Source organism: Cupriavidus sp. D39 (assembly GCF_026627925.1).
GTDB lineage: Bacteria > Pseudomonadota > Gammaproteobacteria > Burkholderiales > Burkholderiaceae > Cupriavidus > Cupriavidus ulmosensis.
Map to the genome: position 1 here is coordinate 3,656,684 of NZ_JAPNLE010000009.1, position 56,430 is coordinate 3,713,113.

Sequence of the window (56,430 nt, forward strand, 5' to 3'; positions counted from 1 at the left end):
CCTGGCCGGCAAATTCCCCGACATCCTCAATGACGAGATCGTCGGGGAATCCGCCCGCCGCGTGTTTTCCGACGGCAAGGCCATGCTGTCGCGCCTGATCCAGGGCCGCTGGCTGACGGCCAACGGCGTGCTGGCCCTGCTGCCGGCCAACGCCGTCAACGACGACGATATCGAGATCTACACCGACGAGACCCGCAGCCAGGTCGCGCTGACCTGGCACAACCTGCGCCAGCAAAGCGAGCGCCCGGTGATCGATGGCGTGATGCGCCCCAACCGCTGCCTCGCGGACTTCGTCGCGCCCAAGGACAGCGGCATCGCCGACTACATCGGCGTGTTCGCCGTCACCGCCGGCATCGGCGTGGACAAGAAGGAGGCCCAGTTCGAGGCCGACCACGACGACTACAGCGCCATCATGCTGAAGTCGCTGGCCGACCGCCTGGCCGAAGCCTTTGCCGAATGCCTGCACGAGCGCGTGCGCAAGGACCTGTGGGGCTACGACGCCGGCGAGGTGCTGACCAACGAGCAACTGATCGCCGAGACCTATCGCGGCATCCGTCCGGCGCCGGGCTATCCGGCCTGCCCGGAGCATACGGTCAAGGCGCCGATGTTCGAGTACCTCAATGCCGCCGAGATCGGCATGGGCATCACCGACTCGCTGGCGATGACGCCGGCCGCATCGGTGAGCGGCTTCTACCTGGCGCATCCGGAGTCCACCTATTTCTCGGTGGGCAAGATCGGGCAGGACCAGCTCGACGACATGGTGGCGCGCCGCGGCGAAGAGCGCAGCGTGCTGGAGCGGGCGCTCGCGCCTAACCTGTAACCGCGTGCGTCGGCGGCAGTGGCGGTTTTCGCCGCTGCACCGCCGCAAGCCATTGGGTAAGCAGGGAAAAGCTCCTCCGGGCGCGTCCATGTGGCGTCGGGCGTTCTTCACCACTCCTTACAAGGCATTACATCTCCTAACAGACCGCGCGGGTCCGCATCCATAGACTGAAGGCTCACTTCAAGTGAACACCGCAGCGAATGCTTCGCCGCGGCGCAAACTGCAAGGAGCCTCTCCATGAACAAACTGCTGATCTCCCTTTCCGCTCTCTCGATCGCTGCCGCTTCCTCGCTGGCCATGGCGCAAGGCACCGGCGTTGATGCGAAGGCTGGCGCCACCGGCGCCATCGCGGCGCCCGCGGTCAGCGCGCCCGCAGACAAGGGTGCAGCGGCCGGCGCAGGTGCCAACGTTGGCCTGGGCGTCTCGGCCAGCGCCGACAAGGGCGTGGACGCCAAGGTGGGCGCCGATGCCGACGCTGCTACGCCAGCCAAGTCGACCGCCAAGACCAAGAAGCACAGCAGCCACGCCAAGAGCAAGAAGGGCGAGGCTTCGACCGACACCAGTGCAGAAGCCGGTGCCGGCACGTCGACCAAGCTCCAGTAAGCCGAAGCGCTGACAATCCTGAGGCATTTGCCGAAGCCGCCGAACAGGCCAAAACCGCGTGCTACGTCGACGGCTGTCTCACCCTCTCCCCTCAGGGGGAGAGGGCCGGGGGTAGGGGTGGCTTAGCCGGGAGCCACCTGAAGCGAAGCCCATGGTTTTTTCAGCAGGGACGGGTTCACCCCCGTCCCTTTTTCATGTGCGCCCAGCATGGGCGCACTCCTGTGGGTGCAAGTCCCACCGTAAGTTGATCACAGCGATCGAAGCGAAGCGCAACTGCGAAAGGGCGACCGATCGTGGGGAGGAAGCGTGGAGCGAAGCTGCGAGCCGAGGAACACGAACCGGATAGAAGGCGGTGCCGACCAGGACGAGCGGGCATGAAACCGCGAAGTTCTCGTGATCAAGGGGAGGCGGCGTAAATCCGGCGGTTGTGCAGCGAAGGAGTGCGTTCTTACCTGGGGAGATCTCGCCTCATGCCTGAAAGGGCGACGGCGTCGAGCCGGAGCGAGAAGTCAGCAGAGGTCGAAGTAGTTGGGGGTAGCGCCGGCAAGGCTCGAATCCGCCGACGAAGGACCGAACGAGAGGGAGTGTTCGAAGCCATGTCGATACCGAAGGCATTGCGTCAGAAGCCCGCGCGAGCGGGGCGGGAGGAGTAGCGGGCGGTGAAGCCGGCCGTGAACCCGCCTGCGACGAAGCCGGCGGTCCGCGGCGGGGACCGGAGGACACGGGGTCGGCGCTGCTGGCAGCGGCGCTGACGCGAGAGAACCTGAAGCAGGCGTTCAGGCGGGTCCGCCGCAACAAAGGCGCCGCTGGCGTGGATGGTCTGGATATTGATCAGACCGCCCGCTATCTGGTGTCGGCGTGGCCGGAGATCCGCCAGCAACTGCTCAAGGGGACGTACCGGCCCAGTCCGGTACGGCGGGTAACGATTCCGAAGCCGGACGGAGGAGGCGAGCGCGAGCTCGGTATTCCGACGGTGACGGACCGGCTGATCCAGCAGGCGCTGTTGCAGGTGCTGCAGCCGATGCTGGACCCCACCTTCAGCGAGCACAGCTACGGCTTCCGGCCTGGGCGGCGTGCGCACGATGCGGTGTTAGCCGCGCAGTCGTACGTGCAGTCGGGGCGGCGAGTGGTGGTGGACGTGGATCTGGAGAAGTTCTTTGACCGGGTCAACCACGACATCCTGATTGACCGTCTACAGAAGCGCATCGGGGACGCCGGGGTCATCCGGCTGATCCGGGCGTATCTGAACAGCGGGCTGATGGATGGCGGGGTAGTGCTGCAGCGGTACGAGGGCACGCCGCAAGGCGGGCCGCTTACGCCGCTTACAACGTTGCATACTTTTCACTCCGTCGTCTGAATCATTCGAGTTTTCGCTGTCAAAAGCCCCAGGCTGTGGGTCAACCCTGAACACAACGACGATTTCATCCTTGTGGATTTCGACGCGCTTGACCAGACCCAATACGATCCTGCGCTTTGTCTCAAGATCAATCGTGTCCAGTTTTTCGGTGACGGCGCCTGCAAATTCCTCGATCCGATTGATGACCAGAAACAGCTCGCTTTGCACCGCGCCTTGCTGCCTGGATTCAAGGATCTGCTGGTCAATCTGCTCAAGCCGATTCCTCAACTGCTGCATCTTCGGTTCGAAGTCGGACTTATCGAGGATGCCGTCCGCATAGCTATCGATCAGCCGGGACTTTCCCTTCTCCAGCTGCAGCCGCTGCTTTTCAAGGTTGCTTGTGTCGAAGGCACTCTTCTCGTTGCGCTCCATCATATCCAGTCGACGCTCATATTCGCTCTTCAAGCGTTCTGGATGACTGAGCAATTCCACAACCTGCTGCCATACCAGCTCATCGAGCCTGTCTGTTCGTACCTGCAGATTGTCACAGATGCGGTGGCCACCGAAACGGTAGGCATCAGTCCCAACACAGCGGTAATAGGCGTAGTCCCGCTGATGCCCCTTAGCTGCAACCTTGCTCACCTTCTTGGCGTAATAGGCGTAATGGCACTCGCCGCATACCGTCAACCCTTGCAGCAGGCGTAGCGGTGCACTCTCGCGCCTCTGGCGCGCCAGCTTGCGGTTCTCGGCAAGCTGTTCCTGAGCCGCCTGGAACAGCCCCTCGCTCACGATGGCCGGCACCGGAATCTCGATCCAGTCCTGCGGTTCGGTTCGTGTTGTCGAGTACGGCTTTCTGGGCACGTCAGCACTGTGGCGCTGGGCGCGCACGCGTACCTGCAGGTGATCGCGCGACTGCGTCTTGCCGAACGCAGCTCGCCCCATGTACGCAGGATTGCGCAATATGCCCCACACCACACTACGGTCCCAGTATGGCTTGCCCGACGCTGTCACGGTACCCGACTCGGCAAGGCGGCGTACCACATCCCCTATGCTCAGGCGGTCCATCCCCACCCACTGGAAGATCGCCCGGACCGTTGCAGCCTGGGGCAGTTCGATAACGTACCGGGCCGGCGTTCCGTCGAGTTGCCGGCGAATGTAGCGGTAGCCGTAGGGCGCCCCGGACAGGACATTGACACTGCCGCGTTTTGCGCCGTGAAGCTTGCCACGACGGTGACGCTCGGCGATCTTCGCCCGTTCGTATTCTGCGATCATGCCCTGCATCTGCAATAGCAGCGACTCTTCCGGCGTCGTACCGATCGCGTGATTGAGGAAGACCACCTGGACACCGCAGGCGGAGAACTCTTCCATCAGCAGCGCCTGGTGCGCATATTTGCGCGCCAGCCGGTCCGGTGACAGGATGTACAGCTGATCGATCGTACCGAGCGCGGCACAGTCCCTGAGGCGCTCCAATTGAGGCCTGATCAGCGTCGCACCGCTCACGCCAGCGTCAACGAAACACATGTCGTCGACGATCTGCGCGCCGTCAGCTGAAATACGCTCCTTCAGTGCAGCGATCTGGCTTTCAATGGTGCCGCGTTTGTTTTGCTGTTCGGAGGATACCCGCGCGTAGAGTGCAACCATCGCAGCTTTGCTCATCGTCTACCTCGCTTGATGGTCGCTTGCTTGGACTCTGCAGACCACGTAGCGGACGGCTGTGCCGTCGCGCGTGCTTCGATCGGACTAATCTGCTCGTAAGCCTTTTGCAACTGCTCTTGGGCATAGCGGTTCGGCTCGAAAGCCAGACGCACGCTCCACTTTTTACGTCTTCGGGTCATCGCTGCACCTGCCTGTCAGCGGGAGCGACCGTCTCAAGGACAAGATCCACATTGACGTCAGCACAGCTTCTGGACCAGGGCGCCAGACACTCCCTCGAAATGCGCAGGCCCAATTTTATCCGGCAGTTTGCTCTATTGTTGGTGGCGTTATGTCACCGCTGCTGGCTAACGTACTGCTCGATGAGGTGGACAAGGCGTTGGAGCGTCGAGGTCATTGCTTCGTGCGCTATGCCGATGATGCGAACGTGTACGTGCGCAGTCGGCGGGCGGGCGAGCGGGTGATGGCGCTATTGCGGCGCTTGTACGGCAGCCTGCGCCTGAAGGTCAACGAGGCAAAGAGCGCGGTGGCGAGCGCGTTTGGCCGCAAGTTCCTCGGCTACAGCTTCTGGGTGGCCGCAGGGGGAGTGGTCAAGCGCAAAGTGGCAGTTAAGCCGCTGCTGACGTTCAAGCAACGCATCCGCGAACTGACTCGCCGCTCAGGCGGGCGGAGTCTGCAGGCAGTCGTGGATCGGGTGAGGCCATATGTTCTGGGATGGAAGGCCTACTTCCGGCTGGCGCAAACGCCCCAGGTCTGGCGCGAGCTGGACAAGTGGATGCGCCACCGGCTGAGGGCCATCCAGCTCAAGCACTGGCGCCGTGGTCGGGTCATTTACCGAGAGTTGCGTGCGCTGGGTGCTACAGCGGATGCCGCCAGGCAAGCAGCGGCGAGTAGCCGGTGCTGGTGGCGCAACAGCGGCGACACGCTGAACCGGGTCCTGACCATCGCCTACTTCGATCAGTTGGGCATGCCCCGTCTCACTTAACCTCAACCTCTCGAACCGCCCGGTGCGGACCCGCATGCCGGGTGGTGTGGCAGGGGCGCAGCCAGTGGGCTGCCCCTATGCCGATTGGCGCCGCCATCCGGGAGCGTGTCAGTCTTACACCGACATTCGCGCCGCATTGTAAGCACTACAATGCATTAGCCCGGCCGCTCCTGAGAGCTGGGGCATCCATGCCCAGGGAGAATTCCATGATTCGCGTTTTGATCGCCGACGATCACCAGATCGTGCGCGCCGGTCTGCGCCAGTTCATTGCCGACGAGCCGGATATCCGGGTGGAAGGGGAAGCTGCCAGCGGCGACGAAGTCATGACGCGGCTGCGCGAGCTCGAGTTCGATGTGGTGGTGCTCGATATCTCGATGCCTGACCGCAACGGCATCGACGTGCTCAAGCTGCTGCGCCAGCGCCATCCCGACCTGCCGGTGCTGATCCTCTCCACCTACCCGGAAGAGCAGTACGCCATCAACCTGATCCGCGCGGGCGCTTCCGGCTACCTGACCAAGGAAAGCGCACCGGACGATCTCGTCAAGGCCATCCGCACCGTGGCCCAGGGCCGACGCTATGTCAGCGCAACCGTGGCGGACCTGCTCATCGGCGGGCTGGACAAGCCCACCAACCAGCCGCTGCACCAGACCTTGTCCAAGCGCGAGTTCCAGATATTCTGCAAGCTCTCGCGCGGGCAGTCGGTCTCGGTAATTGCCGAGGAGTTGTTCCTGAGCGTCAAGACGGTCAGCACCTATCGCTCGCGCATCCTGGAAAAGATGGGCATGAAGACCAATGCCGACCTGACCTACTACGCGATCAAGAACGGCCTGGTGGAGTAGGCGCAGCCAAGGCAAAGCGCATTACCAGGCATTCTGCCGCGTTTGCCTGACGCTGCTGTAGGACGGACGCCGATAGTCCGTCCCTATACTCTGTTGCTAGCATGGAATCATGTTGGATCAAGCTGCGGCCCCTTCGTATCGCGCGCTGCGGGTCCTGCTAATCGAGGACTCAGCGGTACTGCGGGGTATGTTGCTTGAATACCTGAACGCTTTTCCGTTTATCGAAGTCGTGGATTGGGCGGATACCGAAAGCTCGGCGCTGCGCCTCTACGAGGCGGGCAAGTACGAGGTCGTCATCGTCGACCTGCAGTTGCGGCAAGGCAACGGAATCAATGTACTGCGCGCCTTGCAGAAGACCAGGGTGTCGGGCATCCGCATCGTGTACACCAATCATGCCCAGGTGCCTACATACCGGCGGCAGTGTGCCGAGGCCGGCGCGGACTATTTCTTTGACAAGTCGCTCGAGCTCGAGCAGGTGTTCCGGGTGATCGAGGAGTACGCGCAGGCAGGGGCTGAATCCGTATTGAGTGCGTATCGAGTACGTATCGAGTACGTCAAATACTTCGAATACTTCGAATACGTATAGACCCGTATCAGTAGTACCAGCCGTTCCAATCGCGGCCATGCCGCGTCAACCTAGAGCAAGGAGAGAGTCATGAGAAAGCTGATGGCGCTGTGTGCCCTGGCAGGTGTGGTCCTGGTGACCGGTTGCAACACGATGGCCGGTGCCGGCAAGGACATCGAGAAGGGCGGCGAGAAGGTGCAAGGCGCCGCCGAGAGCACCAAGCAGAAGATGTAAGGTACCAACCGGCGTGCCGTGTGCATGGCAGCCGGACAAGAGGAATGGAAAAGGGGCTCCGCGGAGCCCTTTTCCATTTTCATGTGCGCCCAGCATGGGCGCACTCCTGTGGGTGCAAGTCCCACCGTAAGTTGATCACAGCGATCGAAGCGAAGCGCAACTGCGAAAGGGCGACCGATCGTGGGGAGGAAGCGTGGAGCGAAGCTGCGAGCCGAGGAACACGAACCGGATAGAAGGCGGTGCCGACCAGGACGAGCGGGCATGAAACCGCGAAGTTCTCGTGATCAAGGGGAGGCGGCGTAAATCCGGCGGTTGTGCAGCGAAGGAGTGCGTTCTTACCTGGGGAGATCTCGCCTCATGCCTGAAAGGGCGACGGCGTCGAGCCGGAGCGAGAAGTCAGCAGAGGTCGAAGTAGTTGGGGGTAGCGCCGGCAAGGCTCGAATCCGCCGACGAAGGACCGAACGAGAGGGAGTGTTCGAAGCCATGTCGATACCGAAGGCATTGCGTCAGAAGCCCGCGCGAGCGGGGCGGGAGGGAGTAGCGGGCGGTGAAGCCGGCCGTGAACCCGCCTGCGACGAAGCCGGCGGTCCGCGGCGGGGACCGGAGGACACGGGGTCGGCGCTGCTGGCAGCGGCGCTGACGCGAGAGAACCTGAAGCAGGCGTTCAGGCGGGTCCGCCGCAACAAAGGCGCCGCTGGCGTGGATGGTCTGGATATTGATCAGACCGCCCGCTATCTGGTGTCGGCGTGGCCGGAGATCCGCCAGCAACTGCTCAAGGGGACGTACCGGCCCAGTCCGGTACGGCGGGTAACGATTCCGAAGCCGGACGGAGGAGGCGAGCGCGAGCTCGGTATTCCGACGGTGACGGACCGGCTGATCCAGCAGGCGCTGTTGCAGGTGCTGCAGCCGATGCTGGACCCCACCTTCAGCGAGCACAGCTACGGCTTCCGGCCTGGGCGGCGTGCGCACGATGCGGTGTTAGCCGCGCAGTCGTACGTGCAGTCGGGGCGGCGAGTGGTGGTGGACGTGGATCTGGAGAAGTTCTTTGACCGGGTCAACCACGACATCCTGATTGACCGTCTACAGAAGCGCATCGGGGACGCCGGGGTCATCCGGCTGATCCGGGCGTATCTGAACAGCGGGCTGATGGATGGCGGGGTAGTGCTGCAGCGGTACGAGGGCACGCCGCAAGGCGGGCCGATAACGCCACCAACAATAGAGCAAACTGCCGGATAAAATTGGGCCTGCGCATTTCGAGGGAGTGTCTGGCGCCCTGGTCCAGAAGCTGTGCTGACGTCAATGTGGATCTTGTCCTTGAGACGGTCGCTCCCGCTGACAGGCAGGTGCAGCGATGACCCGAAGACGTAAAAAGTGGAGCGTGCGTCTGGCTTTCGAGCCGAACCGCTATGCCCAAGAGCAGTTGCAAAAGGCTTACGAGCAGATTAGTCCGATCGAAGCACGCGCGACGGCACAGCCGTCCGCTACGTGGTCTGCAGAGTCCAAGCAAGCGACCATCAAGCGAGGTAGACGATGAGCAAAGCTGCGATGGTTGCACTCTACGCGCGGGTATCCTCCGAACAGCAAAACAAACGCGGCACCATTGAAAGCCAGATCGCTGCACTGAAGGAGCGTATTTCAGCTGACGGCGCGCAGATCGTCGACGACATGTGTTTCGTTGACGCTGGCGTGAGCGGTGCGACGCTGATCAGGCCTCAATTGGAGCGCCTCAGGGACTGTGCCGCGCTCGGTACGATCGATCAGCTGTACATCCTGTCACCGGACCGGCTGGCGCGCAAATATGCGCACCAGGCGCTGCTGATGGAAGAGTTCTCCGCCTGCGGTGTCCAGGTGGTCTTCCTCAATCACGCGATCGGTACGACGCCGGAAGAGTCGCTGCTATTGCAGATGCAGGGCATGATCGCAGAATACGAACGGGCGAAGATCGCCGAGCGTCACCGTCGTGGCAAGCTTCACGGCGCAAAACGCGGCAGTGTCAATGTCCTGTCCGGGGCGCCCTACGGCTACCGCTACATTCGCCGGCAACTCGACGGAACGCCGGCCCGGTACGTTATCGAACTGCCCCAGGCTGCAACGGTCCGGGCGATCTTCCAGTGGGTGGGGATGGACCGCCTGAGCATAGGGGATGTGGTACGCCGCCTTGCCGAGTCGGGTACCGTGACAGCGTCGGGCAAGCCATACTGGGACCGTAGTGTGGTGTGGGGCATATTGCGCAATCCTGCGTACATGGGGCGAGCTGCGTTCGGCAAGACGCAGTCGCGCGATCACCTGCAGGTACGCGTGCGCGCCCAGCGCCACAGTGCTGACGTGCCCAGAAAGCCGTACTCGACAACACGAACCGAACCGCAGGACTGGATCGAGATTCCGGTGCCGGCCATCGTGAGCGAGGGGCTGTTCCAGGCGGCTCAGGAACAGCTTGCCGAGAACCGCAAGCTGGCGCGCCAGAGGCGCGAGAGTGCACCGCTACGCCTGCTGCAAGGGTTGACGGTATGCGGCGAGTGCCATTACGCCTATTACGCCAAGAAGGTGAGCAAGGTTGCAGCTAAGGGGCATCAGCGGGACTACGCCTATTACCGCTGTGTTGGGACTGATGCCTACCGTTTCGGTGGCCACCGCATCTGTGACAATCTGCAGGTACGAACAGACAGGCTCGATGAGCTGGTATGGCAGCAGGTTGTGGAATTGCTCAGTCATCCAGAACGCTTGAAGAGCGAATATGAGCGTCGACTGGATATGATGGAGCGCAACGAGAAGAGTGCCTTCGACACAAGCAACCTTGAAAAGCAGCGGCTGCAGCTGGAGAAGGGAAAGTCCCGGCTGATCGATAGCTATGCGGACGGCATCCTCGATAAGTCCGACTTCGAACCGAAGATGCAGCAGTTGAGGAATCGGCTTGAGCAGATTGACCAGCAGATCCTTGAATCCAGGCAGCAAGGCGCGGTGCAAAGCGAGCTGTTTCTGGTCATCAATCGGATCGAGGAATTTGCAGGCGCCGTCACCGAAAAACTGGACACGATTGATCTTGAGACAAAGCGCAGGATCGTATTGGGTCTGGTCAAGCGCGTCGAAATCCACAAGGATGAAATCGTCGTTGTGTTCAGGGTTGACCCACAGCCTGGGGCTTTTGACAGCGAAAACTCGAATGATTCAGACGACGGAGTGAAAAGTATGCAACGTTGTAAGCGGCGTACTGTCACCGCTGCTGGCTAACGTACTGCTCGATGAGGTGGACAAGGCGTTGGAGCGTCGAGGTCATTGCTTCGTGCGCTATGCCGATGATGCGAACGTGTACGTGCGCAGTCGGCGGGCGGGCGAGCGAGTGATGGCGCTATTGCGGCGCTTGTACGGCAGCCTGCGCCTGAAGGTCAACGAGGCAAAGAGCGCGGTGGCGAGCGCGTTTGGCCGCAAGTTCCTCGGCTACAGCTTCTGGGTGGCCGCAGGGGGAGTGGTCAAGCGCAAAGTGGCAGTTAAGCCGCTGCTGACGTTCAAGCAACGCATCCGCGAACTGACTCGCCGCTCAGGCGGGCGGAGTCTGCAGGCAGTCGTGGATCGGGTGAGGCCATATGTTCTGGGATGGAAGGCCTACTTCCGGCTGGCGCAAACGCCCCAGGTCTGGCGCGAGCTGGACAAGTGGATGCGCCACCGGCTGAGGGCCATCCAGCTCAAGCACTGGCGCCGTGGTCGGGTCATTTACCGAGAGTTGCGTGCGCTGGGTGCTACAGCGGATGCCGCCAGGCAAGCAGCGGCGAGTAGCCGGTGCTGGTGGCGCAACAGCGGCGACACGCTGAACCGGGTCCTGACCATCGCCTACTTCGATCAGTTGGGCATGCCCCGTCTCACTTAACCTCAACCTCTCGAACCGCCCGGTGCGGACCCGCATGCCGGGTGGTGTGGCAGGGGCGCAGCCAGTGGGCTGCCCCCTATGCCGATTTTTGGGGCCGAACAAGACAGCTGCGATTCAAGGCCAATTCCCTCGTGGACCGGTGCTGCCTGGTGGCCCCAGTCGAAGCATATTCGGCTACAATCGTAGCCATTTATGCTTCGATCCATTTCCGAGACTCTTTTCAGCGACTACCGTCGCCGCGTGCTTGGCCTCCTGCTTCTGCGTCCGGAGGAGGCGTACCACGTGCGCGAAATCGCACGTTTGACCGGCACCACCGCGGGAACCCTTCACAAGGAGCTGAGCAAGCTTGCTGAAGCGGGCGTGCTCTCCCGTGAACGGCAGGGCAATCAGGTGGTTTATCGTGCCAACCGAGCCTGTCCAATTTTCGAGGAGCTGGCTAGCATCATGCGCAAAACATCCGGCATTCGAGATGTGCTGCTTTTGGCACTTGAGGCCTGCTCGGAGCGGATTGATGTTGCGTTCGTGTTTGGTTCTGTGGCTCGTGCTCAGGAGACGGCGAACAGTGACGTGGATGTGATGGTGATCGGTACCGTCAGTTTTGGCGAAGTGGTAAGGCAGTTCTATGAGACCCAAGCCATCCTAGGCCGCGAAATCAATCCCAAGGTGCTGACGGCGGCAGAGTGGCGGGACGGCATTTTGAACCAAGCGCCGTTTCTGCTGGAAGTCCAAGCAAAGCCCAAGATATTTCTGATCGGAAATAACGATGACCTTGCAGAACTTGCTGGGAATTAGCCTAGACGCGGTACAGCCGAGTCGCGACCAAGTGACAAGGTTGCTGGCGGCCGCCGAGCGGAATCTCGCGGACGCGCAGCTGCACGGCTTGAGCAGTGAGAACCGGTTTGATGCTGCGTATAAAGCCATCATGCAATTGGCGATGCTGGCGTTGCAGGCAAATGGATATCGAACGTTGACCAGCCGACCGGGCCATCACCAGACCGCGATCCAGACGCTGCCGGCGACTATCGGCATGTCCAAGGATCGCATGATCGTGCTGGACGCACTGCGCAAGCAGCGCAATTTGTCTGACTACTCGGGCGATCTGGTGCCTGAATCGACTTTAAGTGAGTGTATGTCGAGCGCGTTCAGTTTGCTGGCCGACGTAAGAGCTTGGCTTCAGGCAAACAAACCGGAGCTTCTTTGACGATCAGTATGAGTGACACGCTGCGAGCTCCGCAAAGCTAAGCCTCGATTTGCGTGCGAGGCAGTCGCCATACTCACCGACCCGATTCGCGCACATCGGCGTGTACGATGCCGGTTGCTAAACCTGCGCCCGTCATCCAACCCGAATACCTTACCCCTTTCGCGAAACTGCTCAAGATCCATCCATCCTCAGCCGACGACCGCACAGAGCCCCAGCCCCCACCACCCGTTTCATCACCCCAACAGCAGCAATCCAAAAGGAAGAACATCCGTGAATCGGAAACTTGCACGCATCGCATGGATGGCCTCGTTCGCCTGTCTGTCGGCCTGCGGAGGCGATGGCTCGTCGGCGCAGACGGATGCTTCCGTCAAGTCCGTGTCGGCGGTGAATGCGTCGGCCGCGACCTTGACGCTCTCGGCGCAAACGCTGGCGGTCTCGCGCTGGATGCCGGCGGCAACCGATACATGGCAGTTGCAGTTGACGGGTACGGTCAACACGAGCTATCCGGCGCAGGTCTTCGATATCGACCTGGTGGATACGCCGCAGGCGACCATCAATGCCTTGAAGGCGCAGGGCAAGCGCGTGGTCTGCTATTTTTCGGCGGGTAGCTCGGAGAACTGGCGGCCGGATTTCAAGCAGTTTGCCGCGGCGGATATGGGAAAGGCGTTGTCGGGGTGGGCGGGCGAGCGTTGGCTCGATACGCGCTCGGCCAACGTGCGCCAGATCATGCAGGCGCGCATGGACCTGGCGAAGTCGAAGGGCTGCGATGGCGTGGACCCGGACAACGTGGATGGCTATACCAATCAGCCGGGCTTCCCGCTGACGGCGGCTACTCAGCTGGACTACAACCGCTTCCTGGCGGCCGAGGCGCATGCGCGGGGCCTGGCGGTGGGCTTGAAAAACGATGTGGATCAAGTCTCGCAGCTGGCGACGGACTTTGATTTCGCGGTGAACGAGCAGTGCTTCCAGTACAGCGAGTGCGCGAGCTACAAGCCGCTCACGGCGCAGGGCAAGGCGGTGTTCAACGTGGAGTACGCTCCGAAGTACAAGACCGCATCGACGCGCGCCACGCTTTGCGCTTCGGCCAAGGCGGCGCACCTTCGTACGCTGGTGCTCCCGCTGAGCCTGGATGACGCGTTCCGCTACGCTTGCGATTGAGGTGGCGGGATCGGCCGCAAGGCGCAGGCCGGGAGCCGGCGTTTTTGTCCTACAGCGCGGCCTCCAATCCGCCGACACCCGGCATCGCGCATGCGTTCTATAGTGGAGCGGACAGCGCACGCCGACGGGGCGACGCGCCGCCTTTCCGGAGAGCCGATCATGCCCTTGCAGCGATTGTCCATTTTGACTCTCTGCCTGCTGATGGCGGCGGGCTTGACCGCATGTGGCGACACCGCGACCCTGCCGGTCTCCGCCGGCACCGGCTTGAGTCCGCAGTTACCATCGCCAAACAGGACCATGCTGCCCACGGTGAACATCGCCCCTGCCAAAGGCTGGGCCGATGGTGCCAGACCGGTTGCAGCGGACGGCCTGTCCGTCGTGGCGTTCGCCGGCAAGCTGGACCATCCGCGCTGGATCTACGTGCTGCCCAACGGCGACGTGCTGGTGGCCGAAACCAATGCGCCGCCCAAGCCGGATGATGGCAAGGGCATCCGGGGCTGGGTCATGACGCAGGTGATGAAACGCGCGGGCGCCGGCGTGCCAAGCGCCAATCGCATCACGCTGCTACGCGACACCAATGGCGATGGCGTCGCCGATGCGCGCTCCGTATTTCTCAAGGACCTGCATTCGCCCTTCGGCATGGTGCTGGTGGGCAATGACTTCTATGTGGCGGACACCGATGCCGTCCTGCGTTTCCCCTACCAGCCGGGGCAGACCCAGATCACTGGGCCCGGCGTGAAGGTGGTCGACCTGCCTGCCGGCCCCATCAATCACCACTGGACCAAGAACATCATCGCCAGCAGGGACGGCAGCAAGCTCTACGTCACCGTCGGCTCCAACAGCAACGTCGGCGAGAACGGCCTCGACAAGGAGGAGGCGCGGGCAGCCATCTGGGAGGTCGATCCCAAGACCGGCGCGCACCGCGTGTTTGCCAGCGGCCTGCGCAATGCCAACGGCATGGCCTGGGATCCCGACAGCGGCGCGCTATGGACTGCGGTAAACGAGCGCGACGAGATCGGTAGCGATCTCGTGCCGGACTACATCACTTCGGTCAGAGACGGCGCTTTCTATGGCTGGCCCTTCAGCTACTACGGCCAGCATGTAGACGAACGCGTAAAGCCGCAGCAGCCGGAGATGGTGGCCAAGGCCATTGCGCCCGACTACGCCGTCGGCCCGCATACCGCGTCGCTTGGCCTGGCCTCGGCGCTAGGCAACGCGTTGCCCTCCCGCTTCAGGAACGGCATGTTCGTAGGCCAGCACGGGTCGTGGAACCGTAAGCCGCACAGCGGCTACAAGGTGATCTTCGTGCCGTTCGCCAACGGCAAGCCGGCGGGCGACCCGGTCGACGTGCTCACCGGCTTCCTGACGAAGGACGGCGACGCGCAAGGGCGCCCGGTGGGCGTTGCCATCGACAAGCGCGGCGCGTTGCTGGTGGCGGATGATGTTGGCGATGTGGTCTGGCGGGTGACCGCGGCGAAGTAAAGGTGCGTTGCCAGGGCGCCGCCGCACGATCGGCGGCTGCCCCGCAATCAAGCTGCGCGCGTGACCTGGCCCGCTGCTTCGCAGTGACGATGACCATCTGCACGATCTGCACGATTAGCTTGAACAACTCGGGCCGGCAGTCCTCCGCTTCACCACGCGAGCGCGGTACGCGTCGTGCACCGCGACGCGGCATGGACACACTAATGTGGGGCAGCTTCGCTAGGGCTGCTGCGCATGCGCCCTGCGGTGCGGGCTCGTTCTCGGTACCCTGAGGCGCTAATGCAAACATCTGAGGACAGTGGCGCGTTCGGCACATGACCCCTTGCATGGCCACGTTTTACGGATGGCGCATTTGGCCGGGCCATCGACAGGCGCAGCGGGAGCGCGGTCGAATATGTCAGAAATGGCATGGATGTTGCGTGCGCTATTCGGCGCATCGCGCTGCCGTACCGTGCCTGGTGACGTTAGCGGTGTGAAATGCGCAACCCACAAAGACTCCTCGACAGCCTGAACATGACTTCAATTGACAGTAAGGCCTTCAGCCGCCGCGACTTGCTTGCGCTCGTCGGCAAGGCAGCAGGTGGCGCGGCAATGTACCAGGCGATGACTTCGCTCGGCCTCGCGGCGGAATCCGGTTACACGGGCCCGCCGAAACTCCAGGGCGCAAAGCGCGGTGCCTCGGTGCTGATTCTCGGCGCGGGACTGGCTGGCATGGTGGCCGCGCTGGAGTTGCGGCGCGCTGGCTACAAGGTGCAGATCCTGGAATACAGCGGCCGTGCCGGCGGCCGCTGCTGGACCCTGCGCGGCGGCGATGTCTTCACCGAGATGGGCGGCGCCGTGCAGCGCTGCGAGTTCGCCAAAGGCGAATACCTGAACCCGGGGCCGTGGCGCATCCCGTATCACCACCATGCGGTGCTCGACTATTGCAAGCGGCTGGGCGTGGCGCTCGAGCCTTTCGTGCAGGTCAATTACAACGCGCTGGTGCACTCGACCAAGGCCTACGGCGGCAAGGCGCAGCGCTACCGCCATGTGCAGGGCGACTTCCAGGGCTACGTGGCGGAGCTGCTCGGCAAGGCCGCCACGCAGGGCAACCTGGACACGGCGCTCACGCGCGAGGACAAGGAGAAATTGCTGGAGGGCCTGCGCAAATGGGGCGCGCTCGATGCGCAGATGCGCTACCGCGAAAGCGCGCTCACCAGTGACCGGCGCGGTTACGAGATCGATCCCGGCGGCGGCCTGATGCCGCTGGCCAAGCCCTCCAAGCCGCTGGAACTGAGCGACTTGCTGCAATCCGGGCTGTGGCGCTATATCGCCAGCGGGCAGGAGTACGAATTCCAGAGCACCATTTTCCAGCCGGTGGGCGGCATGGACATGATTGCGCAGGCCTTCCAGCGCGAGGTGGGCAGCCTGATCCGCTACCACGCCAAGGTGACGAAGATCGCGCAGGACGAGCGCGGCGTCACCGTGACCTATACCGATGACGCGCACGGCGGCGCGGTCGCCCAGGCCAAGGCCGACTGGTGCCTGTGCACCATCCCGCTGTCGGTGCTGAGCCAGCTCGACGTGCAGGTCGGCGACGCCATGCAGCAGGCCATCAACGCCGTGCCCTATGACGCCTCGATCAAGATCGGCCTGCAGTTCAAGCGCCGCTTCTGGGAGGAGGACGAATCCATCTACGGCGGCATCAGCTATACGGACCAGCCCATCACGCGCATCTCTTACCCTTCCACGCGCTACGGCGCCAAGGGCAAGTCGGTGCTGCTGGGCGCCTATGCCTTCGGCCCCAATGCCTATGAGTTCACCGCCATGACGCCGCAGGAGCGCGTGCGCCGCGCCGTGGAGCAGGGCAGCCAGCTACACCCGCAATACGCGCGGGAGTTCGACAACGGCATTGCGGTGGGCTGGCACCGCGTGCCGTGGTCGCAGGGCTGCTACGGCTTGTGGACCGATGAGAGCCGGGAGAAGCACTACAAGAACCTCTGCCAGATCGATGGCCGCATCGCGCTGGCGGGGGAGCATGCTTCCTATATCCCGGCCTGGCAGGAGGGCGCGCTGTTGTCCGCGCTCGACGCGATCGAGCGCCTGCATGCGCATGCCGTCTCGTGATCCGCTCCCACAGGAATCCACATCCATGAATGCCATGATCTTCCAACGCACGCTCGCCGTGCCCGCCCTGCTGCTGGGACTGGCGTTTTGCCCGTTCGCGCAGGCGCGATCCGATCCGGTCTTCTCTGCCGGCCCCAAGTTCCAGCAGACCTCCGGCGAGGCGATCTTCCATGCCATCTGCCAGGGCTGCCACATGCCGCAGGCACAGGGGGCGAAAGGCGCCGCCGCATACCCCGCGCTGGCCAGCGATCCCCGGCTGGCGGGAGCGGACTATCCACTCTATGTGGTGTTGCACGGCCAGAAGGGCATGCCGTCCTTCGGCAAGATGCTCGACGATGCGCAGATCGCCGCTGTGGTGGGCTACGTGCGCACGCATTTCGGCAACCAGTACACCGATGCCATCACCGCGGAAAACGTCGCGAAGCTCCGGCGCTGAGTTCAGCGCTGAATGCGTTGCCAAGCGACAGGCGGCATGGCACACATTGCGCCATGCCGCACCCATCCATTACAAGGAACCCAATATGCCGTTCTTCTTTCGTCAGTCACTCCTGGCACTTTGCGCGTTGTCTGCCCTGGCAGGCGGCGCGGCCCGCGCGGCCGACGACGTGATTCGTCACCGCATCCCGAATTCCACGTTTCCCATCGCCGCCGCTGTCGAGATCCCGACAACGGTTTCCACGATCTATCTGTCCGGGCAAGTCCCGCCGGTTCAGGACGCCACCCAGCCGCGCGACAATCCGCTTGCCTATGGCGGCGATACCAAGGCGCAGACCGTCGGGGTACTCAAGTCCATCGAGAAGAGCCTGGCCGGCCTGGGCCTGGGGCTGGGTGATGTGGTGAAGATGCAGGTGTTCCTGGTGGGCGATCCCGCCAAGGACAACAAGATGGATTTCGCCGGCTTTATGGAGGGCTACACGCAGTTCTTCGGCACCAAGGAGCAGCCCAACCTGCCGACGCGCTCCGTATTCCAGGTGATGGCGCTGGCGAACACGGCCTGGCGCGTGGAGATCGAAGTGGTGGCCGCGCGCCGCAAGTAGGGCCGGCCGCGCCTGCGATGGCGTGGTGTTCCTGTCTAGCTGGATTCCAGCTCGCGCCACGCCAAGAACAGGCGCGTATCGAATTCCAATTGGTGATACGCCGGCTCCATGTATTCGCACAGGCGGTAGAACGCTTTGTTGTGATCGCTTTCCTTCAGGTGCGCGAGCTCGTGCACCACGATCATGCGCAGGAATTCGGGTGGCGCTTCCTTGAACAGCGACGCCACGCGGATTTCCTTCTTGGCCTTGAGCTTGCCGCCTTGCACGCGCGAGATGGCGGTGTGCAGCCCGAGCGCGCGATGCACCACGTCGATCTTGGCATCGAACGCGACCTTGTGGATCGGCGGCGCGGTGCGCAGGAATTCCTGCTTCAGCTCGGCGGTGAAGTCATACAGCGCGCGGTCGGTCTGCACGGTGTGCCGCGCGGGGTATTTCTTCGCCAGGTGCTCGCCCAGGCGGTTGGTGGCCACCATCTGGCGCACCTGGTCGAGCACGCCGTCGGGATACGCGCTGAGAAAGCGCAGCGGATCCTTGACGCCGGGGCGCCAGGCCTCGCTGGTGGGGGCGGGGATGCTACGGGTGCTCAATGGTGATGGTGGTGATGGTGGGCCCAGCTGCCGTCGACGGAGCTGACAAAGGACTCCACGGCGTCCTTGTCGCCGGTGGCGTGGCGCACCAGTTCACCGCACTTGCAAAAGCCCTGGTACGGCGTGATGTGCGAGCAGGCGGACACCTTCTGCAGAAACAGCGTGACGGGCTTGGTGCACTTCTTGCACTTGAAGGTGAGGGTGCGGGCGGGTTTGGGGCTCATCTGATCTGGCTTGAATATGGCGTGATTCGGCAGTGCCGGCGATAACCGGCAGAACAACGCGCATTTTAACCTGCCCTTGCCAGGCGTTCACGCTCTGCACCGTTGCGCTTTCCGCCGGCTTGGCCGCTGGCTTTCCGCCTATTCCTTGACCGCTCCGGTCATGCCCGATACGTAGTATTCGACGAAGAACGAATAGATCAGCGCCACCGGCAACGAGCCCAGCAATGCACCCGCCATCAGCGCGCCCCAGTGGTAGACATCGCCCTCGACCAGTTCGGTGACGATGCCCACCGGTACCGTTTTCACCTCGGACGAGGAGATAAAGGTCAGCGCGTAGATAAACTCGTTCCACGACAGCGTGAAGGCGAAGATGCCGGCCGAGATCAGGCCCGGCACGGCCAGCGGCAGGATGATCTTGACCAGGATTTCCCAGCGCGTGGCGCCGTCGATCAGCGCGCACTCTTCCAGCTCGTAGGGGATGGAGCGGAAGTAGCCCATCAGCAGCCAGGTGCAGAACGGGATCAGGAAGGTGGGGTAGGTGAGGATCAGCGCCCAGCGCGTATCGAACAGGCCGAGCTGGAATACGATCGACGCCAGCGGGATAAACAGGATCGAGGGCGGGATCAGGTAGGCCAGGAAGATCGCCAGCCCGACCTGCTTCGCGCCCTGGAAGCGCAGCCGCTCGATGGCATAGGCGGCCAGCACGCTGGCGGCCAGCGAGGCGAAGGTGGAGATCGTGGAGACGATCACGGTATTGAGCAGCCAGGCCGGGTAGGGCGTGTCGAGCAGCAGCTTCCTGAAGTGCGCGAGCGTGGGTGCCATCACCAGGAAGGGGTTGGCGCTGCGCATCAGCAGTTCGCCGTCCGGCTTGAAGGCGGTGATCGCCATCCAGTAGAAGGGAAACAGCAGCACGAAGACGAAGATGCCCAGCGGGATGTAGATGGTCACCCAGCGCCGCGGTATCGATTGCAGGTAGTCCATCCCCTGCGCGGTGTCCTGCTGCTCAGCTGCGGCAGTCGCTTTCATTTGTCGCCTCCCTGTTGCCAGCCGCGCCGCTGCAGGCCGAAGTATGAGAACAGGATGGCGGCCAGCAGGAAGGGCACCATCATTGTGGCGATCGCCGCGCCTTCGCCTAGCGAGCCGCCGGGAATCGCGCGCTGGAACGACAGCGTGGCCATCAGGTGCGTGGCATTCAGCGGGCCGCCGCGCGTGAGCACGTAGATCAGCTGGAAATCAGTGAAGGTGAACAGCACGGAGAAGGTCATCACCACCGCGATGATCGGCGTCAGCAGCGGCAGTGTGACGTAGCGGAACTGCTGCCACGGCGTCACGCCGTCAATGGACGCGGCCTCGTACAGCGTGGGCGAGATCGTCTGCAAGCCAGCCAGCAGCGAGATGGCGACAAAGGGAATGCCGCGCCAGACATTGGCCGCGATGGTGGACAAGCGCGCCAGCCACGGGTCTCCCAGGAAGTCGATATAGCGGTCGATCAGCCCGAGCTTGACCAGCGTCCAGCTGATGATGGAGAACTGCGCGTCATAGATCCACCAGAAGGCCAGTGCCGACAGTGCGGTCGGCACGATCCATGGCAGCAGCACGATGGCGCGAAAGAAGGACTTGAACGGCAGGTTCTTGTTGAGCAGCAGCGCCAGCCACAGGCCCAGCGCGAACTTCACCACGCTGGCCACCACGGTGTAGAAGATCGTATTGAACAGCGCCAGTTGGGTGAGCGAGTCGCCGGCCAGATAGGTGTAGTTCGACAGCCCGATCCATTCGCCGGTGCCGCCGATCTTGGTATTGGTGAAGCCGAGCCATACGCCGAGGCCGAGCGGGTACGTCAGGAAGACCAGCAGCAACAGCGCGGTGGGCAGCATGAACAGCAGCCCCAGCGCATGGCGGTTGTTCAACAGGCGGGAAATCATGGTTTACCTCGCATGGCTCACCTCGCAGGGTTCGGCTTTTGCGGGCGCGGCGGTGCTGCCGCGCCCTCGTCTCGCTTCAGGCGTTGGCCATTAGTTGGCCAACTACGCCTTGTAGTACCGCTGCGCCCGCTCCGCCGCGCGCGCCGCCGCCTCCTTGGGCGTCTTGGAGCCGCTGGCCGCCTCCGCCACCATGTCGACCACGATGTAGTCGGCCATGGCCGCGGCCGACGCGGTGCCCAGCGGGCCAGCATGGCCGTTGTCGAGCATCAGCGCGGCGGCGTCCCGATAGACGGTGTGCTTGGGATCGGCCGTCCAGATCGGGTTGGCCTCGTAGGCCTTGAGCGGCTGGCTGACGTAGCCGATGGCGGCTTCCATCCAGGGGTTGTACTGTTCCGGCTCCATCATGAACTGCAGGTAGGCCTTGGCCGCGTTCGGATACTTGGAGTATTTGAACAGCATCATCTGCGTGATCTGCATCAGCTCGGTGGGTTTGCCTGACGTACCGATCGGGAAGTGCGCGTGCTGGATGTCGCGCGCCATCTCCTGCAGCTTGGGCTCCTTCGAATTCTTGGCCGCGTAGTAGATCGAGATGCCGTTGGCGGTCAGGCTGATCTGTCCATCGAGGAAGGCCTTGTTGTTCGACGGGTCCTGCCATGACAGCGTGCCCGGCACAAAGGTGGCGTAGAGCTGCTTGGCATACTCCAGCGCGGCCCAGGTCTCAGGCGAGTTGACCACCACCTTGCCCTTGGTGTCGACCAGCATGCCGCCGTGCGACCACAGCAGCCAGTGTGCCCAGTTGTTGCCATCGCCCACGGCCTTGCCGAGGGCAAAGCCACACGGCGTGTTCTTGGCCTTGAGGCCCTGGCACAGCTTGAGGAAGCCGGCGATGTCCTTGGGCACGGTGTCGAAACCAGCAGCCTTGATGTGGCTCTCGCGATAGACGAGCGCGTTGCCGACCACGCCCAGCGGCAGGCCAATCCACTTGCCGTTATGCGTCCCATACTTGCGGCAGACGTCATACCAGCCGCCATATTTGCCGCCCAGGTAGGTGGCCAGGTCGGTCAGGTCGACCAGCTTGTCGGGATATTGCTGCGGGTCATCGAACCAGCCGACGATGACGTCCGGCCCGCTGCCCACGCTGGCCGCCACCGCGGCCTTGGGGCGCACGTCTTCCCAGCCTTCGTTGTCGACGCGTACCTCGACGCCGGTCAGCTCGGTGAACTTCTTTGTGTTGGCGTTCCACAGGTCTTCATCGCCCTGCACGAAACGCTTCCAGCGCAGCACGCGCAGCTTGGCGCCGGCTTCCGGCTTGTATTGCAGTGCAGCCGGCGCGGCGAAGGCATTGCCGATCGCCGTGGTGGCGGCAACCGCCGCCGTGGATACCAGGAAATCGCGTCTCGTGAAGTTGCTCGGTGTGCTCATCGCTTTGTCTCCTCCGTGGTCAGGGGCTCCGCCCCGTGCTGGTCATGCCTGCTTCCCGGATCCTCCGCCGGTGCCGCCGGGCCGCGCCGCAATAGCGTCTGGCCTGAATCGGCATCGAACAGATGCGTGTGCTGGTGGTCGGGCACCAGATTCAGGATGTCGCCCGCCGCGAAGTCATGGCGCTCGCGGAAGATCGAGATGAACTCCGTCTCGCAAAAGCGGGAATAGATCTCGGTGTTGGCGCCGGTGGGCTCCACCACCGATACACGGTTCTGCAGGCCCTGGCCGGGCGCGCCCAGGCTCAGGTGCTCCGGCCGCACGCCGTAGATCACGCGCTGGCCGTCGGTCCCCGCGCTGGGGTCCAAGCGCGCGGGGGCGGGCAGGCACGTGCCGTCGGGAAACTCGATCACGGCATTGCCGCCCTGGAGGCGCAGCACGCCGGGCAGGAAGTTCATCGCCGGCGAGCCGATGAAGCCGGCCACGAAAAGGTTGTCGGGATGGTCGTAGAGCTCGAGCGGCTTGCCGCGCTGCTCCACGCGGCCGTCGCGCATCACCACGATCTGGTCGCCCATGGTCATGGCCTCGATCTGGTCGTGCGTGACATAGACCGAGGTGGTGCGCAGGCGCTGGTGCAGCTCCTTGATCTCCGCGCGCATCTGCACGCGCAGCTTGGCGTCCAGGTTGGAGAGCGGCTCGTCGAACAGGAACACCTGCGGATCGCGCACGATGGCGCGGCCCATGGCCACGCGCTGACGCTGTCCGCCCGAGAGCTGCCGCGGGTAGCGCTCCAGCAGGCTGTCCAGGCCGAGAATGGCCGAGGCCTTGGCCACTTTTTGCTTGATCTCGTCCTTGTCGCCCCTGGCGAGCTTGAGCGAGAAGGCCATGTTGTCGTAGACCGTCATATGCGGGTAGAGCGCATAGTTCTGGAACACCATGGCGATGTCGCGCTCCTTGGGCGGCAGGCGGTTGACCACGCGCTCGCCGATGGAGATCTCGCCGGTAGTGATCTCCTCCAGCCCGGCGATCATGCGCAGCAGCGTGGACTTGCCGCAGCCGGATGGCCCGACCAGCACCGTGAACTGGCCATCGGCGATATCGATGTCCACGCCGCGGATGACCTGCGTGCTGCCGAAGTATTTCTGGATGCCGCGAATCTGGACCGATGCCATGGGTGGTGTCTCCGTGAGCCGCTTATGCCCGTTCATGCCGGGGGCGGCAGTGCGTCGCGAATGGAAAGCCGTGTGTGGCGACGGCGCGCCTCAGTGGTTGTCCTTGGGCACGGCGGCGCCGCTCTTGCCTACCAGGAAATCCAGGTCGGCGCCCAGGTTGGCCTGCTGCACATGCTCGACATACAGGCGCGTCCAGCCGCGCTCCATCGGCAGCGCGGGCGCCCGCCACGCGGCGCGGCGGCGCTGCAGCTCGGCCTCGTCGACATGCAGGTGCAGCTTGCGCGCGGCCACGTCCAGCTCCACCATGTCGCCGTCCTGCACCAGCGCGAGCGGGCCGCCGGCGGCGGCTTCCGGCGCCACGTGCAGCACCACCGTGCCGTAAGCCGTGCCGCTCATGCGCGCGTCCGATATGCGGACCATGTCGGTGATGCCCTTGCGCAGGACCTTGGGCGGCAGCGGCATGTTGCCGGCCTCGGCCATGCCGGGGTAGCCGCGCGGGCCGCAGTTCTTCAGCACCAGCACGCAGGTCTCGTCGACGTCGAGCAATTCATCGTCTAGCCGCTGGTGCATGTGCTCGCTGTTCTCGAACACCACTGCGCGCCCGGTGTGCTTGAGCAGTGCCGGCGTGGCGGCCGATGGCTTGATCACCGCGCCGTCGGGGCACAGGTTGCCACGCAGCACGGCGATGCCGGCGTTGGCCTTGAATGGCGCGTCGAAGGCGTGGATGACTTCGCGGTTCCAGTTGGGCGCGTCCTTGCAGTTGTCCCACAGCGTCTTGCCGTTGACGGTGAGCGCGTCGTGCGCGAGCACCGATTGCAGTTCGCGGATCACCGCGGGCAGGCCGCCGGCGTAGTAGAAATCTTCCATCAGGTGGCGCCCGGATGGCTGCAGGTCGAGCAGGCATGGCAGCTCGTGGCCCAGCGCATCCCAGTCCTCCAGCTTGAGCTGGACGCCGATGCGCCCGGCGATGGCCAGCAGGTGGATGACGGCGTTGGTCGAGCCGCCGATGGCCGCGTTGACGCGGATCGCATTCTCGAACGCGTCCCGGGTCAGGATCTTCGACATCACCAGGTTGTCCTTCACCATCTCCACGATACGGCGTCCGGAAGTCCGCGCCAGCACGTTGCGGCGGCCATCCACCGCGGGAATCGCGGCGTTGCCGGGCAGGCTCATGCCCAGCGCCTCCACCATGCTGGCCATGGTCGACGCGGTGCCCATCGTCATGCAGTGGCCGTGCGAGCGGTGCATGCAGCTCTCGGCCTCGAAGAAGTCTTCCTGCGACATCTGCCCGGCCCGCACTTCTTCCGACATCTTCCACACATCGGTGCCGGAGCCCAGCTCGCCGCCGCGGAACTTGCCGCTCAGCATCGGGCCGCCGGAGACGCCGATGGTGGGCAGGTCGCACGAGGCCGCGCCCATCATCAGCGCGGGCGTGGTCTTGTCGCAGCCCATCAGCAGCACCACGCCGTCGATCGGGTTGCCGCGGATCGATTCCTCCACGTCCATGCTCGCCAGGTTGCGGAACAGCATGGCGGTGGGGCGCAGCATGGTTTCGCCGAGCGACATCACCGGGAATTCAAGCGGAAAGCCGCCGGCTTCCCACACGCCGATCTTGACCTGTTCGGCCAGCGTGCGGAAATGCGAGTTGCAGGGCGTGAGCTCGGAGTAGGTGTTGCAGATGCCGATGACCGGACGGCCATCGAACTGGTCGTGGGGGATGCCGCGGTTCTTGAGCCATGAGCGATAGATGAAGCCATCGCGGTCGAGGCGGCCAAACCAGGCTTGGCTGCGGCGCGTGGGGGGCGTCGGCTTGTCGTCGTTCACTCGGGTCTCCTGCGTTTTCGCGGGGGCCGCGTAGCGACGGCTGGCGCGTAGGCGCTACGTGTGCTGATGCCCGCTTTATTGTGCGCTGCAGATACGGATGCCCACGACCAATTGCACTGCCTTGCCGCATGCATGCCGAGTGAGCGGAGTCTAGTTCACGAGTCTGGACAGGTAAACTGGTATTACCAATTAGTGGTCTTTACCGATGCCGCAGCGCATGCTGCAGCGCGCGATGAATCCGCCTGGACATTCGCTAGCGCGCTGCCTAGACTCCAGCCGGCTGGACAAATGGTCAAACCAATTCGCCAGACGCTCGGGCCGCACATGCCTATCCATTCGATCGAACCGCAACGCCTGTACCGCCAGATCAGCGCCCAGCTGCGCACGCTGATCCAGGCCGGCGAGTTTCCGGTGGGCCTGCGCCTGCCGGCGGAGCGGGATTTGTCGGTGCAGCTCGGCGTCAGCCGCCCATCGCTGCGCGAGGCGTTGATCGCGCTCGAGGTCGAGGGCTATATCGAAGTGCGGATGGGCTCCGGCATCTACGTGTGCGAGCCGCCGTCATCCGTCGACGGCGGCTTCGACCTGTCCGGCGAGGAAGGGCCGCTCGAGCTGATCCGCGCGCGTGCGCTGGTGGAAGGCGAGGTCGCCGCGCTGGCGGCCAGGAGCGGGCGCAAGGCCCAGTTCGACGCGATCGAGGAGGCCATTGCGCAGATGGCCGCTGAAGCTGCCGCCGGCATCAAGCCGCTCGATGCGGATCGCCTGTTCCATGTGCGGGTGGCGCAAGCCACCGGCAACAGCGTGCTGGTGGGCGTGGTGCGCCGGCTCTTCGACCTGCGCCTCGGGCCGCTGTTCGATCAGCTGAACAGCCACTTCGAGACGCCCGAGGTCTGGGCCCAGGCCATCGCCGAGCACCGCGAAGTGCTGGCGGCGCTGCGCGGCAAGGATCCGGAGCTGGCGCGCGCGGTCATGCAGCGGCATATGGACATCGCTTACCGCCGCCTGACCTCCAGCTTGACCCGCGCGCGCAAGCGCGCAGCCGGCACGCCGAGCGCCGCGCCGCGCGCCCGGAAAGCGTCCTCAGGGGCGTCATGAAGGGCCTTGTGCGGACCGGCTTTGCTACACTTGGCCGATTCCCCCAATTTCACCCGGATCCGCATGGCACAGTACGTTTTCACCATGAACCGCGTGGGCAAGATCGTCCCGCCCAAGCGTCACATTCTCAAGGACATTTCCCTGTCCTTCTTCCCGGGCGCCAAGATCGGCGTGCTGGGCCTGAACGGCTCGGGCAAGTCGACCGTGCTGAAGATCATGGCGGGCCTCGACAAGGAAATCGAAGGCGAAGCCACGCCCATGCCCAACCTGAACATCGGCTACCTGCCGCAGGAGCCGCAGCTGGATCCCGAGCAAACCGTGCGCGAGTCGGTGGAAGCGGCGCTGGGCGGCGTGTTCGAAGCCCGCAAGAAGCTCGACGAGATCTATGCGGCTTATGCCGAGCCGGATGCGGATTTCGACGCGCTGGCAGCGGACCAGGCCAAGTACGAAGCCATCCTGGCGGCCAGCGACGGCAACAACGCCGAGCTGCAGCTGGAGATCGCAGCCGACGCGCTGCGCCTGCCGCCGTGGGAAGCCAAGGTGGGCAACCTGTCGGGCGGCGAGAAGCGCCGCGTGGCGCTGTGCCGCCTGCTGTTGTCGCGCCCCGACATGCTGCTGCTCGACGAACCGACCAACCACCTGGATGCGGAATCGGTGGAATGGCTGGAGCAGTTCCTCACGCGCTTCCCCGGCACCGTGGTGGCGGTGACCCACGATCGCTACTTCCTTGACAACGCGGCCGAGTGGATCCTGGAGCTGGACCGTGGCCAAGGCATTCCCTGGAAGGGCAACTACAGCTCCTGGCTGGACCAGAAGGAAGCGCGACTGAAGCAGGAAGAATCGAGCGAGTCGGCCCGCCAGAAGGCGCTGCACAAGGAACTGGAATGGGTGCGGCAGAACCCCAAGGGGCGACAGGCCAAGTCCAAGGCGCGTCTGGCGCGCTTTGACGAACTGAACAGCCAGGAATACCAGAAGCGCAACGAAACCCAGGAAATCTTCATCCCCGCGGGTGAGCGCCTGGGCAACGAGGTGATCGAGTTCAACGGCGTGAGCAAGGCCTACGGCGAGCGCCTGCTGATCGACGACCTCAGCTTCAAGGTGCCGCCCGGCGCCATCGTCGGCATCATCGGCCCCAACGGCGCCGGCAAGTCGACCTTCTTCCGCATGCTCACCGGCAAGGAACAGCCGGACAGCGGCGAGATCAAGGTCGGCCCGACCGTGAAGATGGCCTACGTGGACCAGAGCCGCGATGCGCTCGACGGCAGCAAGACCGTGTTCGAAGAGATCTCCGGCGGCGCCGACGTGCTGGCGGTTGGCCGCTACGAAACTCCGTCGCGCGCTTACATCGGCCGCTTCAACTTCAAGGGCTCCGACCAGCAGAAGCACGTGGGCACGCTCTCGGGCGGCGAGCGCGGGCGCCTGCACCTGGCCAAGACGCTGATCTCCGGCGGCAATGTGCTGCTGCTCGATGAACCGTCGAACGACCTCGATGTGGAAACGCTGCGCGCGCTGGAAGACGCGCTGCTGGAGTTCGCCGGTTGCGTGATGGTGATCTCCCACGATCGCTGGTTCCTGGACCGGATCGCCACTCACATCCTGGCCTTCGAGGGCGAGTCGCACGTGGAGTTCTTCCCGGGCAACTACCAGGAATACGAGGCGGACAAGAAGCGTCGCCTGGGTGAAGAGGGTGCCAAGCCCAAGCGTATTCGTTACAAGCCTATCGTGCGATAAGCCGGATCTCGGAAGGCGGCGTACGGTTGCGCGCCAACAAAGGACAAGGGCCCCGCTCGCGCGGGGCCTCAGCTTTCTGACAAAGCCGGATCTGCGTTGTCGTGCTCCCCTCTCCCGCGCGCGGGAGAGGGGCTGGGGGAGAGGGCGGGCGCTGGTTACGCCTGCGTGCTGGAAAACACCACGGGCTTCGCTTCAAGTGGCTCCTAGCTAAGCCACCCCTCTCCCCCTGAGGGGAGAGGGAGAGACAGCCGTCGTCATGGCGCGCGGTGTTGGCCTGTTCGGTGGCTTCGGCTAATGCTTCAGGTCTGTCAGCTTTCTGACAAAGCCGGATCTGCGTTGTTGTGCTCCCCTCTCCCGCGCGCGGGAGAGGGGCTGGGGGAGAGGGCGGGCGCTGGTTATGCCTGCGTGCTGGAAAACACCACGGGCTTCGCTTCAACTGGCTCCTAGCTAAGCCACCCCTCTCCCCGGCCCTCTCCCCCTGAGGGGAGAGGGTGAGACAGCCGTCGTCGTAGCACGCGGTTTTGGCCTGTTCGGCGGCTTCGGCTTGTGCATCAGGTTTGTCAGCGCGCGCCCGATCTTTACGCCAGGTTCGCGTTGCGCGGCGGCCCTGCCTTGGGCACCAGCCGCAGCTTCGTAATCTCCGAGGGCGCGCCAAAGCGCTTGGGCGGCCCCCAGTAGCCGGTGCCGCGGCTCACATACACCCACATTGCCTCATGCCGGTTGAGCCCGGCGGTATAGGGCTGCTGCATTGGCACGAACAGGTTCCAGGGCCAGAACTGGCCGCCGTGCGTATGCCCGGAAAGCTGCAGGTCGAAGCCGGCGGTGGAAGCGGCTGGCGCGGTGCGCGGCTGGTGCGCCAGCAGCACGCGCGCTGCCACCACCGCCGGCGCGCCGTCCAGCGCGCGCGCCGGGTCGCTGCGGTGGCTTTCGTCGAAGCGGTGGGCGGAGTAGTCGGTCACGCCGGCCAGCACCAGCGCTTCCTCGTCCTCGCCGATCACCACATGCTCGTTCATCAGCACGCGCAGGCCCAGCCTGCGCAGCTCGATGATCCACGGCTCGGCGCCGGCGTAGTACTCGTGGTTGCCGGTGACGAAGAACGTGCCATGGCGCGCCTTCAGATCGCCCAGCGGCGCGGTGTGCGGCGCCAGCTCGCGCACCGTGCCGTCGACCAGGTCGCCGGTGATGGCGATGGCGTCCGGCCGCAGCCCGTTGACGCGCGCCACGATGCGCTCCAGGTAGGCGCGCTTGATGGTGGGGCCGACGTGGATATCGCTGATCTGCACGATGGTGAAATCGTGCAGCGAGTCGGGCAGGCCGGCGATCGGCACTTCCACCTCCACCACCTGCGCCAGCCGCCGCGCATTGAACAGCCCCAGCGCGGTGACCAGCAGCGCGAGCACCGGCACCGCCACCGCGGTGCGGGGCAGCAGCCAGTCCGGCTGCCAGCTTGCAACGGCGCTTGCCAGCAGCACAACATCGCGTGTCAGCGTCAGCACCAGCAGCGAGGAGAAGAAACCCATTGCCAGCATGCCCACCCAGGTAAGCGCATCGGACCACGGCTGGTCAAGGCGCCGCGCCAGCAGGCCGGCTGGGATCAGCGGCCAGGATAGCGCCAGCCACGCCACGGCAAGTGCCTTGACGACATAGGATACGGGCAGGTCGGGTAGCAGCCGCAGGCCGATGTAGCCATGCAACAGCCCAACCACGATGGCCGCGACGAAAACGGTGGTGCGAGGGGGCATGCCACCTCCAGGAGAGCGAACGCCAGGAACATTCCTGCGTCCAGTTTTGTTTTAGTGCATTCCGGCACCACGATGCAGGCGGAACCGCAGGTGAGAGGCAGGTCTTCCGTGCCCGTGCGCCTGTTGTCGCGCAATGTCCGTTTGGCGTCGCTTTTTCGCCGCACCATGCAAGAGGTATATAGCTGAGGCTGCCGCCAGGCACATTCAAGACCCAAGCCGTGTTTTAGCTGCATGGCCGAACCCACCGAAGCAAGATGCGCAGCTCGCCGCGATTCGCCGCCCGCCTCAGCCTCAGCGCGCCGACCAGTTAGCGTCGCGCACGCCGAACGCCGTCACCACGCCGTAGGCAGTGATGCCAAGCGCCACGCCCAGGAAATGCCCGTCCAGGCCCATGCCCGCGACATTGGCCAGCATCCAGCCGCCGCCGGCGGCCAGCGCGATGCGCGAGATGCCGGCCGCGATCGGCCAGCCCATGCGGCCGGCGCCCATCGACGCAAAGTACAGCGCCATGCCTAGCCCGAAGCCGCCGAAGGCCGGCGCTACCCAGGACAGGGCGCGCGCGGCGATGCTGGCCACCTCGGCATCCTTGGTGAAGAACCCGACAAAGGTATCCGGCGCCAGCCCCACCACGGCACCGACCGCACCGGCCAGCGCCAGTGCCATCAACGCACCGGCCCACGCCGTGCGGCGCGCGCTGGCCCAGTCGCCCGCGCCCACCGAGAGGCCCACCAGCGCGGTCAACGCCGAGCCCACGCCGAACGCCAGCGGAATCATCAGGAACTCCAGCCGCGCCGAGATGCCGTAAGCGGCTACCGCGGCGGTGCCGTAGTGGCGCAGCTGTGCGGTCACCAGGATGGTGGACAGGTTGGCTACCGAGGCCAGCGCGCAGGCCACCAGCCCCACCGACAGGATGCGGGTGAACAGCGCGCGCGACGGGCGGATCCGCAGCATCGGCACGAACCCCGCGCCGCCCCGCAGCACCACCCAGGCCATGGCCAGCGCTGCCGCCCACGACACCGCCGCCAGCGACGCGCCGATGCCGGCCAGGCCCATGCCCACCGGTTCGGCCAGCGTCCAGGCCAGCACCGGGAAGACGATCCACATCAGCGACAGCACCCGCGCCGCCAGCGCATGGCGGCCACCACCGCGCAGCACCGATGCCAGCGTGTTGGCCAGCCAGGCCGGCACCGCGCCGGCGCCGAACAGCCAGATCGCATACGTGGCGGCCGCGTCGGCCGCGGTCTGCCCCGCCACCGCGCCCAGGATGCCGTGCGCGAAGCCGGCCATCGTCACGGCAAACGCCAGGCCCGCCGTGAGCGCGATGATGAGCGCGTGCAGCACCAGCGACGAGGCTTCCTCGCGCTTGTTCGCGCCCAGCGCGCGGGCGATGGCCGCCACCACGCCGCCACCCATGGCGCCGGTGGACATCTGCTGCAGCAGCAAGGCAAATGGCAGCACCACCGCCCAGCCCGCCAGCGCCGCCGTGCCTTGGCGTGCCGCCAGCCAGGTCTCGATCAGTTGCGCGCCGGCCTGAAGCAAGGCGATCAGGCTGGTGGGCGCGGCCAGCACCAGGATGCGGCGCATCAGTTCGCGCATCAGCGGGTGTGTGGGGGTGGCAATGGGGGTGGCAATGGGTGCGGCCGTGCCTGCGGCCGGCGCCATCGCGGCTGCGGCCATGGGATTGGCTTGCGGCTCACTCATGGCTGGAGTCCGATTCTTCCGTCAGCGGGTCGTTCGTGGCTTGCGGGTCGGCAGCGGCGCCAAAGCGCCGCCGCAGATAGCCGCCCGCGCCCGGGCCGGGGGCCACGCGCAGGTCGTCCAGCGTCAGCGGGCTGCCGTCCGGGCGGGCCAGCGCCGGCGTGGCGATCTCCGCGCCGGTGTGCTTGTCCTGCAGCAAGGTGAGCGGGCCGCGCTCGTCGGTCATCCAGCGGTCGGCCCAGGCCTTCAGCGCCACGAAGGCGGGGAAGAAGTCGCGGCCTTTTTCTGTGAGGTGGTAGACGTGCCGCGCGCTGTCGGGTGCTGGCACGCGCTCCAGCATGCCGTGTTCCACCAGGGTCTTCAGGCGCGCGCTGAGGATGTTGGGCGCGATGCCCAGGTGGCGCTGGAATTCGTCAAAGCGGGTGCTGCCGTAGAACGCCTCGCGCAACAAAAGAATGGCCCAGCGCTCGCCCAGTACCGCCATCGAGCGGGCAATCGGGCAAGGCATGCTGGCAAAGTCGGTATGTCCCATGGTCTCCTTTCGCGCGGCTTGCCGGGTTGGCTCGGATTTTTTACTTGCATTTTGCAAGCCAGCGGTTCCGGCGCATCCTAACTTGCTAACTTGCAATTTGAAAGTTCGCTGGCGTGCTGCAAGTGGCGCGCGGGGAGACCCGCGCCAAAGCGGATCAGGGTGCGCACAAAGCGGCATCGCCCGGGCCGCTGAAGACATCCAGCGCCGGAATCCGCTCGCGCAGGAAGTCGATCAAGGCGCGCGTGGCCATCGACGGATGCAGGTTGGGTGTGGTGATGATGTAGAGCCGGCTGCCCAATCCTTCCGGTTTCCATCCGGTCAGCACCGGCACCAGGCGGCCTTCGCGCACATCGTCCCAGCCGGCGTAGACGGGCAGCAGGCCCACGCCGTGGCCGTCGCGTACCGCGCGCATCAGGAAGGGGAAATGCTCGGATTGCAGGTGCGGGCTCAGTTCCACTTCCTCGCGCTGCTCGCCGCGGTTGAGCGTGAGCACGAAGCGCCGCGCGGGGTAGGGCGGGCACAGGAACTGGCAGCGCGCCAGGTCGGCCGGGGTTAGCAGCGGGCCGTGGCGCGCCAGGTAGCCGGGCGAGGCGCAGAGCTGCCAGTCGATGGCGCAGATGTCGCGCGCCACGTGGTCCAGCGGTGGCTGCGAGGTGACCTTGAGCGCCACGTCGATCTCCGCGGCGATCAGGTCCACCACGCGGTTGGCAAAGAACACCCGCAGCGAGATGCCGGGATGCCGCCCGGTGAATTCCAGCAGCAGCGGCGCGAGGAAGGTGTCGCCCAGCCCAGTCGGCACGCTCACCCGCACATGGCCGCGCAGGGTGGTGCCCAGGCTGTCGATCTCCGCCTGGGCCGCCGCCACTTCCTGCAGGATGCGCAGGCCGTGCTGGTAGAGCGCGCCCCCGGCTCGGTCAGCTCCAGCCGGCGCGTGGTCCGGCGCAGCAACTGCGCGCCGGCCTGGTGCTCCAGCTCGCGCAGCTGGCGGCTGACCTGCGAGCGCGTGACGCCGCGCCGCCGGCCCGCCTCGGACAAGTTGCCGGCCTCGACGATGTCGACGAAGGCCTGGATCAGGTTGAGGTCCATCCGGGATTCCATGGAGAATTGTCGCGTCTGACGCAACATTGTGAGTTTCCACGAGGGAATTGTCGATGCCGGGAACCGGGGCTACAGTGACCATGCCCTGGCGGATTGCCACGGCGGGGCCAGGCAGGCGCCACGCCGCCCTACAACAAGCAGGAGACACCATGTTCAAGAACGATCTTTTCGCCGGCCAGCGCGTGCTGATCACCGGTGGCGGCACCGGGCTGGGCCTGATCATGGCCGAGCGCCTGGCCGGGCTGGGGGCAGAGTTGCACCTGTGCGGGCGCCGGCTGGCGGTGCTGGACGAGGCCGCCGAGATGCTGCGCCACCAGCACGGCACCAAGGTCGTGACCCACGCGGTGGACATCCGCGACGCGGCTGCCGTCGACGCCATGATCGAGACCATCTGGACCCGGCACGGCCCGCTCGACTGCCTGGTCAACAACGCCGCAGGCAACTTCATCAGCCGCACCGAGGACCTGTCGCCCAACGCCTTCCACGCCATCTCCGACATCGTCTTTCGCGGCACCTTCTACACCACGCAGGCCGTGGGCAAGCGCTGGATCCGCGACGGCCATCCTGGCTCGGTGCTCTCCATCGTCGTGACCTGGGTCTGGACCGGCTCGCCCTTCGTGGTGCCCTCTGCCATGTCCAAGGCGGGCGTGGATGCGATGACCAAGTCGCTGGCCGTGGAGTGGGGCCGCCACGGCATCCGCTGCAACGCCATCGCGCCGGGCGTGATCCCGACCGAAGGCGCGGGCTCGCGCCTGCGTCCGCAGGATTCGCAGCAAGACGCCATGAGCGGCCAGAACCCCACGGGCCGCATCGGCCAGCCGCAGGATATCGGCAACCTGGCCGCCTTCCTGCTGGCCCGCGACAACTCCTGGATCAACGGACAGACCATTGCGCTGGATGGTGGCGATTACCTCGCCAACGGCGCTTATTTCAAGCAGTACCTGGATTGGGGCGACGCCGAGTGGCAAGCCGCGCGTGAGCGCATCGCGGCCAGGAACGCCGCCGATCGTGCCGGCCGCACCGTCAACGCACCGACCCCGACCACCCCTACCACCAAGCCTAGCCAGGCTGGAGACAACTGATGGCCGCTGACCTCTGGTTTGAAGACACCCACCGTACCGGCGCCGAACTGAGCGAGCGCGGCGCGCGCCTGGCCGGCGGCCTGCGCGCGCTCGGCCTGGCCGAAGGCGACGTGGTCGCGGTGCTGCTGCGCAATGACCCGGTCTTTGCCGATATCGTGCACGCCTGCCGCACGGCCGGCACTTACTATTGCCCGATCAACTGGCACTTCACCGCCGAGGAAATCCGCTTCCTGTTGACCGACAGCGGCGCCTGCGCCTTGATCGTCAGCGCCGACCTGCTGGACGGCGTGCGCGCCGTGGTGCCCGCAAGCGTGCAGGTGCTGGCCGTGGCCGCGCCGGGCCAGGGCAGCCCCGCGGGCGCCACCGACTACGAAAGCTGGCTCGCCGCGCAGCAACCGTATGACGGCCCGCGCGTGGCGCCGCGCGGCCACATGGCCTACACCTCCGGCACGACCGGCCGCCCCAAGGGCGTGCTGCGCGCCGCGCCGCCGCTGGCCATGCTGGACGAGCAGCTCGCGCGCATGCGCTCGGTGGTGGCGCAGACCATGGGCATCGTACAGGGCACGCGCGCGCTGATGGCCGCGCCGCTGTATCACAGCGCACCGGGCGTGTTCATCCAGAACGCGCTGCAGCTCGGCGAGCGCCTGGTGCTGTGCGCACGCTTCGATCCGGAGCACGTGCTGGCGCTGGTGGAGAAGCACCGCATCGACGTCCTCTACCTGGTGCCGATCATGTACGTGCGCATGCTCAAGGTGCCGCCCGAAGTGCGCGCCCGTTACGACTTGTCTTCGCTGCGCTTTGTCGCATCGACTGGCGCGCCGTGCGCGCCCGAGGTCAAGCGCGCCATGCTGGACTGGTTGGGCCCGGTGGTCCACGAAACCTACGCTTCGAGCGAGGCCGGCATGATTACCGTGGCCACCCCGCCGACGCCGTGGCCAAGCCTGGCACGGCGGGCCGCCCAGTGGACCAGGGCGAAGTGCGCATCCTGGATGAGCAGGGCGTTGCCTGCGCGCCCGGCGAGATCGGCCTGGTCTATGTGCGCCAGCCCGCCTACCCGGACTTCACCTATCGCAACAACGAGGCCGCCCGCCGCGCCATCGACCGCGACGGCCTGGTGAGCCTGGGCGACATGGGCTACCTGGATGCGGACGGCTACCTCTTTATCTGTGACCGCGCCTCCGACATGGTGATCTCCGGCGGCGTGAACATCTACCCGGCCGAGATCGAGCACGAGCTGGTGCGCTATCCCGGCTTGGCCGACTGCGTGGTGTTTGGCGTGCCCGACGACGAATACGGCGAGCGCCTGCTGGCCATGGTGCAACCCGTGGCGGGGGCCACGCTGGAGGAGGGGGCCATCATCGAGTGGCTGCGCCAGCGCCTGTCCGGCTTCAAGGTGCCGCGCACCATCGTGGTGGAGGCGCTGCTGCCGCGCGACGATACCGGCAAGCTGGCCAAGCGCCGCCTGCGCGACAAGTACTGGGAAGGGCGCACGCGACGGGTTTGAGCCGGGCACCAGACATCAGAAAAACCAAGGAGACTACGCAATGCATAGCTGGAAAACCGGATGGCGCGCCTGGGCCGGCGCGGCCCTCTTCGCCTGTTCGCAACTAGCGGATGCCGCCTATCCCGACCGTCCCATCAAGTTGGTGGTGCCCTACACGCCGGGCGGCTCCACCGACCAGTTCGGGCGTGGGCTGGCTGATGGCATGAGCCGTGTGCTCAAGCAGACGGTGGTGGTGGAGAACCGCCCCGGCGCCGCCACCATGATCGGCACGCAAAGCGTGGCGCGCGCGCCCGCCGACGGCTACACCATGGTGTTGGCCACCAACGGCAGCATGGTGCTCAACCCCATGCTCTACAAGAAGATCGCCTACGATCCACCGCGCGACTTCCGGATCTTCACCGTTGGTGCCGAGGCGCCGCTGGTGGTGGTGACCAACAGCCAGGTGCCGGCGACCAGCATCCGCGAGTTCGCGGCCTACGCCAAGGCCAGCGGCGGCAAGCTCAACTACGCCTCGGTCGGCCTGGGCAACGCGCTGCAGCTCGCCACCGAAATGCTCAAGACCGAGCTCGGGATCGCGGTCACCCATGTGCCGTACAACGGCAGCGCACCGGCGCTCTCGGCGCTGCTCGCCAACGACGTGCAACTGATGGTGGACGTGGTCAGCACCTCGCTGCCGCACATCAAGGGCGGCAAGCTGCGCGCGCTGGCGGTCACCGGCCGCACCCGGCTGGAAGTGTTGCCCAATGTACCGACCGTGGCCGAAGGCGGCTATCCCAACTTCCAGGCCGCAACCTGGTTCGGGCTCGCCGTGCCGGCGCAGACGCCGCCGGACGTGGTGGAAAAGCTGCAGGCCGCAGCCGCGCAGGTCCTCAAGGATCCGCACTTCCGGGCGACCTTCAGCGCATTGGGTCTGGTGATCCAGCCGCCGCGCAGCCAGGCCGAGATCGACCGCTACGTGGAGGCGGATCGCGAGCATTGGGGCAAGGTCATCCGCGCCAACAGCATCAGCCTGGACTGAGTGGAGGGCGTCTGGCGCGCGCTTTGTGCGCGGCATGCCTGGAGGCGATCGGCGTATAGTTCCATCACGCCGTGATGATTCCGGCCCTCGGGCTGGTCACGGCATTTCTTCGCCCACGCCTGCCGCTCCATGAACGACGTCACGCCAAATCACAGCCAAGGTCCCGAGCCGTCCGATCCTGGCAACGCTTCCGACCGCGTTTCCGAGCGCGCCTCCGACCGCGACCGGCTGCGCGCGCTGCGCCGCCGCGCCCGCATGGCCGCGGGCCGCAAGTCGCGCCAGATGTGGCGTATCTCCCGCACCACCCTGCGCTACGCCGTCTTCATGTGCGGCGCCGGCGGCGTGGCGCTGTTCTCCCTGATCTTCGCGTGGATTGCCGAGGTGGCCCTGCGCTGGAACGCGCAGCTGGCGGCCGCCACGCCCTGGCTGGCCTTCGTGCTGCTGCCCCTCGGGCTGGCCGCGCTGCGCTGGCTCACGATCCGCCTGGCGCCGCAGGCGCGTGGCAGCGGCATCCCGCAGGTGATCGCCGCGTTCGGCCTGCCTCCGGCGGGGCCGGCGCAGACCCTGCTGGTGTCGTTCCGCCAGTCCATGTGGAAAGTGCTGCTGACCACTGGCGGTCTGCTGGCGGGCGCCTCCATCGGCCGCGAGGGGCCGTCGGTGCAGGTGGGCGCCGCGGCGATGCTCGCCTGGGGGCGCTGGTGCCAGGAGAAGCTGCGCTTTCGCATCGGCTTTCATCCCAACGCGCTGATCGCCGCCGGCGCCGCCGGGGCTGGCCGCCGCCTTCAATACGCCGCTGGCGGGCGTGGTGTTCGCCATCGAGGAGCTCGGCCGCGGTACTGCCGTGCGCTGGGACCGGCTGGTGCTGTCGGGGGTGCTGACCGCCGGCTTTCTCTCGCTGGCGATTCTTGGCAACAATCCCTATTTCAGCGTCAAGACGCCGATCCTCGCACTGCACGATGCCTGGGGGCCGGTACTGCTGTGCGCCCTGGTCAACGGCGTGCTGGGCGGCCTGTTTGCCAAGCTGCTGATCGGCGGCGTGCCCGCGTTGATGCCGGCGCGGCTGCGCGCCTGGCCGTTGCAGCATCCCGTGCTGGTGGCCTTCCTGTGCGGCCTGGTGGCCGCGGTGATCGGCTGGTCCACCGGGGGCGCCACCTTTGGCACCGGCTACGAGCAGGCCGCCGGCCTGATCAATGGCGAGCCGCACGCCACGCTGTGGTTCGGCGTGGCCAAGCTGGCGGCGACCGTGGTCTCGTATTTCGCGGGCATTCCCGGTGGCATCTTCACCCCTCGCTGGCTATCGGTGCCGGCATCGGCGCCAATGTGGCGGACTGGGTCGGCCACCTCTTCGGCGGCATGACCGAGCCGCGCGTGCTGGCGCTGGTGTCGATGGCCGCCTTCCTGGCTGCCGCCACCCAGGCGCCCATCACCGCCAGCGTGATCGTGATGGAGATGACGCGCTCGCAGGACCTCACCCTGTTCCTGCTGGCGGCGTCGCTGCTGGCCTCGTTCCTGGCGCGCCAGTTCTGCCCGCACCCGTTCTATCACCACGTGGGCCATGCCTTCCGGCGCGAAGCCCTGGCAGCCACGCGCAAAGTGGCCCCCGCCACATAAAGAGCCGTGGCCATGGTGCCGGCTGCCGCTTTGTCTTACCATGGGCGGCGCCCGGGCCATGCACCCGGCGCTGTGTACCGGCGGCACAGGAGGATCCGCGCCGGCACCACGAACCGGGGAGCACAGATGGCCACAAGACGACCGTCGGGCAGTGACGCCGCATCACGCCCGCAGCCGCAGAAGTCCCATAGCAAGGAAAGCACCGCTTTGCGCGACCTCGGGCCGGACACCGTCTGGCATACGCGCGGCCTGCATGGCCATACCCGCCCGCGCGCGCCGTTACCGTCGTCGGCGCGCTCGCCGCGGCGGCAGTTGCCGCCCAGCCGGGTGCCGCGCCTGATGCTGTGGGGCTTGCTGCTGGTGTTGCTGGCGGTCATGGCCAACGCAGTGATGAATATGACGCATTAACCCCCGGCAATGTGCCTGCCATGCCATCTTGTGGCGGGTGGCAGGAACCACGCGCGCAGGGGGCGCTCCAACCCGGAGCTTTTCTCAGGAGTCTGGATGAAATACCCCTCGCCGGGCTGGCCGTTGCCAGCTTGCTGCTGATTTCGCCTTGGGCCGGCGCTGCCCCCAAGGATGGCGCCGCCGACAAACTGGCGCCGATGCTGGATAGCCTGGAGATTGGCAGCCCGCTGCCCACGCTGCCCGATTGCGCCGACAAGCGCACCCCCGACGGCCGCGACGTGACCGCCCTGTGTGTTGAAGTGCGTGGCGACGGCGTGATGCGCCAGGTTGGCGTGCCGCGCGACAAGCGGCCCGCCTTCATGGACGGTCCCCACGTGGTGGCCTTTGTCGACCGCAACGCCCTGGTCGGCGTGATCGTGCCCACCGACGGCGTACGCTCCGAGAAAGACGTGGTGGACAGCCTCACCGCGCGCTACGGCAAGCCGTTCCGCTCCGAGCAGACGAAGATGAAGGACAAGGCCGGCCAGCCCATCACCAGCGTGCATGCCGGTTGGATGAAAAAACCACTGACCGTGGAGCTCTATGCCATTCCGGAGGATCCCGCTACCGGCACCATCGAGCTGCTGCTGCCCCAGGCCCGCGTGCTGATGGCCAACCAGGACAGCGCGATGGCGGAACAGCTCAACCCCAAGGCGGCGTCTGCGCCGCAAGCGGCGCCGAGCGGCAAGGCCGGGGAGAAGAAGGGGAAGGACGGCAGCTGGTAGCGTTTGTGGCTTTGCGGCGCTGCGCGCGCCGCAAAGTCCTCAAAGCCCTCAAAGCCCTCAAAGCCCTTCCATCACCTTGTCCAGCCCGCGCACCAGCCCGGTCAAGGTATGCACCTTGCGGATCGCCAGCAGGGCGCCCGACACATAGGGCTTGGAGCCGTCGCCGGACTCGTGCTTCAGATGCAGGCGCTGCCCGTCGGCGCCGAAGATCACCTCCACGCCCAACTGATATCCCGGCAGGCGCACGGCGTGCACCTGGCTGCTGGACATCGTTGCGCCACGCGTTTCCTGGGGGCCCTTGACCTGGTCGATGGGCACCACCTGCTTGGCTTCGCGGACCTGCCCCAGGCGGTACGCCAGCTCGCGCACGGTGCCGGAGGGTACGTCGATCTTGCCGGCCTTGGCGTAGTCGATGATTTCCCAGTGCTCCAGGTGGCGCGCGGCCATCTCGGCGAACTTCTGCAGCAGCACCACGGTAATGGCAAAGTTGCCGCAGGCCAGCACGCCGCGCCCGGCCTGGCGCGCGGCGGCGTCGATCTCGGCATAGTCCTCGTCGGATAGCCCGGACGTGCCCACCACCACGTGCGCGCCCTTGGCCAGCGCCTGCAGGATGTTGCGCTTGGCAATATCCGGCTTGGTGTATTCCACATAAACGTCGAAGGCGCCTTGCGCCAGCTCGTCGATGCTGGCGACCGCCACGCCGGGCGTGCCCTTGTGCGCGGTCAGCGCCGCCAGGGTCTGGCCGGCCGCGCCGCGCGACAGCCCGGCCACCAGCGTCATGTCATCCGCGTGCGCCACGCCGCGCGCCAGTTCGCCGCCGGCCCAGCCGGTCACGCCGCCCACGGCGACTCGAATGCGATTGCTCATGGTCTTGCTCTCCTGATCTGGATGGTTTTCCGGGGTGCCCGGTTGGCCGGGCTGGCTGCCAAGCTGTGCAGCATAAGCCTTTTGCGTGCGCGCCGCTGGCTCAGCCCGCGGCGCGGCGCCGGTCGATCTTGCGCGCCAGCACGATCGACGTGGTGGTGTGGTTGACGCCATCCAGCGCGCCGATTTCGTCCAGCAGCTTGTCCAGCCGGGCATGGGTGTCGCAGCGGATCACCGCCATGTAGTCCACCGGGCCGCTGACCGAGTTCAGCTCCTCGATTTCGGGAAAGCGCTGCAGCGCCCGCACCACCGCCGGGGCGCTCTTCGGCATCACCGACATGCCGCAGAACGCCAGGATGGCGTTGTCCTCCATCTGCTGGCCCATCCGCACGCCGTAGCCGGCGATCACGCCTTCGCGCTCCATCCGCGCAATGCGGGCCACCACGGTGGTGCGGGCAATGCCGAGCTTGCGCGCGAGGTTGGCGGCATTCTCGCGCGCGTTGGCTTGCAGCAGGGAGAGCAGGTGGCGGTCGGTCTGGTCGAGGTCGGTCATGGGCGGCGGGGGCTGTGGCTGGACGAGGGCTGCGAAAGGGTGTTTCGTCGATTTGGCAGTTATTTTCGTCGAATCGTTCGATTGTGAGGCTCTTTCGTCAATCTTGTCCCTTCATTCTGACTGTGGTCGCAACCATACTTGAGTCACGGAACTTCCATTCGCGATCCACGAGGGACATCATGACCTACAAAATTCCAACCGGCCATCTGGACCAAACTGGACAGAACACCCAAGCCGCGGCACTCACCACCCAGCCCGGCAACCCAGGTACCGTCACTCCGGCCGCCACCGCCACGCGCACGCCGCGGCAAACGCCGATGCGCGTGGTCGTGCTGGGCGCGGGCAAGATCGGCCGCACCATCGCGGTCATGCTGCATGACAGCGGCGACTACCGCGTGACCCTGGTCGACCGCGAGCCCACCCATCTCGAGGGCATGCCTGAAGGCATCGCCGTGCGTGTCGGCGACCCGGACCAGACCCAGGATTGCGCCTGGCTGCTCGGCGGCGCAGATGCCGTGCTCAATGCGCTGCCGTTCCACGCCGCGGTCGGCGTGGCCACGGTAGCGGCCAGCCTGGGCGTGCATTACTTCGACCTGACCGAAGACGTTGCCGCCACCCACGCCATTCGCCGCCTGGCCGATGGCGCGCGCTCCGTGCTGATGCCGCAATGCGGGCTGGCCCCCGGCTTTATCGGCGTGGTCGGCAATGACCTGGCCCAGCGCTTCCTGCGCGGCGGCGGCGAACTGCTCGACCTGAAGATGCGCGTCGGCGCGCTGCCGCGCTACCCGAGCAATGCGCTCAAGTACAACCTGACCTGGAGCACGGAAGGGCTGATCAACGAATACTGCAACCCGTGCGAGGCCATCGTCGGCGGCCGCCGCGTGGAAGTGCCGGCGCTGGAAGGGCTGGAGAGCTTCGCGCTGGACGGCATCGAGTACGAGGCCTTTAATACGTCAGGAGGGCTCGGCACCTTGCCCGAGACGCTGGCGGGCCGGGCGCGCGACGTGGACTACAAGTCGATCCGCTATCCGGGCCACTGCGCGGTGATGAAGCTGCTGCTCAACGACCTGCGCCTGCGCGAGCGCCGCGACTGGATGCGGGAAATCTTCGAGAGCGCGATCCCCGCCACGCAGCAGGACGTGGTGATCGTGTTCGCCAACGCCACCGGCTATGCCGCCGGCGGCGGCAAAGGTGGGCGCGGTCCGCTGACGCAGGCGTCGTTCTCGGTGCGCATCGGCGGCGCGGATACGGCTGCCGGCCACGTCAATGCGATCCAGCTCACCACGGCGGCCGGTATCTGCACCGCACTGGACCTGGTGGCCAACGGCGAACTGCCGCAGGCCGGCTTCGTGCCGCAAGAGGCGATGGCGCTGGACACTTTCCTGGCCAACCGTTTCGGCCGACACTACACCCGTCATCCGCTTCAAGAGGCAACGGTATGAAAGCAAAGGAATTCGCGGCCTGCTGGCAGGCCATCGGGCTGACGCCGCCGTGGCGCGACGGCGAAGGCCCCACCGGCGCCTTGCCGGTACGCTCGCCCATCGACGGCGAGGCATTCGGGCACCTGCCCGCCTGCAGCCTCGCCGAGGCCGACGCGCGCATCGAGCGCGCCCGCGTGGCGCAAGCCAGCTGGGCGCTGGTGCCCGCGCCGGTGCGCGGCGAGGTGGTGCGGCGCTTTGGCGAAGTGCTGCGCGAACACAAGAAGCATCTCGGCGAACTGGTCTCGCTCGAAGCCGGCAAGATCCTGCAGGAAGGGCTGGGCGAGGTACAGGAGATGATCGACATCTGCGACTTCGCGGTCGGCCTGTCGCGCCAGTTGCATGGCCTCACCATCGCGTCCGAGCGGCCCCAGCATGCGATGCGCGAGACCTGGCATCCCTATGGCCTGTGCGGCGTGATCTCGGCCTTCAACTTCCCCGTGGCGGTCTGGGCCTGGAATGCGGCGCTGGCACTGGTGTGCGGCAACGGGGTGATCTGGAAGCCGTCGGAGAAGACCCCGCTGAGCGCGCTGGTCATGCAGAGCCTGCTTGACGGCGTGCTGGAGATCGCCGCGCCCCAGCACGTTGGCATCGCCACCGTGCTCTCGGGCGGGCCGGCGCTGGGCCAGCATCTGGTGGAACACGCCGATGTGCGGCTGGTGAGCGCCACTGGCTCTACCCGCATGGGCCGCGCCGTGGGCATCGCTTGCGCCGAGCGGTTCAAGCGCACCATCCTGGAACTCGGCGGCAACAATGCCGCGATCATCGCGCCCTCGGCCAATCTCGATCTCGCCGTGCGCGCCATGACCTTTGCGGCGGCAGGCACGGCCGGGCAGCGTTGCACGTCGCTGCGCCGCGCCTTCATGCATGTCGATGTGCTGGAGGCCGTGACCACGCGCTTGGTCCAGGTGTTCGGCCGCCTGCCAGTGGGCGATCCGCTGGCCGAGACAACGCTGGTCGGCCCGCTGATCGATGGCGCCGCGGGGGCCGCCATGGCCGCCGCGCTGCTCCGCTGCCGCGAGCACGGCAACACCGTGCACGGCGGCGAGCGCGTGCTGGCCGAAAAGTACCCCAATGCCGAGTACGTGCGGCCCGCGCTGGTGCTGACCGATCGCCAGCACGAGATGATGCTGAGCGAAACCTTCGCGCCGATTCTCTATGTGATGCCGTACACCACGCTGGACGAAGCCATCGCGCTGAACAACGCTTCGGAGCATGGCTTGTCGTCCTGCATCTTCACCGAGTCGCTGCGGGAGGCGGAACGCTTCATGTCGGCAAGCGGCAGCGATTGCGGGATCGCCAATGTGAATATCGGCACCAGCGGGGCGGAGATTGGAGGTGCGTTTGGTGGTGAGAAGGCGACTGGCGGCGGACGTGAGTCGGGCTCGGATGCCTGGAAAGGGTATATGCGGCGCGCTACCAATACCGTGAACTATGGGGATGCGCTGCCGTTGGCGCAGGGGGTTCGGTTTGAGGTTTGAGGCCTTTACGTTCACCCAAACGTTGCGATTCGTAACAAGGGTTACAGCAAGTTGACCCTGTATTACCAAACCGCTCCGTATAACGTTCTTATGGCTAAACAAGCCACAAGGACGATGAGATGAAAACATGGATGATGGGACTCGCGGTGGCTGGCGCCGCCATGCTTGGCGGCTGCGCCGTCTACCCGGCTTATCCCGGCTATGGCTATGGTGGCGGCGAGGTCGCAGTGGCGCCGGCGCCGGTCTACGCCGCGCCGCCGGTAGTGGTAGCCCCCGGTTTTTATGGTGGCTACTATGGCTATCGCGGCGGGTACTACGGTGGCCGCCGCTATCGCTACTGGCACTGAAGCGAGAGCGGTAGCACGGGATAGAACGAGGGAAAACCTGTGGGTCAGGCCTGGCCGTTGAGCCCGGCCCAGCTTGGCGCCAGTGTTTGCGGTACGTCGATCAGGTCGAGCACGCGGCCGACGGTATGGTCGACCAGTTCCGCCACGCTCTGCGGCTTCTGGTAGAAGCCGGGGACCGGGGGAAGATGATGCCGCCCATCTCGGTGACGGCGATCATATTGCGCAGGTGCGCGAGGTTCAACGGCGTTTCGCGCACCATCAGCACCAACTTGCGGCGCTCCTTGAGCGTGACGTCCGCGGCGCGGGTGATGAGGTTGTCGGACAGGCCATGTGCCACCGCGGCCAGCGTGCGCATGGAGCAGGGCGCCACCACCATCGCGTGGGCGGCAAAGGAGCCGCTGGCAATGGTGGCGCCGATATCGCGCACGTTGTGGACCACGTGGGCAAAGGCTTCCACCTCGGCCTTGCTGATGTCGAGTTCGTGCTGCAGGTTCATCACGCCCGCCGCCGAGATCAGCAGATGGGCCTCCACGCCAGGCGCGGCGCCTAGTATCTGTACCAGGCGGACCCCATAGACCGCGCCGGTGGCGCCGGTGATCGCGACAACGATGCGCCGCGGCTTGCCATCACCCGCTGCACCCGCTGCGGTCATGTCGCGCTCAGGCCTTGAGCAGCGATTGCAGTTCGCCGTTCTGGTACATCTCCATCATGATGTCCGAGCCGCCGATGAACTCGCCGTTCACATAGAGTTGCGGAATGGTCGGCCAGTTGGCGTAGGTCTTGATGCCCTGGCGGATGCCGTCGTCTTCCAGCACATTGACCGTGGTCGGTGCGTCGACGCCGCAGGCCTTCAGGATCTGGATGGCACGGCCGGAGAAGCCGCACATCGGGAACTGGGCGGTCCCCTTCATGAACAGGACCACCGGGCTGCCCTTGACGATCTGGTCGATCTTTTGCTGCGCGTCACTCATGATGTCTCTTTTCAGTTGCTCGCGGTGCCGGTAAAGGCCGGCGCCGCTATCGGGAAATCGGAGGGCGCGCGTGATGCGCGCGCCTTGATGCAATCAATCCATTGATTTTACCGGAATCGGCCGCTTGCTTCAGGCGGCCGCCCCGGCCGGCGTTGGCAGGCGAGCCCCGCTGCAGCGTTCATGGCCGGCGAGGTCGCGCGCGGTGAAGATCTCGGCCATGCCGGCGGTGGCCAGCAGGTCGCGGGCGGCCTGGCCCTGGTCATAGCCGTGCTCCATCAGCAGCCAGCCGCCCGCATGCAGGCGCGCGGCGGCCCCGGCCACGATTGTCCCAAGGTCCGACAAGCCATCGCCGTGATCGGTCAGCGCATCGATCGGCTCGAAGCGCAGGTCGCCCTGGCCCAGGTGCGGATCGCCGGCGGCGATATAGGGCGGATTGCTCACGATCAGGTCGAAGCGCAGGCCATCGGGCAGCGCGGCGTACCAGTCGGAGGCAAGAAAGCGCACATTGGCGGCGCCAAGCGCGCGCGCATTGTCTTGCGCCACCTGCAGTGCGCCGGGTGAGATATCGGTGGCCCAGACCTCGGCGTCGGGCCGCTCGCAGGCCAGCGTGACGGCCAGCGCGCCGGAGCCGGTGCCCATGTCGAGCACCCGGGGGCGGGCAGCGGCGCCAGCAGCTTCAAGGCCGCTTCCACGGCGATTTCCGTATCCGGGCGCGGAATCAGCACATCCCGGGTGACGCGGAAGGCGCGTCCGAAGAATTCCCGCTCACCCAGCAAGTAGGCCACCGGCTCGCCGGCCAGGCGGCGCCCGAGCAAGGCGGCAACGCTGTCGCGCTGGGCCGGGGCAAGCGTCTCGTCGTCGCGCGTGATCAGCTGTGTGCGGGTCAGCCCGGTGACATGGCTCAGCAGCAGGCGCGCCTCCAGCGCTGGCAAGCCGGCTGCAGCAGCCAGCGCCAGGGCATCGCGTACCGTGGCCGTCTCAGGCAGTGGGACCGGTGCGGCGGCATTGGGGCTGGGGGAGGCGGCGGTGGGCGCGGTGCTGGGCATGGAGAAGGCAAAAAACAAAACCCCGTCGGGAGGTGCCCTGACGGGGTTTGCAGTGTAACGCGCTTGGCTGGCCGGCGGTGCCTGGTCGCGGTGCGCCAGCCCCTTCCCGCCGTGGCGTGCAGATTACTTGTTGACGGCGTCCTTGGCCTTGTCGGCGCTGGCGTTGACGGCGTCCTTGGCGGCTTCCTTAGCCTTTTCCATGGCATTGCCGGCGTCTACTTTGGCCTTTTCGGCGGCAACGGAGACATCGGCGGCAGCGCTGCTGGCAGCGGCCTTGGCAGCATCAGCGGCATTGCTGGCGGCGGATGCGGCGTCGCTGGCGGCGGCCTTGGCGGATTCGGCGGCGCTCTGCATGGCGCTGTCAGCGCTCGGCGTGGCGGGGGCTTCTTCCTTCTTGCTGCAGGCAGCCATGGCGGCGGTGATCATCAACAGCGCGAGCAATTTCTTCATGATTTCGTCCTTTTGTCCGTTTTCGAGTGGCGACACGCCGACCTCTGTCTGGCGGCTCAGTCGAAATCGATTATAGACAGCGAAAAATGGCGCGCCAGTGCTGTTGCAAGCATTTACAACAGATACAAAGGTTTTCGTTCAGAAATCGCGATTTATGCAGCGCGATCCAAAAGTTTGCCTTAATGACCGCTATATCGTCGCAATAATCTGTTATTGCCGAGCGATTAATGCCCTTCGCCCAGCGCCGCCAGTTGATCCGCCTGGTGTTCTGCGGACAATGCGGACAGGAGCTCGTCGAGATCGCCATCCATGATCATGTCGATCTTGTAGAGCGTCAGGTTGATACGGTGATCCGTCACCCGCCCCTGCGGGAAATTGTAGGTGCGGATACGGTCACTTCTGTCGCCGGTGCCGATCAGGTTGCGCCGGGTGCTGGCCTCTTTCGCCTGCGCCGCGCGCAGCTTCGCGTCCATCAGCCGGGCCGCCAGGACCTTCATGGCCTTGTCTTTGTTGCGGTGCTGGCTGCGGTCGTCCTGGCACTCCACCACTATGCCGGTGGGCAGGTGGGTAAGGCGCACGGCCGAATCGGTCTTGTTCACGTGCTGGCCCCCGGCGCCGGATGCGCGGAAGGTATCCACGCGCAGGTCGGCCGGATTGATTTCTACCTCGGTCACCTCGTCGGCCTCGGGCATGACCGCCACCGTGCAGGCCGATGTGTGGATGCGCCCCTGCGCCTCGGTGGCCGGCACGCGCTGCACGCGGTGGCCGCCGGATTCGAACTTCAGCCGGGAAAAGGCCGCATCGCCGGCAATCCGGATGATCACTTCCTTATAGCCGCCCAGGTCGGACGCGGATTCGCTCATCACCTCCACCTGCCAGCGCTGGCGCTCGGCGTAGCGCGTGTACATGCGCAGCAGGTTGGCGGCAAACAGCGCGCTTTCCTCGCCGCCGGCACCCGCGCGGATTTCCAGCAGCAGGTTGCGCTCGTCGTTGGGATCCTTGGGCAGCAGCAGTTTCTGCAGGCTGCCTTCCAGCGTTTCCAGCCGCTCGCGGGCCGCGGTGATCTCATCGGCCGCGAACTCCTTCATCTCGGGATCGTCCAGCAACGCCTGCGCGGTGGCCAGGTCTTCCTGCGCCTGGCAGTACTGCGCGTACTGCTCGGCCACCGGCGTCAGTTCGGCGTGCTCACGCGTGAGCTTGCGGTACTGGTCGATCTTGGCGGTGGCATCTTCGCGCGCAAGCAGGGCGTTGACTTCGTCGAGTCGCTCGGACAATTGGTCGAGCTTGGCAAGCATGCTGGCTTTCATGGAGATCCGAAGGGGCGCGGTGAAACGGGTGGGGGCGAATGTTTGCTGCCGGGGATGCGTGCGGGCCAAAGGCCGGAGGCAACGCAAAGGTGGCCGCGCGCAGGACACGCACGGCCGAGGTGAGCGCGGCTAGCGCTCGGAGTGGCTGCTGTGGCGGAACAGGCCCGGCACCAGGCGCAGCAAGGTCTCGCGGTCGTCGCCCTGGGTGTGGTTCAGGGCGTGGGTCGGGCCGTGCAGGAATTTGCGGGTGAGCGCGCCGGAGAGGGCTTCAAGCACGGCTTCCGGGTCGTCGCCGCGCGCCAGCATGCGGCGCGCGCGTTCCAGCTCGGCCTGGCGCATGGCCTCGCCTTGCGCCTGCAGGTCGCGGATGACCGGCACCACACTGCGGGTTTCCAGCCAGTGCATGAAATTCTGCACGCGGCTCTCGATAATGGCTTCCGCCTGGGCCACGGCGGCCTGGCGCATGGCATTGCCCTCGCGCACGATGGCGCCGAGGTCATCCACGGTGTACAGGAAGACGTCATCCAGGCGTGCGACTTCGGGCTCCACGTCGCGCGGCACGGCCAGGTCCACCATCATGATGGGGCGGTGGCGGCGCAGCTTGACGGCGCGCTCCACCGCGCCCAGCCCGATGATGGGCAGGGAACTGGCGGTGCACGACACCACGATGTCGAACTCATGCAGGCGCGCGCCCAGGTCCGACAGGCGGATGGCCTCGGTCGTCAGGCCCTGGCCGGCCAGTTGCTCGGCCAGCCGTTCGCCGCGCTCGACCGTGCGGTTGGCCACCACGATTTGGCGCGGCGTTTGGGCTGCAAAGTGCGTGGCGCACAGCTCGATCATCTCGCCCGCGCCGATAAACAGCACGCGCTGGGTGGAGACGCTTTCAAAAATCCGCTGGGCCAGGCGCACCGCGGCGGCGGCCATGGACACCGAATGCGCGCCGATCTCGGTCTGGCCGCGGACTTCCTTGGCCACCGCGAACGTGCGCTGGAACAACTGGTTCAGGTAGGTGCCAAGCGCGCCGGCTTCACCGGCGGTGCGTACCGCATCCTTCAACTGGCCCAGGATCTGGGTCTCGCCCAGCACCATCGAATCCAGCCCGCTGGCCACGCGGAACGCATGGCGCACGGCTTCGGACTGCGGCAACGCGTACAGGTGGGGAGCGAGCTCGCCGGCCGGCACGTTATGGTGCTGCGCCAGCCAGCGCAGCGTGTGCTCGAAGCCTTCCGAGCCCGATACCAGCACATCGGTGGCGCAGTAGATCTCGGTGCGGTTGCAAGTGGAAAGGATGGCGGCTTCGGTGCCGTTTTTGCCGGCCAGGTGGGTGCGCAAGGCGCCCAAGGCGGGTTTGATCTGCTCAAGCGGAAACGCCACTCGCTCGCGCAGCGAGACGGGCGCCGTGGTGTGATTGATACCGATCGCGAGCAGTTGCATGGTGGGGAGCATGTCTCTCTGGCCGGGCTCCGGGCAGCGGCTTTGCAGGCTGCAGCGCGGGAGTCAGGTGCAATCCGGGCATGAATTCAAGCGCGGATTCCGGCGCAAAGCGCCGCCGAACCGGGCTACATTATACCGCCCGGCGCGGATCTTGCCGGGGCACGGTCGGGTTTACCGTATTGTTACGGCCACGCGCGGCGCCTGGCGAGCCTAACCAGACAGCGCGCCAGATTCAGATAATCAGGAGAAAGTGATGTTGGGTACGCTGGTGGTAGGGGTGCTGGTTGGGCTGGCGGCCCGGTGGCTGCACCCTGTGGGCCGGGTCAGCCTGCTTGCGGCGGTGGTGTTCGGCGCACTGGGCGCGCTGGCCGCGTTTTACGGCGGCCAGGGGCTGCACTGGTTTGCCGACGGGCAGATGGCGGGTTGGTTCGCCGCCATCCTGGGCGCGGCTGTGCTGGTCGGAGTCGGGGGCGTGGCCAGGGGACGGTGAGATTGAATTAATACCCGCGGAGCCCGAATGCCGAATTAACCGCGCTGCTCCAAAAACCGTTGCAAAACCCCGCTGGAATAATGGCTGGCCACGTCCGTCAGGAACGCCGCAAAATCCACGTGCGCGGTATCGTCGGCCCGATCGGATACCGTGCGCATCACCGCATGCCGCACGCCATATTCATGGCAAACCTGCGCCACCGCGGCGCCTTCCATTTCCACTGCCAGCACGCCGGGCAAGCGCTCGCGCAACTCGGCCGCGGCGGCGGGCGAGCCGATGAACTGGTCGCCGCTGGCGATCATCCCCACATGCAGCCTGGGCGCGCTTACCCCGAAGCGGGCCTGCACATCGGCCGGCACCGAAGCCGGCAGGTCATCCCGCAGGTAGCCCGCCACGGCCTCGCGCAGCGCGGCGGTCAAGCCCGGATCGGTGGGGAATTCCGCGCGCTCCAGCAGCGGCACCTCATGCCGGGCAAAAAACGGCCGCGCGTCCAGGTCGTGCTGCAGCGTGCGGTCCGCCACCACCACATCCCCGACCCGGGTCTCGGCACCGATGCCGCCGGCCAGGCCGGTGAAGACGATCTCATCCACACCGAACTCGCGCACCAGCGTCACCGTGGTGGCCGCCGCCGCCACCTTGCCCATGCGCGCGAGCACCAGCACGCAGCGCTGGCCATGGAGGTGGCCGACGTGATAGTCGCGCATGCCGATGCGCTGCACGGTGGCGCGCGCGTCGTCGTGGCGCATGGCGGCGATCAGGCCGTCGACTTCATCGTGGATGGCGGCGAGGATACCTAGGGTCATGGCGGGGCGCGACTGGATGGGAAAAACGCACAGCATACCGGGCAGGGGCACGGCCGCAAAGCCTCGCCGCGAAGGGCGGCACCCCCGCTGTCCTCGCGCAAGGAAAGCTGCGCAGAGGGCGGCGCCTTTGCTACAGTGCACTGGCGTATCCATCACATAGGGCTCCTATGCAGCCAACCTCGATGCATGGCTTTCAAGACCGGCGGGCGACGCGCCAGGCGCTGGCGGACTGGCGAGAGCAGGGCGCGCTTGGCGCCGAAGGCGTCGCCAGCGCCTGGCCGGGCACCGAGCCCGACGCGGCCCAGTGGCGGGCCTGGCTCGACCGCACGTTGCTGATGCTGGGCGCGGCGCTGCTGTGCGCCGGCGTGATCGTGTTCTTCGCCTTCAACTGGCAGGACCTGCACAAGTTCGCCAAGTTCGGCCTGCTGGCCGGCGCGCTCACCCTGCTGGCAGGATTCGCCTGGCTGCGCCCGCCTGCCGACATGGCGGGGCTGGCGGCGCTCTGCGGCGCCCAGGTGGTGGCCGGCGTGCTGCTGGCCGTGATCGGGCAGGTGTACCAGACCGGCGCCGACGCCTGGCAGCTGTTTGCCCTGTGGGCACTGCTGGCGATCCCATGGGCGCTGGCGGCACGCGCGGCCCCGCACTGGTGGCTGGTGATCGTGCTGGCCAATGTGGCGCTGCTGCGGTATTTCAGCGTGCGTCTTGGCGTGGGCGCCATGTTCGACCTGCTGTTCGGCGCGGTCGGCGAGCGGGCCACCACGCTGTCGCTGGTGGCGGCCACGCTGGCGCAGCTGGCGCTGTGGTTCGCGCTGCGCGCACTGGCGCCGGGCTACGGCTTTCGCGGGCTGGCCGGCGCGCGCATCCTTGCCGCGCTGGCGTGCGCCTACGCGGGCTGGCTCGGCCTCGCCAGCATCGTCCACAACCGCTTCGACGCCGCCATGTTCGGCGTGGCCATGCTTACGCTTGGCGCGCTGCTGGCCTGGTTCCGGCTGCGGGCATTCGACTTGGTGGCGCTCAGCCTGGCCAGCTTCTCCGTCATCGTGCTGCTGGTGACCGGCATGGCCCGGCTGCTGCTGGAGGGTAACGGGGCCGGGTTCGGCGCCTTCCTGATCCTCGGGCTGCTGACCATCGGCCTGTCCGCCGCGGCCGCGGCATGGCTGCTGCGCGCCTATCGACACCACGGGCAGGCCCCGAGCGGCGCGCCCAACGGAGAGCCGGCATGACCAGCGATCGTCTCGCAGTACAAGCGCTGTGGCAGGACCTGGCCGCGCGCGGCCTGGTGCAAGGGCAGCCGCAGGCCGCGCAAGCGCGCACGCCCTGGGCCGTCAGGCTGCTGATGGGCCTGGCGGGCTGGCTCGGTGCGGTGTTCTTCCTCGTCTTCCTGCTCGGCTCGGTGTTTGTGGCCGCGCGCGACAACGCCACGGCAATGGCGTCCTGCGGCGCCGCCATGATCGCGCTGGCCGCGGTGCTGTACCGGCGCCGCGCGGCCGCCACCGCGCTCGAGCAATTCGCGCTGGCCGTCAGCCTCAGCGGCCAGGGCCTGCTCGTGTACGGCGCGAGCCAGGCCTACGGCGGCGCCCGCCTGCTCGATTCGGCCGCCTTCTGGGGCGCGCTGGCGCTGCTGGAGGCCGTGCTCTACGTGCTGGTCAGCAACCGGCTGCATCGCTTCCTGGCCGCGCTGGGCGTATGGACGGCGGTGGCGCTAGCGCTCCACCTGGCCATGACGCCCGGCTTGCGCCACGGCTGGCAAGCCATGAGCTTCTCGCTGGGCTGGCTCGCGCCACTCGCCATGACGCTGCTCACCGGCTTCGTGCTGGCGGAGGGGCGGCTCTGCGCCGCCGGGCTGCACAACTGGATCGAGCCCGCCGCCGACGCCACGCTGCTGTTCGCGCTTGGCGCCGCACTGGTGGTGACCGGGCTCAGCCAGCCCGGCGCACTGTGGTTCGACGCCGACACCGGACGCCAGGCCGGCAACTACTGGCTGGCCGGCGCCTTGTTCGGCGCGGTGCTCGCGGCCTTTGTCCTTGCCGAAGCAGGCCGGCTGCGGTTAAGCCCGATGGTGCGGGGCATGGCGTTGGCCGGCGCCGTGCTCTTCAGCATCCTGCTTGCCGGCGCGCCGGCGGTAGTCGCCGCCGCCGTCGCGCTTGGCCTGGCATTGCGCCGCGGCTCGCTGCCGTGGCTGGGCCTGGCCGTCGCCGCGCTCGGCAGCGGCTTCGTCTGGTACTACAGCGCACTGCACTGGACGCTGCTGATCAAGTCCGTCACGCTCGCCGGCGCCGGCATCGCCGTGCTGCTGCTGCGCATGGCGCTGCATCGCGACGGCGCAAGGAGACAAGCATGAAACGCTGGATACTGTTGGCATGGGTGCTCACGCTCGGGCTCGCCGCCTTAGCCATCACCGGCAAGGAACGGCTGCTGGCGCACGGCGACATCGTCTACCTGCGCCTGGCGCCAGTCGATCCGCGCTCGCTCATGCAAGGCGACTACATGGCCCTTAACTTCGCCATCGCCGATGCCATCCGCGAGGCGCTCCGCCAGCAAGGCATCGAGCCCGCGCGCGAGCAAGTCGCCGTGATCCGCCGCGATGCACGCGGCGAAGCCACGCTGGTGCGCCTGCACACGGGCGAGGCCCTGGCTGAGGGTGAGCAACTGCTGCGCTTCCAGACCGTGCCGTCGCGCTGGGGCGGCGTGCAGGCGCAGGTGTCCACCGATGCGTACTTCTTCCAGGAAGGGCAGGCGGCGCGGTTCGAGAAGGCACGCTATGGCGAGTTCCGCGTGGGGCCGGATGGGCAGGCGCTGCTGGTGGGGTTGCGGGGGAGGGATCTGGAGGCGTTGTGAGTGGAGTGGCTTGGTTGCCGTCGGCATGCCGCTGTGCGCCAACCATGTCTGGATCGGCTGGAACGTCAGAGCCGATTCACGTTGCTGCGTCACTGCAAATTCAACTGCCTAACTTCAAAAGCAACTGCTTAACGTCAAAAGCTCAAAAGCTCAAAGTCAAAGGCAGTTTCACCTCCCCCGCGGGGAGGCGACCTACTTTCTTGTCTCTCGCCAAGAAAGTAGGCAAAGAAGGCGACCCGGATGCGGCGAAAGACTCCTCGTCGCATAACGGGAGATTCAAACCTTCACGGCTCGCTTCGCATCGCGCTTTGGTGATTTCCGCCTGGGCGACGGAAATCACGGCTACACCGAGTGATGCTTTGACTCTCCCGCTGGTTGGCTCCCTCTCCCACTTGTGGGAGAGGGGCCGGGGAGAGGGCGGGCGCTGGCTACGCCGCTGTCCTTGCGCCTGTTTAATTCCAATGACATTTGTTGGATTTACCTTGCAAATATTCCAGTAGTCTCTAGTTCACCAGGGGGTGAGCCTGCGATGGGCCTGGCAAGTCCGGGACTCGGTGGCCCCCAAGCTTTGTACATCCAACCAAAGGGGGTGTTGGATGTGTCCCCGGCGGTCGATAACAAATTCGGTATCCGGATTTCCGTGGCCGCTTCCAAGCGCGCGGAAATCTTTTGCTTCATGACCCGCGACTAGTAGGAGAAATCTTAGTGAAAAAAGCGACCGCAATCCCTCTGGTAGGGGCAACGGTGTTGCTCGCCATGCTCGGCGGGTGCGCCACGGAGACATCGACCGCCCTGCCGGTGCAGAAGGTGGAGAGCGCCAGCCGTTCCTATGCCGGCGTGCGGACCCCGATTGCCGTTGGCAAGTTCGATAACCGTTCGAGCTATATGCGAGGCGTGTTCTCCGATGGTGTCGACCGGCTGGGCGGCCAGGCCAAGACCGTGCTGATCACGCATTTGCAGCAGACCAACCGCTTCAACGTGCTTGATCGCGACAACATGGAAGAGATCAAGCGCGAAGCCGCGATCAAGAGCCAGGCACAGCGCCTGAAGGGCGCCGACTACGTCGTCACTGGCGACGTGACCGAATTCGGGCGCAAGGAAGTTGGCGACCAGCAACTCTTTGGCATTCTCGGCCGAGGCAAGTCGCAGGTCGCCTACGCCAAGGTCGCGCTCAACGTGGTCAACATCGCCACCTCCGAGGTCGTCTTCTCCGCCCAGGGCGCTGGCGAGTACGCGCTGTCCACGCGGGAGGTCGTCGGCTTTGGCGGCACGTCTAGCTACGACTCCACGCTCAACGGCAAGGTGCTCGACCTGGCCATGCGCGAGGCCGTCACCAGCCTGATCACCGGCATCGAAAGCGGCGCGTGGAAGCCGGGCAATCCGTAATGCGGGTTTGTTGAAGAGGAGAAGAAGTGAAAAAGCAAAAGATGTATCGGCCATGGCGCCCAGCTGCGCTGGCCTTGACGGGAACCATTCTGCTGGCGGGCTGCACGGCGCCCAAGACCCTGTATCAGTGGGAAAGTTACCAGCCGCAGGTCTATGAGTACTTCAAGGGTGAGCCGAAGCAGGCGCAGATCGAAGCGCTCGAGCGCGACATGCAGAAAATCACGGCCGCAGGCGCTACGCCGCCACCGGGCTACCACGCCCACCTGGGCTTGCTGTATGCCGGCATCGGCAAGGACGACCAGATGGCGCAGGAATTCCAGACCGAGAAGACCTTGTTCCCCGAGTCGGCAGCTTACGTCGATTTCCTGATGAAGAACGTCAAGCGGGGAGAGGAAAAGAAATGATGTCTCTATTCAAACGGCTATTCGCCGCCGCGGCGGTCGCCGTGCTTGCAGCCGGCTGCGCTGCGCCCCGGCAGAACGTCGACTACAGCGCCTTCAAGGAAAGCCGCCCGCGCTCGATCGTGGTACTGCCGCCCCTGAATGAATCGCCCGATGTGAAGGCGACCTACAGCATGCTGTCCCAGGTCACCTATCCCCTCGCCGAATCCGGCTACTACGTGCTGCCCGTCACGCTCGTGGACGAGACGTTCAAGCAGAACGGCATGACCACCGCCGGCGACATCCACCAGGTCCCGCCGGCCAAGCTGCGCGAGATCTTCGGTGCCGACGCCGCGCTCTATATCACCGTATCGAAATACGGCACGTCGTACATGGTCATCAGCAGTGCGACCGTCGTCACCGCCAGCGCCAGGCTGGTCGACCTGAAGACCGGGGCCACCCTGTGGAGCGGCAGCGCATCGGCCTCCAACAACGAAGGCAACAACAATGCCGGCGGCGGGCTGATCGGCGCGCTGATCACGGCAGCGGTCAAGCAGGTGTTGAACAGTGTCACCGAAGCCGGCCATCCCGTGGCGGGGGTGACAAGCGCGCGGCTGTTGTCGGCCGGGCGTCCGGGCAGCATCTTGTATGGGCCGCGCAATCCCAGGTACGGGACGGATTGAGGGTGTTGGTGCTTGCGTGAGAGCGGTTGGCGTGAGCTGCCGCTTGTGTCTGGGAAGCCCCGCGGGTTGTGGCCTGGCGGGGCTTTTTGTTGGGTGGGTGGCGCGGCGACGGCGCCTATCGCTGCAGTCCTAGAGCTTGACTTGTTCGAACTGCCCTTTGCCTGAGAAGTTGAAGGGAAGCCTGAAGGCGGCACCGCCTTTGATACCTTCAGATTGCTCGATGATCCGTGGCCACCACCGCACCAGATTGTGCGCAATGTCCCAGAACCTATGGTTTGACCAGCTTTTGTCGAGAAAGAAGGCAATCAGCCCCGCACGGCGCAATGCCTCTCGCTCGAGGCCCTTGTTCAGCTTGTCGTGCGTGATGACCGCCCATCCACCTTCTTGCGAGAGAGCGTCGATCCAGGCTGCATCCGTTGTGTCTTGTGGGAAGCGGTCTCGCAAAGGAGCAACGGAGTGCCCGTATGGTTCGGAAAGCGAGTGGAGTGCCCGTGCCAGCGCCGGAGAGAGATTGTTGTCAGCGAAGAACTTCACGCTACCAGGCGTTCTTCAAAGGCGACTGCTGCCTCCACCGAGGCAACAGGCACTTCATACAACCTGGCAACAAGCT

At 65.7% G+C, this 56,430-nt stretch carries 49 protein-coding genes and 9 pseudogenes (2 of these 58 only partly in view); 35 read left to right on the top strand and 23 right to left on the bottom strand.

Annotation, left to right across the window (positions count from 1 at the left end):
• From metH to OMK73_RS29140, 3 genes and pseudogenes are all read left to right on the top strand, one after another.
• On the top strand, positions 1-820 hold the final stretch of the coding sequence (gene metH / locus OMK73_RS29130; RefSeq protein WP_267605088.1) for a methionine synthase. Its footprint begins 1,928 nt before the window's first position; 820 of the gene's 2,748 nt are visible here — the last part of the coding sequence; the start codon falls outside the window, past its left edge; the stop codon is at positions 818-820.
• A gap of 237 nt (positions 821-1,057) precedes the next feature.
• Positions 1,058-1,423 carry a hypothetical protein gene (locus OMK73_RS29135; protein WP_267605089.1) on the top strand — a complete coding sequence of 122 codons (366 nt, stop codon included), beginning with the start codon at positions 1,058-1,060 and terminating at the stop codon, positions 1,421-1,423.
• A gap of 596 nt (positions 1,424-2,019) precedes the next feature.
• A pseudogene (locus OMK73_RS29140) lies at positions 2,020-2,747 on the top strand (reverse transcriptase domain-containing protein); the annotation flags it as partial.
• A 516-nt stretch (positions 2,748-3,263) separates the two neighbouring features.
• Here OMK73_RS29140 and OMK73_RS29145 read toward each other — a convergent pair.
• Positions 3,264-4,415: pseudogene (locus OMK73_RS29145) on the bottom strand (recombinase family protein); the annotation flags it as partial.
• Between the two features lie 229 nt (positions 4,416-4,644).
• On the opposite strand from OMK73_RS29145, the gene OMK73_RS29150 reads away from it, so the two are divergent.
• The 14 genes and pseudogenes from OMK73_RS29150 (at position 4,645) to OMK73_RS29215 (ending at position 17,881) form a co-directional block, all read left to right on the top strand.
• On the top strand, positions 4,645-5,397 hold the full coding sequence (locus OMK73_RS29150; RefSeq protein WP_267606556.1) for a group II intron maturase-specific domain-containing protein: 753 nt from the start codon (positions 4,645-4,647) through the stop codon (positions 5,395-5,397).
• A gap of 206 nt (positions 5,398-5,603) precedes the next feature.
• Positions 5,604-6,236: a response regulator transcription factor gene (locus OMK73_RS29155; protein WP_267605090.1), complete on the top strand. Its 633-nt coding sequence runs from the start codon at positions 5,604-5,606 to the stop codon at positions 6,234-6,236.
• Between the two features lie 109 nt (positions 6,237-6,345).
• On the top strand, positions 6,346-6,822 hold the full coding sequence (locus OMK73_RS29160; RefSeq protein ID WP_267605091.1) for a response regulator: 477 nt from the start codon (positions 6,346-6,348) through the stop codon (positions 6,820-6,822).
• A 69-nt stretch (positions 6,823-6,891) separates the two neighbouring features.
• Complete coding sequence (locus tag OMK73_RS29165) at positions 6,892-7,035, top strand: entericidin A/B family lipoprotein (protein WP_035859076.1); 144 nt, start codon at positions 6,892-6,894, stop codon at positions 7,033-7,035.
• Between the two features lie 483 nt (positions 7,036-7,518).
• Positions 7,519-8,244, top strand: a pseudogene (locus OMK73_RS29170) (reverse transcriptase domain-containing protein); the annotation flags it as partial.
• Between the two features lie 321 nt (positions 8,245-8,565).
• Positions 8,566-10,263: a recombinase family protein gene (locus OMK73_RS29175; RefSeq protein WP_267604526.1), complete on the top strand. Its 1,698-nt coding sequence runs from the start codon at positions 8,566-8,568 to the stop codon at positions 10,261-10,263.
• Positions 10,238-10,897, top strand: a pseudogene (locus tag OMK73_RS29180) (group II intron maturase-specific domain-containing protein); the annotation flags it as partial. The gene OMK73_RS29175 and the pseudogene OMK73_RS29180, both read left to right, overlap by 26 nt.
• Positions 10,898-11,179: 282 nt before the next feature.
• Positions 11,180-11,689 carry a nucleotidyltransferase domain-containing protein gene (locus OMK73_RS29185; RefSeq protein WP_267605092.1) on the top strand — a complete coding sequence of 170 codons (510 nt, stop codon included), beginning with the start codon at positions 11,180-11,182 and terminating at the stop codon, positions 11,687-11,689.
• Positions 11,661-12,098: a DNA-binding protein gene (locus tag OMK73_RS29190; RefSeq protein WP_267605093.1), complete on the top strand. Its 438-nt coding sequence runs from the start codon at positions 11,661-11,663 to the stop codon at positions 12,096-12,098. Before OMK73_RS29185 ends, OMK73_RS29190 begins: the two co-directional genes overlap by 29 nt.
• 300 nt (positions 12,099-12,398) lie before the next feature.
• The gene (locus tag OMK73_RS29195) at positions 12,399-13,256 is read left to right on the top strand and encodes an endo alpha-1,4 polygalactosaminidase (protein WP_420715680.1); all 858 of its coding nucleotides are present in this window, start codon (positions 12,399-12,401) and stop codon (positions 13,254-13,256) included.
• A 159-nt stretch (positions 13,257-13,415) separates the two neighbouring features.
• Complete coding sequence (locus OMK73_RS29200) at positions 13,416-14,738, top strand: PQQ-dependent sugar dehydrogenase (protein WP_267605095.1); 1,323 nt, start codon at positions 13,416-13,418, stop codon at positions 14,736-14,738.
• Positions 14,739-15,251: 513 nt separating this feature from the next.
• On the top strand, positions 15,252-16,844 hold the full coding sequence (locus tag OMK73_RS29205) for a flavin monoamine oxidase family protein (RefSeq protein WP_267605096.1): 1,593 nt from the start codon (positions 15,252-15,254) through the stop codon (positions 16,842-16,844).
• A 25-nt stretch (positions 16,845-16,869) separates the two neighbouring features.
• Positions 16,870-17,280: a c-type cytochrome gene (locus OMK73_RS29210; protein ID WP_267605097.1), complete on the top strand. Its 411-nt coding sequence runs from the start codon at positions 16,870-16,872 to the stop codon at positions 17,278-17,280.
• An 85-nt stretch (positions 17,281-17,365) separates the two neighbouring features.
• On the top strand, positions 17,366-17,881 hold the full coding sequence (locus tag OMK73_RS29215; protein ID WP_267605098.1) for a RidA family protein: 516 nt from the start codon (positions 17,366-17,368) through the stop codon (positions 17,879-17,881).
• A 35-nt stretch (positions 17,882-17,916) separates the two neighbouring features.
• Here OMK73_RS29215 and OMK73_RS29220 read toward each other — a convergent pair whose 3' ends face one another.
• From OMK73_RS29220 to OMK73_RS29250, 7 genes are all read right to left on the bottom strand, one after another.
• Positions 17,917-18,405, bottom strand: a complete 489-nt coding sequence (locus OMK73_RS29220) for a M48 family metallopeptidase (protein WP_267606557.1) — start codon at positions 18,403-18,405, stop codon at positions 17,917-17,919.
• 59 nt (positions 18,406-18,464) lie between these two features.
• Positions 18,465-18,692, bottom strand: a complete 228-nt coding sequence (locus OMK73_RS29225; RefSeq protein WP_267605099.1) for a hypothetical protein — start codon at positions 18,690-18,692, stop codon at positions 18,465-18,467.
• A 138-nt stretch (positions 18,693-18,830) separates the two neighbouring features.
• A complete protein-coding gene (locus OMK73_RS29230; protein ID WP_267605101.1) occupies positions 18,831-19,718 on the bottom strand; it encodes a carbohydrate ABC transporter permease in 888 nt (295 codons plus the stop codon).
• The gene (locus OMK73_RS29235; RefSeq protein ID WP_267605102.1) at positions 19,715-20,614 is read right to left on the bottom strand and encodes a carbohydrate ABC transporter permease; all 900 of its coding nucleotides are present in this window, start codon (positions 20,612-20,614) and stop codon (positions 19,715-19,717) included. Before OMK73_RS29235 ends, OMK73_RS29230 begins: the two co-directional genes overlap by 4 nt.
• A gap of 102 nt (positions 20,615-20,716) precedes the next feature.
• Positions 20,717-22,036, bottom strand: a complete 1,320-nt coding sequence (locus tag OMK73_RS29240) for an ABC transporter substrate-binding protein (RefSeq protein WP_267605103.1) — start codon at positions 22,034-22,036, stop codon at positions 20,717-20,719.
• Positions 22,033-23,205, bottom strand: coding sequence for an ABC transporter ATP-binding protein (locus OMK73_RS29245; RefSeq protein WP_267605104.1), 1,173 nt, complete (start codon positions 23,203-23,205; stop codon positions 22,033-22,035). Before OMK73_RS29245 ends, OMK73_RS29240 begins: the two co-directional genes overlap by 4 nt.
• Before the next feature lie 90 nt (positions 23,206-23,295).
• Positions 23,296-25,029, bottom strand: a complete 1,734-nt coding sequence (locus tag OMK73_RS29250; RefSeq protein ID WP_267605106.1) for an IlvD/Edd family dehydratase — start codon at positions 25,027-25,029, stop codon at positions 23,296-23,298.
• A gap of 324 nt (positions 25,030-25,353) precedes the next feature.
• On the opposite strand from OMK73_RS29250, the gene OMK73_RS29255 reads away from it, so the two are divergent.
• A complete protein-coding gene (locus OMK73_RS29255; RefSeq protein WP_267606558.1) occupies positions 25,354-26,121 on the top strand; it encodes a FadR/GntR family transcriptional regulator in 768 nt (255 codons plus the stop codon).
• A 63-nt stretch (positions 26,122-26,184) separates the two neighbouring features.
• Complete coding sequence (gene ettA, locus OMK73_RS29260; protein WP_267605107.1) at positions 26,185-27,852, top strand: energy-dependent translational throttle protein EttA; 1,668 nt, start codon at positions 26,185-26,187, stop codon at positions 27,850-27,852.
• A 578-nt stretch (positions 27,853-28,430) separates the two neighbouring features.
• Here the strand turns inward: ettA and OMK73_RS29265 are convergent.
• The 4 genes and pseudogenes from OMK73_RS29265 to OMK73_RS29280 form a co-directional block, all read right to left on the bottom strand.
• A complete protein-coding gene (locus tag OMK73_RS29265; protein ID WP_267605108.1) occupies positions 28,431-29,594 on the bottom strand; it encodes a metallophosphoesterase in 1,164 nt (387 codons plus the stop codon).
• A gap of 291 nt (positions 29,595-29,885) precedes the next feature.
• The gene (locus tag OMK73_RS29270) at positions 29,886-31,190 is read right to left on the bottom strand and encodes an MATE family efflux transporter (RefSeq protein WP_324291832.1); all 1,305 of its coding nucleotides are present in this window, start codon (positions 31,188-31,190) and stop codon (positions 29,886-29,888) included.
• A gap of 97 nt (positions 31,191-31,287) precedes the next feature.
• Positions 31,288-31,824 carry a winged helix-turn-helix transcriptional regulator gene (locus tag OMK73_RS29275; protein ID WP_267605111.1) on the bottom strand — a complete coding sequence of 179 codons (537 nt, stop codon included), beginning with the start codon at positions 31,822-31,824 and terminating at the stop codon, positions 31,288-31,290.
• Positions 31,825-31,978: 154 nt separating this feature from the next.
• Positions 31,979-32,910: pseudogene (locus OMK73_RS29280) on the bottom strand (LysR substrate-binding domain-containing protein).
• A 161-nt stretch (positions 32,911-33,071) separates the two neighbouring features.
• Here OMK73_RS29280 and OMK73_RS29285 point away from each other — a divergent pair.
• From OMK73_RS29285 to OMK73_RS29310, 6 genes and pseudogenes are all read left to right on the top strand, one after another.
• Positions 33,072-34,004, top strand: a complete 933-nt coding sequence (locus OMK73_RS29285; RefSeq protein ID WP_267605112.1) for an SDR family oxidoreductase — start codon at positions 33,072-33,074, stop codon at positions 34,002-34,004.
• Positions 34,004-35,508: pseudogene (locus OMK73_RS29290) on the top strand (acyl-CoA synthetase). Before OMK73_RS29285 ends, OMK73_RS29290 begins: the two are co-directional and overlap by 1 nt.
• A 40-nt stretch (positions 35,509-35,548) precedes the next feature.
• Entirely contained in the window at positions 35,549-36,526 is a 978-nt protein-coding gene (locus OMK73_RS29295; protein ID WP_267605114.1) for a Bug family tripartite tricarboxylate transporter substrate binding protein, read from the top strand.
• Positions 36,527-36,781: 255 nt separating this feature from the next.
• Positions 36,782-38,137: pseudogene (locus OMK73_RS29300) on the top strand (chloride channel protein).
• 126 nt (positions 38,138-38,263) lie between these two features.
• Positions 38,264-38,545 (top strand): hypothetical protein, encoded by a 282-nt coding sequence (locus OMK73_RS29305; protein WP_267605115.1) that lies wholly within the window; start codon positions 38,264-38,266, stop codon positions 38,543-38,545.
• A 131-nt stretch (positions 38,546-38,676) separates the two neighbouring features.
• On the top strand, positions 38,677-39,309 hold the full coding sequence (locus tag OMK73_RS29310; RefSeq protein WP_267605117.1) for a hypothetical protein: 633 nt from the start codon (positions 38,677-38,679) through the stop codon (positions 39,307-39,309).
• 57 nt (positions 39,310-39,366) lie between these two features.
• On the opposite strand, the gene dapB is transcribed toward OMK73_RS29310, so the two are convergent.
• Both dapB and OMK73_RS29320 read right to left on the bottom strand, forming a co-directional pair.
• Positions 39,367-40,176 carry a 4-hydroxy-tetrahydrodipicolinate reductase gene (dapB, locus tag OMK73_RS29315; protein ID WP_267605119.1) on the bottom strand — a complete coding sequence of 270 codons (810 nt, stop codon included), beginning with the start codon at positions 40,174-40,176 and terminating at the stop codon, positions 39,367-39,369.
• Between the two features lie 100 nt (positions 40,177-40,276).
• Positions 40,277-40,726, bottom strand: a complete 450-nt coding sequence (locus tag OMK73_RS29320) for an Lrp/AsnC family transcriptional regulator (RefSeq protein ID WP_267605120.1) — start codon at positions 40,724-40,726, stop codon at positions 40,277-40,279.
• Between the two features lie 317 nt (positions 40,727-41,043).
• Between OMK73_RS29320 and OMK73_RS29325 the strand changes: the two genes are divergently transcribed.
• The 3 genes from OMK73_RS29325 (at position 41,044) to OMK73_RS29335 (ending at position 44,032) form a co-directional block, all read left to right on the top strand.
• Entirely contained in the window at positions 41,044-42,168 is a 1,125-nt protein-coding gene (locus OMK73_RS29325) for a saccharopine dehydrogenase family protein (protein WP_267606559.1), read from the top strand.
• Positions 42,165-43,685, top strand: coding sequence for an aldehyde dehydrogenase family protein (locus tag OMK73_RS29330; RefSeq protein ID WP_267605122.1), 1,521 nt, complete (start codon positions 42,165-42,167; stop codon positions 43,683-43,685). The genes OMK73_RS29325 and OMK73_RS29330 overlap by 4 nt, the downstream gene beginning before the upstream one ends.
• Positions 43,686-43,804: 119 nt before the next feature.
• A complete protein-coding gene (locus OMK73_RS29335; protein ID WP_267605123.1) occupies positions 43,805-44,032 on the top strand; it encodes a hypothetical protein in 228 nt (75 codons plus the stop codon).
• Positions 44,033-44,076: 44 nt separating this feature from the next.
• On the opposite strand, the pseudogene OMK73_RS29340 reads toward OMK73_RS29335, so the two are convergent.
• From OMK73_RS29340 to hemA, 6 genes and pseudogenes are all read right to left on the bottom strand, one after another.
• A pseudogene (locus OMK73_RS29340) lies at positions 44,077-44,684 on the bottom strand (UbiX family flavin prenyltransferase).
• 7 nt (positions 44,685-44,691) lie between these two features.
• Positions 44,692-45,003 (bottom strand): Grx4 family monothiol glutaredoxin, encoded by a 312-nt coding sequence (grxD, locus tag OMK73_RS29345; protein ID WP_006162611.1) that lies wholly within the window; start codon positions 45,001-45,003, stop codon positions 44,692-44,694.
• A 129-nt stretch (positions 45,004-45,132) separates the two neighbouring features.
• Positions 45,133-46,049: pseudogene (gene prmC / locus OMK73_RS29350) on the bottom strand (peptide chain release factor N(5)-glutamine methyltransferase).
• Positions 46,050-46,172: 123 nt separating this feature from the next.
• Positions 46,173-46,499 (bottom strand): hypothetical protein, encoded by a 327-nt coding sequence (locus OMK73_RS29355; protein ID WP_267605124.1) that lies wholly within the window; start codon positions 46,497-46,499, stop codon positions 46,173-46,175.
• Positions 46,500-46,723: 224 nt separating this feature from the next.
• Positions 46,724-47,806, bottom strand: coding sequence for a peptide chain release factor 1 (prfA, locus tag OMK73_RS29360; RefSeq protein ID WP_267605126.1), 1,083 nt, complete (start codon positions 47,804-47,806; stop codon positions 46,724-46,726).
• A 129-nt stretch (positions 47,807-47,935) separates the two neighbouring features.
• A complete protein-coding gene (gene hemA / locus OMK73_RS29365; protein ID WP_267605128.1) occupies positions 47,936-49,240 on the bottom strand; it encodes a glutamyl-tRNA reductase in 1,305 nt (434 codons plus the stop codon).
• Between the two features lie 253 nt (positions 49,241-49,493).
• Between hemA and OMK73_RS29370 the strand changes: the two genes are divergently transcribed.
• The gene (locus OMK73_RS29370; protein WP_267605129.1) at positions 49,494-49,730 is read left to right on the top strand and encodes a hypothetical protein; all 237 of its coding nucleotides are present in this window, start codon (positions 49,494-49,496) and stop codon (positions 49,728-49,730) included.
• A 35-nt stretch (positions 49,731-49,765) separates the two neighbouring features.
• On the opposite strand, the gene OMK73_RS29375 is transcribed toward OMK73_RS29370, so the two are convergent.
• Positions 49,766-50,533 (bottom strand): 5'-methylthioadenosine/adenosylhomocysteine nucleosidase, encoded by a 768-nt coding sequence (locus OMK73_RS29375; RefSeq protein WP_267605130.1) that lies wholly within the window; start codon positions 50,531-50,533, stop codon positions 49,766-49,768.
• A 182-nt stretch (positions 50,534-50,715) separates the two neighbouring features.
• Here OMK73_RS29375 and OMK73_RS29380 point away from each other — a divergent pair, with 182 nt between their 5' ends.
• The 6 genes from OMK73_RS29380 (at position 50,716) to OMK73_RS29405 (ending at position 55,820) form a co-directional block, all read left to right on the top strand.
• Positions 50,716-51,756, top strand: coding sequence for a DUF2157 domain-containing protein (locus OMK73_RS29380; protein ID WP_267605131.1), 1,041 nt, complete (start codon positions 50,716-50,718; stop codon positions 51,754-51,756).
• On the top strand, positions 51,753-52,874 hold the full coding sequence (locus OMK73_RS29385) for a DUF4401 domain-containing protein (RefSeq protein WP_267605132.1): 1,122 nt from the start codon (positions 51,753-51,755) through the stop codon (positions 52,872-52,874). The genes OMK73_RS29380 and OMK73_RS29385 overlap by 4 nt, the downstream gene beginning before the upstream one ends.
• Positions 52,871-53,371, top strand: coding sequence for a GDYXXLXY domain-containing protein (locus OMK73_RS29390; RefSeq protein ID WP_267605133.1), 501 nt, complete (start codon positions 52,871-52,873; stop codon positions 53,369-53,371). Before OMK73_RS29385 ends, OMK73_RS29390 begins: the two co-directional genes overlap by 4 nt.
• A 756-nt stretch (positions 53,372-54,127) precedes the next feature.
• Complete coding sequence (locus OMK73_RS29395; RefSeq protein WP_267606560.1) at positions 54,128-54,757, top strand: CsgG/HfaB family protein; 630 nt, start codon at positions 54,128-54,130, stop codon at positions 54,755-54,757.
• Between the two features lie 41 nt (positions 54,758-54,798).
• Positions 54,799-55,161, top strand: a complete 363-nt coding sequence (locus OMK73_RS29400) for a DUF4810 domain-containing protein (protein ID WP_267606561.1) — start codon at positions 54,799-54,801, stop codon at positions 55,159-55,161.
• Complete coding sequence (locus tag OMK73_RS29405; RefSeq protein ID WP_267605134.1) at positions 55,158-55,820, top strand: DUF799 domain-containing protein; 663 nt, start codon at positions 55,158-55,160, stop codon at positions 55,818-55,820. Before OMK73_RS29400 ends, OMK73_RS29405 begins: the two co-directional genes overlap by 4 nt.
• 129 nt (positions 55,821-55,949) lie before the next feature.
• Here OMK73_RS29405 and OMK73_RS29410 read toward each other — a convergent pair whose 3' ends face one another.
• Complete coding sequence (locus tag OMK73_RS29410; protein WP_267605135.1) at positions 55,950-56,354, bottom strand: hypothetical protein; 405 nt, start codon at positions 56,352-56,354, stop codon at positions 55,950-55,952.
• Positions 56,351-56,430: the 3' portion of a DUF433 domain-containing protein gene (locus OMK73_RS29415; protein ID WP_267605136.1), read on the bottom strand. 610 nt of this gene lie beyond the right edge of the window; the window shows 80 of its 690 coding nt (coding positions 611-690); its start codon lies beyond the right edge, outside the window; its stop codon occupies positions 56,351-56,353. Before OMK73_RS29415 ends, OMK73_RS29410 begins: the two co-directional genes overlap by 4 nt.

Bases quoted from the DNA above. Each gene is read 5' to 3' on its own strand.
- ettA (WP_267605107.1), top strand. From the start codon at position 26,185: ATGGCACAGTACGTTTTCACCATGAACCGCGTGGGCAAGATCGTCCCG.
- OMK73_RS29405 (WP_267605134.1), top strand. From the start codon at position 55,158: ATGATGTCTCTATTCAAACGGCTATTCGCCGCCGCGGCGGTCGCCGTG.
- OMK73_RS29355 (WP_267605124.1), bottom strand. From the start codon at position 46,499: ATGAAGAAATTGCTCGCGCTGTTGATGATCACCGCCGCCATGGCTGCC.
- OMK73_RS29135 (WP_267605089.1), top strand. From the start codon at position 1,058: ATGAACAAACTGCTGATCTCCCTTTCCGCTCTCTCGATCGCTGCCGCT.
- OMK73_RS29335 (WP_267605123.1), top strand. From the start codon at position 43,805: ATGAAAACATGGATGATGGGACTCGCGGTGGCTGGCGCCGCCATGCTT.
- OMK73_RS29235 (WP_267605102.1), bottom strand. From the start codon at position 20,614: ATGATTTCCCGCCTGTTGAACAACCGCCATGCGCTGGGGCTGCTGTTC.
- OMK73_RS29155 (WP_267605090.1), top strand. From the start codon at position 5,604: ATGATTCGCGTTTTGATCGCCGACGATCACCAGATCGTGCGCGCCGGT.
- OMK73_RS29230 (WP_267605101.1), bottom strand. From the start codon at position 19,718: ATGAAAGCGACTGCCGCAGCTGAGCAGCAGGACACCGCGCAGGGGATG.
- OMK73_RS29285 (WP_267605112.1), top strand. From the start codon at position 33,072: ATGTTCAAGAACGATCTTTTCGCCGGCCAGCGCGTGCTGATCACCGGT.
- OMK73_RS29270 (WP_324291832.1), bottom strand. From the start codon at position 31,190: ATGCGCGAACTGATGCGCCGCATCCTGGTGCTGGCCGCGCCCACCAGC.
- OMK73_RS29295 (WP_267605114.1), top strand. From the start codon at position 35,549: ATGCATAGCTGGAAAACCGGATGGCGCGCCTGGGCCGGCGCGGCCCTC.
- OMK73_RS29245 (WP_267605104.1), bottom strand. From the start codon at position 23,205: ATGGCATCGGTCCAGATTCGCGGCATCCAGAAATACTTCGGCAGCACG.
- OMK73_RS29210 (WP_267605097.1), top strand. From the start codon at position 16,870: ATGAATGCCATGATCTTCCAACGCACGCTCGCCGTGCCCGCCCTGCTG.
- OMK73_RS29190 (WP_267605093.1), top strand. From the start codon at position 11,661: ATGACCTTGCAGAACTTGCTGGGAATTAGCCTAGACGCGGTACAGCCG.
- OMK73_RS29325 (WP_267606559.1), top strand. From the start codon at position 41,044: ATGCGCGTGGTCGTGCTGGGCGCGGGCAAGATCGGCCGCACCATCGCG.
- OMK73_RS29390 (WP_267605133.1), top strand. From the start codon at position 52,871: ATGAAACGCTGGATACTGTTGGCATGGGTGCTCACGCTCGGGCTCGCC.
- OMK73_RS29240 (WP_267605103.1), bottom strand. From the start codon at position 22,036: ATGAGCACACCGAGCAACTTCACGAGACGCGATTTCCTGGTATCCACG.
- OMK73_RS29385 (WP_267605132.1), top strand. From the start codon at position 51,753: ATGACCAGCGATCGTCTCGCAGTACAAGCGCTGTGGCAGGACCTGGCC.
- OMK73_RS29160 (WP_267605091.1), top strand. From the start codon at position 6,346: ATGTTGGATCAAGCTGCGGCCCCTTCGTATCGCGCGCTGCGGGTCCTG.
- OMK73_RS29320 (WP_267605120.1), bottom strand. From the start codon at position 40,726: ATGACCGACCTCGACCAGACCGACCGCCACCTGCTCTCCCTGCTGCAA.
- prfA (WP_267605126.1), bottom strand. From the start codon at position 47,806: ATGAAAGCCAGCATGCTTGCCAAGCTCGACCAATTGTCCGAGCGACTC.
- OMK73_RS29255 (WP_267606558.1), top strand. From the start codon at position 25,354: ATGCCTATCCATTCGATCGAACCGCAACGCCTGTACCGCCAGATCAGC.
- OMK73_RS29375 (WP_267605130.1), bottom strand. From the start codon at position 50,533: ATGACCCTAGGTATCCTCGCCGCCATCCACGATGAAGTCGACGGCCTG.
- OMK73_RS29380 (WP_267605131.1), top strand. From the start codon at position 50,716: ATGCATGGCTTTCAAGACCGGCGGGCGACGCGCCAGGCGCTGGCGGAC.
- OMK73_RS29275 (WP_267605111.1), bottom strand. From the start codon at position 31,824: ATGGGACATACCGACTTTGCCAGCATGCCTTGCCCGATTGCCCGCTCG.
- OMK73_RS29265 (WP_267605108.1), bottom strand. From the start codon at position 29,594: ATGCCCCCTCGCACCACCGTTTTCGTCGCGGCCATCGTGGTTGGGCTG.
- OMK73_RS29370 (WP_267605129.1), top strand. From the start codon at position 49,494: ATGTTGGGTACGCTGGTGGTAGGGGTGCTGGTTGGGCTGGCGGCCCGG.
- hemA (WP_267605128.1), bottom strand. From the start codon at position 49,240: ATGCAACTGCTCGCGATCGGTATCAATCACACCACGGCGCCCGTCTCG.
- OMK73_RS29400 (WP_267606561.1), top strand. From the start codon at position 54,799: ATGTATCGGCCATGGCGCCCAGCTGCGCTGGCCTTGACGGGAACCATT.
- OMK73_RS29395 (WP_267606560.1), top strand. From the start codon at position 54,128: ATGCTCGGCGGGTGCGCCACGGAGACATCGACCGCCCTGCCGGTGCAG.
- dapB (WP_267605119.1), bottom strand. From the start codon at position 40,176: ATGAGCAATCGCATTCGAGTCGCCGTGGGCGGCGTGACCGGCTGGGCC.
- OMK73_RS29195 (WP_420715680.1), top strand. From the start codon at position 12,399: ATGGCCTCGTTCGCCTGTCTGTCGGCCTGCGGAGGCGATGGCTCGTCG.
- OMK73_RS29330 (WP_267605122.1), top strand. From the start codon at position 42,165: ATGAAAGCAAAGGAATTCGCGGCCTGCTGGCAGGCCATCGGGCTGACG.
- OMK73_RS29225 (WP_267605099.1), bottom strand. From the start codon at position 18,692: ATGAGCCCCAAACCCGCCCGCACCCTCACCTTCAAGTGCAAGAAGTGC.
- grxD (WP_006162611.1), bottom strand. From the start codon at position 45,003: ATGAGTGACGCGCAGCAAAAGATCGACCAGATCGTCAAGGGCAGCCCG.
- OMK73_RS29175 (WP_267604526.1), top strand. From the start codon at position 8,566: ATGAGCAAAGCTGCGATGGTTGCACTCTACGCGCGGGTATCCTCCGAA.
- OMK73_RS29200 (WP_267605095.1), top strand. From the start codon at position 13,416: ATGCCCTTGCAGCGATTGTCCATTTTGACTCTCTGCCTGCTGATGGCG.
- OMK73_RS29165 (WP_035859076.1), top strand. From the start codon at position 6,892: ATGAGAAAGCTGATGGCGCTGTGTGCCCTGGCAGGTGTGGTCCTGGTG.
- OMK73_RS29305 (WP_267605115.1), top strand. From the start codon at position 38,264: ATGGCCACAAGACGACCGTCGGGCAGTGACGCCGCATCACGCCCGCAG.
- OMK73_RS29215 (WP_267605098.1), top strand. From the start codon at position 17,366: ATGCCGTTCTTCTTTCGTCAGTCACTCCTGGCACTTTGCGCGTTGTCT.
- OMK73_RS29205 (WP_267605096.1), top strand. From the start codon at position 15,252: ATGACTTCAATTGACAGTAAGGCCTTCAGCCGCCGCGACTTGCTTGCG.